The organism is Streptomyces sp. NPDC001339, from assembly GCF_042895955.1.
Classification (GTDB): Bacteria; Actinomycetota; Actinomycetes; order Streptomycetales; family Streptomycetaceae; genus Streptomyces.
In genome coordinates, this window is the sequence record NZ_JBIAWT010000005.1 from 113723 (window position 1) to 169003 (window position 55281).

General features: G+C 67.7%; 65 protein-coding genes and 1 tRNA gene (1 of these 66 running past the window's edge). 56 read left to right on the forward strand and 10 right to left on the reverse strand.

Annotation, left to right across the window (positions count from 1 at the left end; translation table 11 throughout):
* The first annotated feature begins 29 nt into the window (after positions 1-29).
* Complete coding sequence (locus ACFY12_RS15875) at positions 30-1085, forward strand: UDP-N-acetylmuramate dehydrogenase (RefSeq protein WP_390716373.1); 1056 nt, start codon at positions 30-32, stop codon at positions 1083-1085.
* Positions 1086-1123: 38 nt separating this feature from the next.
* On the opposite strand, the gene ACFY12_RS15880 is transcribed toward ACFY12_RS15875, so the two are convergent.
* Positions 1124-2143, reverse strand: coding sequence for an adenosine deaminase (locus tag ACFY12_RS15880; protein WP_390716374.1), 1020 nt, complete (start codon positions 2141-2143; stop codon positions 1124-1126).
* A gap of 125 nt (positions 2144-2268) precedes the next feature.
* Positions 2269-3507 (reverse strand): pyridoxal phosphate-dependent aminotransferase, encoded by a 1239-nt coding sequence (locus tag ACFY12_RS15885; RefSeq protein ID WP_390716375.1) that lies wholly within the window; start codon positions 3505-3507, stop codon positions 2269-2271.
* 182 nt (positions 3508-3689) lie between these two features.
* On the opposite strand from ACFY12_RS15885, the gene ACFY12_RS15890 reads away from it, so the two are divergent.
* From ACFY12_RS15890 to truA, 47 genes are all read left to right on the forward strand, one after another.
* Positions 3690-3762 (forward strand) — tRNA-Trp (locus ACFY12_RS15890).
* Positions 3763-3863: 101 nt separating this feature from the next.
* On the forward strand, positions 3864-4160 hold the full coding sequence (gene secE / locus ACFY12_RS15895; protein ID WP_390716376.1) for a preprotein translocase subunit SecE: 297 nt from the start codon (positions 3864-3866) through the stop codon (positions 4158-4160).
* A 72-nt stretch (positions 4161-4232) separates the two neighbouring features.
* Positions 4233-5111, forward strand: coding sequence for a transcription termination/antitermination protein NusG (gene nusG, locus ACFY12_RS15900; RefSeq protein ID WP_390716377.1), 879 nt, complete (start codon positions 4233-4235; stop codon positions 5109-5111).
* A 199-nt stretch (positions 5112-5310) separates the two neighbouring features.
* Positions 5311-5745: a 50S ribosomal protein L11 gene (rplK, locus tag ACFY12_RS15905; protein WP_046086834.1), complete on the forward strand. Its 435-nt coding sequence runs from the start codon at positions 5311-5313 to the stop codon at positions 5743-5745.
* Between the two features lie 82 nt (positions 5746-5827).
* Positions 5828-6544, forward strand: a complete 717-nt coding sequence (gene rplA, locus ACFY12_RS15910; RefSeq protein WP_390716378.1) for a 50S ribosomal protein L1 — start codon at positions 5828-5830, stop codon at positions 6542-6544.
* 198 nt (positions 6545-6742) lie between these two features.
* Positions 6743-7651, forward strand: a complete 909-nt coding sequence (locus tag ACFY12_RS15915) for a hypothetical protein (protein ID WP_390716379.1) — start codon at positions 6743-6745, stop codon at positions 7649-7651.
* A gap of 259 nt (positions 7652-7910) precedes the next feature.
* Complete coding sequence (gene rplJ, locus ACFY12_RS15920) at positions 7911-8438, forward strand: 50S ribosomal protein L10 (protein WP_390716380.1); 528 nt, start codon at positions 7911-7913, stop codon at positions 8436-8438.
* A gap of 121 nt (positions 8439-8559) precedes the next feature.
* Entirely contained in the window at positions 8560-8949 is a 390-nt protein-coding gene (gene rplL, locus ACFY12_RS15925; RefSeq protein ID WP_390716801.1) for a 50S ribosomal protein L7/L12, read from the forward strand.
* 631 nt (positions 8950-9580) lie between these two features.
* Complete coding sequence (gene rpoB, locus ACFY12_RS15930) at positions 9581-13063, forward strand: DNA-directed RNA polymerase subunit beta (RefSeq protein WP_390716381.1); 3483 nt, start codon at positions 9581-9583, stop codon at positions 13061-13063.
* A gap of 97 nt (positions 13064-13160) precedes the next feature.
* Complete coding sequence (locus tag ACFY12_RS15935) at positions 13161-17060, forward strand: DNA-directed RNA polymerase subunit beta' (protein ID WP_390716382.1); 3900 nt, start codon at positions 13161-13163, stop codon at positions 17058-17060.
* A gap of 294 nt (positions 17061-17354) precedes the next feature.
* On the forward strand, positions 17355-17831 hold the full coding sequence (locus ACFY12_RS15940) for a DUF1707 and DUF4190 domain-containing protein (protein WP_390716802.1): 477 nt from the start codon (positions 17355-17357) through the stop codon (positions 17829-17831).
* Between the two features lie 357 nt (positions 17832-18188).
* Entirely contained in the window at positions 18189-18560 is a 372-nt protein-coding gene (gene rpsL, locus ACFY12_RS15945; RefSeq protein ID WP_003948652.1) for a 30S ribosomal protein S12, read from the forward strand.
* Between the two features lie 2 nt (positions 18561-18562).
* Positions 18563-19033 (forward strand): 30S ribosomal protein S7, encoded by a 471-nt coding sequence (rpsG, locus tag ACFY12_RS15950; protein WP_004571813.1) that lies wholly within the window; start codon positions 18563-18565, stop codon positions 19031-19033.
* Between the two features lie 39 nt (positions 19034-19072).
* A complete protein-coding gene (gene fusA, locus ACFY12_RS15955; protein ID WP_390716383.1) occupies positions 19073-21193 on the forward strand; it encodes an elongation factor G in 2121 nt (706 codons plus the stop codon).
* A 164-nt stretch (positions 21194-21357) separates the two neighbouring features.
* Positions 21358-22551 (forward strand): elongation factor Tu, encoded by a 1194-nt coding sequence (tuf, locus tag ACFY12_RS15960; RefSeq protein WP_390716384.1) that lies wholly within the window; start codon positions 21358-21360, stop codon positions 22549-22551.
* 474 nt (positions 22552-23025) lie between these two features.
* Positions 23026-23334 carry a 30S ribosomal protein S10 gene (rpsJ, locus tag ACFY12_RS15965; protein WP_003948644.1) on the forward strand — a complete coding sequence of 103 codons (309 nt, stop codon included), beginning with the start codon at positions 23026-23028 and terminating at the stop codon, positions 23332-23334.
* 14 nt (positions 23335-23348) lie between these two features.
* Positions 23349-23993 (forward strand): 50S ribosomal protein L3, encoded by a 645-nt coding sequence (rplC, locus tag ACFY12_RS15970; protein WP_390716385.1) that lies wholly within the window; start codon positions 23349-23351, stop codon positions 23991-23993.
* An 8-nt stretch (positions 23994-24001) separates the two neighbouring features.
* A complete protein-coding gene (gene rplD / locus ACFY12_RS15975) occupies positions 24002-24655 on the forward strand; it encodes a 50S ribosomal protein L4 (protein WP_390716386.1) in 654 nt (217 codons plus the stop codon).
* On the forward strand, positions 24655-24978 hold the full coding sequence (gene rplW / locus ACFY12_RS15980) for a 50S ribosomal protein L23 (RefSeq protein ID WP_390716387.1): 324 nt from the start codon (positions 24655-24657) through the stop codon (positions 24976-24978). Before rplD ends, rplW begins: the two co-directional genes overlap by 1 nt.
* Before the next feature lie 39 nt (positions 24979-25017).
* A complete protein-coding gene (gene rplB, locus ACFY12_RS15985) occupies positions 25018-25854 on the forward strand; it encodes a 50S ribosomal protein L2 (RefSeq protein WP_066930866.1) in 837 nt (278 codons plus the stop codon).
* Between the two features lie 12 nt (positions 25855-25866).
* Complete coding sequence (gene rpsS, locus ACFY12_RS15990; protein ID WP_004571826.1) at positions 25867-26148, forward strand: 30S ribosomal protein S19; 282 nt, start codon at positions 25867-25869, stop codon at positions 26146-26148.
* A 43-nt stretch (positions 26149-26191) separates the two neighbouring features.
* Positions 26192-26539, forward strand: a complete 348-nt coding sequence (gene rplV, locus ACFY12_RS15995; RefSeq protein ID WP_043264895.1) for a 50S ribosomal protein L22 — start codon at positions 26192-26194, stop codon at positions 26537-26539.
* Positions 26539-27360 (forward strand): 30S ribosomal protein S3, encoded by an 822-nt coding sequence (gene rpsC, locus ACFY12_RS16000; RefSeq protein WP_390716388.1) that lies wholly within the window; start codon positions 26539-26541, stop codon positions 27358-27360. Before rplV ends, rpsC begins: the two co-directional genes overlap by 1 nt.
* Before the next feature lie 5 nt (positions 27361-27365).
* Positions 27366-27785: a 50S ribosomal protein L16 gene (rplP, locus tag ACFY12_RS16005; RefSeq protein ID WP_366329817.1), complete on the forward strand. Its 420-nt coding sequence runs from the start codon at positions 27366-27368 to the stop codon at positions 27783-27785.
* Positions 27785-28009 carry a 50S ribosomal protein L29 gene (gene rpmC / locus ACFY12_RS16010; protein ID WP_046927445.1) on the forward strand — a complete coding sequence of 75 codons (225 nt, stop codon included), beginning with the start codon at positions 27785-27787 and terminating at the stop codon, positions 28007-28009. Before rplP ends, rpmC begins: the two co-directional genes overlap by 1 nt.
* A complete protein-coding gene (gene rpsQ, locus ACFY12_RS16015) occupies positions 28009-28293 on the forward strand; it encodes a 30S ribosomal protein S17 (protein WP_274915073.1) in 285 nt (94 codons plus the stop codon). The genes rpmC and rpsQ overlap by 1 nt, the downstream gene beginning before the upstream one ends.
* 113 nt (positions 28294-28406) lie before the next feature.
* Positions 28407-28775 carry a 50S ribosomal protein L14 gene (rplN, locus tag ACFY12_RS16020; RefSeq protein ID WP_003998823.1) on the forward strand — a complete coding sequence of 123 codons (369 nt, stop codon included), beginning with the start codon at positions 28407-28409 and terminating at the stop codon, positions 28773-28775.
* A gap of 3 nt (positions 28776-28778) precedes the next feature.
* Positions 28779-29102: a 50S ribosomal protein L24 gene (rplX, locus tag ACFY12_RS16025; RefSeq protein WP_046927446.1), complete on the forward strand. Its 324-nt coding sequence runs from the start codon at positions 28779-28781 to the stop codon at positions 29100-29102.
* A complete protein-coding gene (rplE, locus tag ACFY12_RS16030; protein WP_390716389.1) occupies positions 29102-29662 on the forward strand; it encodes a 50S ribosomal protein L5 in 561 nt (186 codons plus the stop codon). Before rplX ends, rplE begins: the two co-directional genes overlap by 1 nt.
* 5 nt (positions 29663-29667) lie before the next feature.
* Positions 29668-29853: a type Z 30S ribosomal protein S14 gene (locus ACFY12_RS16035; RefSeq protein WP_003956452.1), complete on the forward strand. Its 186-nt coding sequence runs from the start codon at positions 29668-29670 to the stop codon at positions 29851-29853.
* Positions 29854-30091: 238 nt separating this feature from the next.
* The gene (gene rpsH / locus ACFY12_RS16040) at positions 30092-30490 is read left to right on the forward strand and encodes a 30S ribosomal protein S8 (RefSeq protein WP_390716390.1); all 399 of its coding nucleotides are present in this window, start codon (positions 30092-30094) and stop codon (positions 30488-30490) included.
* A 22-nt stretch (positions 30491-30512) separates the two neighbouring features.
* Positions 30513-31052, forward strand: coding sequence for a 50S ribosomal protein L6 (gene rplF / locus ACFY12_RS16045; RefSeq protein ID WP_201803195.1), 540 nt, complete (start codon positions 30513-30515; stop codon positions 31050-31052).
* Positions 31053-31055: 3 nt separating this feature from the next.
* Entirely contained in the window at positions 31056-31439 is a 384-nt protein-coding gene (gene rplR / locus ACFY12_RS16050) for a 50S ribosomal protein L18 (protein ID WP_066930855.1), read from the forward strand.
* Between the two features lie 46 nt (positions 31440-31485).
* A complete protein-coding gene (gene rpsE, locus ACFY12_RS16055; RefSeq protein WP_043264889.1) occupies positions 31486-32088 on the forward strand; it encodes a 30S ribosomal protein S5 in 603 nt (200 codons plus the stop codon).
* Positions 32088-32270: a 50S ribosomal protein L30 gene (gene rpmD / locus ACFY12_RS16060; RefSeq protein ID WP_390716391.1), complete on the forward strand. Its 183-nt coding sequence runs from the start codon at positions 32088-32090 to the stop codon at positions 32268-32270. Before rpsE ends, rpmD begins: the two co-directional genes overlap by 1 nt.
* Before the next feature lies 1 nt (position 32271).
* Entirely contained in the window at positions 32272-32727 is a 456-nt protein-coding gene (gene rplO / locus ACFY12_RS16065) for a 50S ribosomal protein L15 (protein ID WP_066930849.1), read from the forward strand.
* A gap of 226 nt (positions 32728-32953) precedes the next feature.
* Positions 32954-34267: a preprotein translocase subunit SecY gene (gene secY, locus ACFY12_RS16070; RefSeq protein WP_390716803.1), complete on the forward strand. Its 1314-nt coding sequence runs from the start codon at positions 32954-32956 to the stop codon at positions 34265-34267.
* Positions 34267-34920: an adenylate kinase gene (locus ACFY12_RS16075; RefSeq protein ID WP_390716392.1), complete on the forward strand. Its 654-nt coding sequence runs from the start codon at positions 34267-34269 to the stop codon at positions 34918-34920. The genes secY and ACFY12_RS16075 overlap by 1 nt, the downstream gene beginning before the upstream one ends.
* Positions 34921-35129: 209 nt before the next feature.
* Positions 35130-35966: a type I methionyl aminopeptidase gene (map, locus tag ACFY12_RS16080; RefSeq protein ID WP_390716393.1), complete on the forward strand. Its 837-nt coding sequence runs from the start codon at positions 35130-35132 to the stop codon at positions 35964-35966.
* Positions 35967-36282: 316 nt separating this feature from the next.
* On the forward strand, positions 36283-36504 hold the full coding sequence (gene infA, locus ACFY12_RS16085) for a translation initiation factor IF-1 (RefSeq protein ID WP_003956442.1): 222 nt from the start codon (positions 36283-36285) through the stop codon (positions 36502-36504).
* Positions 36505-36564: 60 nt separating this feature from the next.
* Positions 36565-36678: a 50S ribosomal protein L36 gene (gene rpmJ / locus ACFY12_RS16090; protein ID WP_003956441.1), complete on the forward strand. Its 114-nt coding sequence runs from the start codon at positions 36565-36567 to the stop codon at positions 36676-36678.
* Between the two features lie 195 nt (positions 36679-36873).
* Positions 36874-37254 (forward strand): 30S ribosomal protein S13, encoded by a 381-nt coding sequence (rpsM, locus tag ACFY12_RS16095; protein ID WP_362914740.1) that lies wholly within the window; start codon positions 36874-36876, stop codon positions 37252-37254.
* A gap of 63 nt (positions 37255-37317) precedes the next feature.
* Positions 37318-37722 carry a 30S ribosomal protein S11 gene (gene rpsK, locus ACFY12_RS16100; protein WP_004571845.1) on the forward strand — a complete coding sequence of 135 codons (405 nt, stop codon included), beginning with the start codon at positions 37318-37320 and terminating at the stop codon, positions 37720-37722.
* Between the two features lie 30 nt (positions 37723-37752).
* Entirely contained in the window at positions 37753-38379 is a 627-nt protein-coding gene (rpsD, locus tag ACFY12_RS16105) for a 30S ribosomal protein S4 (RefSeq protein ID WP_390716394.1), read from the forward strand.
* Positions 38380-38488: 109 nt separating this feature from the next.
* Positions 38489-39511 (forward strand): DNA-directed RNA polymerase subunit alpha, encoded by a 1023-nt coding sequence (locus ACFY12_RS16110; protein WP_003956430.1) that lies wholly within the window; start codon positions 38489-38491, stop codon positions 39509-39511.
* Positions 39512-39650: 139 nt separating this feature from the next.
* On the forward strand, positions 39651-40118 hold the full coding sequence (rplQ, locus tag ACFY12_RS16115) for a 50S ribosomal protein L17 (protein WP_066930837.1): 468 nt from the start codon (positions 39651-39653) through the stop codon (positions 40116-40118).
* Between the two features lie 80 nt (positions 40119-40198).
* Positions 40199-41071 (forward strand): tRNA pseudouridine(38-40) synthase TruA, encoded by an 873-nt coding sequence (gene truA, locus ACFY12_RS16120; protein ID WP_390716395.1) that lies wholly within the window; start codon positions 40199-40201, stop codon positions 41069-41071.
* Positions 41072-41159: 88 nt separating this feature from the next.
* Here truA and ACFY12_RS16125 read toward each other — a convergent pair whose 3' ends face one another.
* Positions 41160-42032, reverse strand: coding sequence for a hypothetical protein (locus ACFY12_RS16125; protein WP_390716396.1), 873 nt, complete (start codon positions 42030-42032; stop codon positions 41160-41162).
* A gap of 56 nt (positions 42033-42088) precedes the next feature.
* Between ACFY12_RS16125 and ACFY12_RS16130 the strand changes: the two genes are divergently transcribed.
* The 4 genes from ACFY12_RS16130 to glmM all read left to right on the forward strand — a co-directional run bounded on the left by ACFY12_RS16130 (position 42089) and on the right by glmM (position 46546).
* Positions 42089-43723 carry an ABC-F family ATP-binding cassette domain-containing protein gene (locus tag ACFY12_RS16130; RefSeq protein ID WP_390716397.1) on the forward strand — a complete coding sequence of 545 codons (1635 nt, stop codon included), beginning with the start codon at positions 42089-42091 and terminating at the stop codon, positions 43721-43723.
* Positions 43724-44001: 278 nt separating this feature from the next.
* A complete protein-coding gene (gene rplM / locus ACFY12_RS16135) occupies positions 44002-44445 on the forward strand; it encodes a 50S ribosomal protein L13 (protein WP_030062877.1) in 444 nt (147 codons plus the stop codon).
* Positions 44446-44487: 42 nt separating this feature from the next.
* Positions 44488-45006, forward strand: a complete 519-nt coding sequence (rpsI, locus tag ACFY12_RS16140) for a 30S ribosomal protein S9 (RefSeq protein ID WP_390716398.1) — start codon at positions 44488-44490, stop codon at positions 45004-45006.
* A 181-nt stretch (positions 45007-45187) separates the two neighbouring features.
* Positions 45188-46546, forward strand: coding sequence for a phosphoglucosamine mutase (gene glmM, locus ACFY12_RS16145; RefSeq protein ID WP_390716399.1), 1359 nt, complete (start codon positions 45188-45190; stop codon positions 46544-46546).
* 103 nt (positions 46547-46649) lie between these two features.
* Here glmM and ACFY12_RS16150 read toward each other — a convergent pair whose 3' ends face one another.
* Both ACFY12_RS16150 and coaA read right to left on the reverse strand, forming a co-directional pair.
* A complete protein-coding gene (locus ACFY12_RS16150; protein WP_390716400.1) occupies positions 46650-47588 on the reverse strand; it encodes a DUF389 domain-containing protein in 939 nt (312 codons plus the stop codon).
* 38 nt (positions 47589-47626) lie between these two features.
* The gene (coaA, locus tag ACFY12_RS16155; protein WP_390716401.1) at positions 47627-48622 is read right to left on the reverse strand and encodes a type I pantothenate kinase; all 996 of its coding nucleotides are present in this window, start codon (positions 48620-48622) and stop codon (positions 47627-47629) included.
* A gap of 240 nt (positions 48623-48862) precedes the next feature.
* On the opposite strand from coaA, the gene ACFY12_RS16160 reads away from it, so the two are divergent.
* Positions 48863-49108 (forward strand): hypothetical protein, encoded by a 246-nt coding sequence (locus ACFY12_RS16160; protein WP_390716402.1) that lies wholly within the window; start codon positions 48863-48865, stop codon positions 49106-49108.
* Between the two features lie 61 nt (positions 49109-49169).
* On the opposite strand, the gene ACFY12_RS16165 is transcribed toward ACFY12_RS16160, so the two are convergent.
* The gene (locus ACFY12_RS16165; RefSeq protein WP_390716403.1) at positions 49170-50984 is read right to left on the reverse strand and encodes a glycosyltransferase; all 1815 of its coding nucleotides are present in this window, start codon (positions 50982-50984) and stop codon (positions 49170-49172) included.
* 180 nt (positions 50985-51164) lie between these two features.
* Between ACFY12_RS16165 and ACFY12_RS16170 the strand changes: the two genes are divergently transcribed.
* The gene (locus ACFY12_RS16170) at positions 51165-52379 is read left to right on the forward strand and encodes a glycosyltransferase (protein WP_390716404.1); all 1215 of its coding nucleotides are present in this window, start codon (positions 51165-51167) and stop codon (positions 52377-52379) included.
* 31 nt (positions 52380-52410) lie between these two features.
* Here ACFY12_RS16170 and ACFY12_RS16175 read toward each other — a convergent pair whose 3' ends face one another.
* Together ACFY12_RS16175 and ACFY12_RS16180 are read right to left on the reverse strand one after the other, a co-directional pair.
* On the reverse strand, positions 52411-52701 hold the full coding sequence (locus ACFY12_RS16175) for a hypothetical protein (RefSeq protein ID WP_390716405.1): 291 nt from the start codon (positions 52699-52701) through the stop codon (positions 52411-52413).
* Between the two features lie 158 nt (positions 52702-52859).
* Complete coding sequence (locus ACFY12_RS16180) at positions 52860-53477, reverse strand: ATP-binding protein (protein ID WP_390716406.1); 618 nt, start codon at positions 53475-53477, stop codon at positions 52860-52862.
* Between ACFY12_RS16180 and ACFY12_RS16185 the strand changes: the two genes are divergently transcribed.
* Positions 53476-54357 (forward strand): helix-turn-helix domain-containing protein, encoded by an 882-nt coding sequence (locus ACFY12_RS16185; protein ID WP_390716407.1) that lies wholly within the window; start codon positions 53476-53478, stop codon positions 54355-54357. The two genes, ACFY12_RS16180 and ACFY12_RS16185, sit on opposite strands and share 2 nt — an antisense overlap.
* A complete protein-coding gene (locus ACFY12_RS16190) occupies positions 54354-54560 on the forward strand; it encodes a DUF397 domain-containing protein (RefSeq protein WP_390716408.1) in 207 nt (68 codons plus the stop codon). The genes ACFY12_RS16185 and ACFY12_RS16190 overlap by 4 nt, the downstream gene beginning before the upstream one ends.
* Positions 54561-54647: 87 nt before the next feature.
* On the opposite strand, the gene ACFY12_RS16195 is transcribed toward ACFY12_RS16190, so the two are convergent.
* Together ACFY12_RS16195 and ACFY12_RS16200 are read right to left on the reverse strand one after the other, a co-directional pair.
* Positions 54648-55100, reverse strand: coding sequence for an SUKH-3 domain-containing protein (locus tag ACFY12_RS16195; RefSeq protein WP_390716409.1), 453 nt, complete (start codon positions 55098-55100; stop codon positions 54648-54650).
* Positions 55097-55281 carry the 3' end of an RHS repeat-associated core domain-containing protein gene (locus ACFY12_RS16200; protein WP_390716410.1) on the reverse strand. Its footprint extends 4552 nt past the window's final position, so only the last 185 of its 4737 coding nucleotides appear in the window; its start codon lies beyond the right edge, outside the window; it ends in the stop codon at positions 55097-55099. The genes ACFY12_RS16195 and ACFY12_RS16200 overlap by 4 nt, the downstream gene beginning before the upstream one ends.

The window sequence follows — 55281 nt, forward strand, 5'->3', positions numbered from 1 at the left end:
CGTCACCGGGTGCCCGTACCCTTGGCCGGGTGCAGGAACTCCATGACGCCCCCCTCGCCCCGCTGACCACCTTCCGCCTCGGCGGCCCGGCGACCCGCCTCGTCACGGCCACCACCGACGAGGAGGTGATCGCCACCGTCCGCGCGGCCGACGACGCCGGCACCCCGCTGCTGATCATCGGCGGCGGCAGCAACCTCGTCATCGGCGACAAGGGTTTCGACGGCACCGCCCTGCGCATCGCCACCACCGGCTTCCGGCTCGACGGCACGGCCCTGGAGCTCGCCGCGGGCGAGAACTGGTCCGAGGCGGTCGCCCGTACGGTCGAGGCCGGGCTGGCCGGTGTCGAGTGCCTGGCCGGCATCCCCGGCTCGGCGGGCGCCACCCCGATCCAGAACGTGGGCGCGTACGGCCAGGACGTCTCCGGCACGATCACCGAGGTCGTCGCCTACGACCGCCGCGCCGGCGAGACGGTCGTCATCCCCGCCGAGGAGTGCGGCTTCGCCTACCGCCACAGCCGTTTCAAGCAGCACCCCGACCGGTTCGTGGTGCTCCGGGTGCGCTTCGCCCTGGAGGACGCCGGCGGCCTCTCCGCGCCCCTGAAGTACCCCGAGACCGCCCGCGCCCTCGGCGTCGAGGCCGGCGACCGGGTCCCGGCGGCCATCGCCCGCAAGACCGTCCTGGCACTGCGCGCGGGCAAGGGCATGGTGCTGGACCCCGCCGACCACGACACCTGGTCGGCCGGCTCCTTCTTCACCAACCCGGTCCTCACCGAGGCCGAGCACGCCGCCTTCCTGGGACGCGTCCAGGACCGCCTCGGCCCCGACACCGCCCCGCCCGCCTTCCCGGCCGGCGACGGCCTGGTGAAGACCTCCGCCGCCTGGCTCATCGACCGGGCCGGCTTCACCAAGGGCTACGGCACGGGCCCGGCCCGTATCTCCACCAAGCACACCCTCGCGCTCACCAACCGCGGCGAGGCCACCACGGAGGACCTGCTCGCGCTGGCCCGGGAGGTCCGGGACGGGGTGCGGGAGGCCTTCGGGGTCACGCTGGTGAACGAGCCGGTGACGGTCGGCGTCAGCCTGTAAGGCGGCTCACACACCACCTACTCGAGTTGAGCAGGTGGTCAGGCGCCCAGCCAGGCGTCGATGTCCGCCAGCAGCCGCCGCCGCTCGTCCTCCGGGGCGCGCGAACCGCGGACCGACTGGCGGGCCAGTTCGGCCAGTTCCGCGTCGGTGAAGCCGTGCACGGTCCGGGCGACCTCGTACTGGGCGGCCAGCCGCGCGCCGAACAGCAGCGGGTCGTCCGCGCCCAGCGCCATCGGCACACCGGCGTCGAAGAGGGTCCGCAGCGGTACGTCCGCCGGCTTCTCGTAGACCCCCAGCGCCACATTCGACGTCGGGCACACCTCACAGGTCACCCCGCGCGCGGCCAGCCGCCGCAGCAGCGCGGGGTCCTCCACGGCCCGTACACCGTGCCCCACCCGCCCGGCGTGCAGATCGTCCAGGCAGTCCCGGATGCTGGCCGGACCGGACAGCTCGCCGCCGTGCGGGGCGGCCAGCAGTCCGCCGTCCCGGGCGATGGCGAAGGCCCGGTCGAAGTCACGGGCGAAACCCCGTCGTTCGTCGTTGGAGAGCCCGAAGCCGACCACGCCCTGGTCGGCGTAGCGCACCGCGAGCCGGGCCAGCGTACGGGCGTCCAGCGGGTGCTTCGTACGGTTCGCCGCGACCAGGACGCGGATGCCCAGTCCGGTGTCGCGGGAGGCGCGGTGCACCGCGTCCAGGATGATCTCCAGCGCCGGGATCAGACCGCCCAGCCGCGGCGCGTACGAGGTCGGGTCGACCTGGATCTCCAGCCAGCGCGACCCGTCGCGGACGTCCTCCTCGGCGGCCTCGCGCACCAGCCGCTGGATGTCCTCGGGCGTGCGCAGACACGACCGGGCGATGTCGTACAGCCGCTGGAAGCGGAACCAGCCGCGCTCGTCCGTGGCCCGCAGCTTGGGCGGCTTTCCGCTGCTCAGGGCCTCCGGCAGGTGGACGCCGTACTTGTCGGCGAGGTCCAGCAGGGTCGTGGGCCGCATCGAACCGGTGAAATGCAGGTGCAGATGGGCCTTCGGCAGCTCAGAGACATCACGTACATGCGCCATCTGAGGATCCTGCCGTACGAGCCTGCCGTCCCGGTAGGGCTTTCCCTGTTCGTGGGCTTGCTCGTACAAACAAACAGGGGCCGTCCCCGAAAATCTGGGGACGGCCCCGGTCATGTCCGGGAACGTCAGTCCCGCGCCTCCGCCAGCAGCTTCTGGATCCGGGACACGCCCTCGACGAGGTCCTCGTCCCCGAGCGCGTACGAGAGCCGCAGGTAGCCGGGGGTGCCGAAGGCCTCGCCCGGGACGACGGCGACCTCCGCCTCCTCCAGGATCAGCTCGGCCAGCTCGACGCTGGACGCCGGGCGCTTGCCCCGGATCTCCTTGCCCAGCAGCTCCTTCACCGACGGGTAGGCGTAGAACGCGCCCTCCGGCTCCGGGCAGAACACGCCGTCGATCTCGTTGAGCATCCGCACGATCGTCTTGCGGCGCCGGTCGAAGGCGGCCTTCATCTCCTCGACGGCCTTCAGGTCACCGGAGACCGCCGCGATGGCCGCGGCCTGCGCGACGTTGGAGACGTTCGACGTGGCGTGCGACTGGAGGTTGGTGGCGGCCTTGATGACGTCCTTGGGGCCGATCGCCCAGCCCACCCGCCAGCCGGTCATCGCGTACGTCTTCGCCACGCCGTTGACGACGATGCACTTGTCGCGCAGCTCGGGCACCACGACCGGCAGCGAGGAGAACTCCGCGTCGCCGTAGACCAGGTGCTCGTAGATCTCGTCGGTCAGCACCCACAGGCCGTGCTCGGCGGCCCAGCGGCCGACCGCCTCGACCTGCTCACGGGTGTAGACCGCGCCGGTCGGGTTGGACGGCGAGACGAAGAGCAGCACCTTGGTCTGCGCCGTACGGGCCGCCTCCAGCTGCTCGACGGTCACGCGGTAGCCGGTGGTCTCGTCGGCGACGACCTCGACGGGGACGCCGCCGGCGAGCCGGATCGACTCCGGGTAGGTGGTCCAGTAGGGCGCCGGGACGATGACCTCGTCACCCGGGTCCAGGATGGCGGCGAACGCCTCGTAGATGGCCTGCTTGCCGCCGTTCGTCACCAGGACGTTCGCCGCCTCGACCTCGTAGCCGGAGTCGCGCAGCGTCTTCGCGGCGATCGCGGACTTCAGCTCGGGGAGGCCGCCGGCCGGGGTGTAGCGGTGGTACTTCGGGTTGCGGCAGGCCTCGATGGCGGCCTCGACGATGTAGTCCGGCGTGGGGAAGTCGGGCTCACCGGCGCCGAAGCCGATCACCGGACGTCCGGCGGCCTTGAGGGCCTTCGCCTTGGCGTCGACGGCGAGGGTCGCGGACTCGGAGATCGAACCGACGCGGGCCGAGACCCGGCGGTCGCTGGCGGACGGTACGGATGGGTTTGCAGGGCTCATGGAGGCATCGTTGCAGACCCCCGGCGGGCCCGGCACACGGGTTTGGGGGCGCCGCCGGGGAGGATCCTGTTCGACGCCCGGCCCGGAACCACGTACACTCGCTGACCGTTGGCTCCCAACGGGTCGCCGCGACGCACGCACCTGGTGCAGTCGGCCGCATGCGGTAGGTTGGGGAACCACAAAGGGTCGTAGCTCAATTGGTAGAGCACCGGTCTCCAAAACCGGCGGTTGGGGGTTCAAGTCCCTCCGGCCCTGCTACACGCACTCTCACCGCAGTGCGTGCACGCGTACGTATGCACCGCCGTGCGGCTCCACCGGGCGCGGCACGGCCACGACCCGGATTCAGGTGAGGACGAGTGACGGACGCCCTGGGCTCCATCGACATGCCTGAGCGCGGTCGTTCCGAGGACGAGGCCGCAGAGTCCCAGAAAAAGCCCCGCCGTGGCGGCAAGCGCGGCAAGAAGGGCCCGTTCGCGCGTCTCGCGCTCTTCTACCGCCAGATCATCGCGGAGCTGCGTAAGGTCGTCTGGCCCACGCGTGGCCAGCTGTCGACGTACACCACTGTGGTGATCGTCTTCGTTGTCATCATGATTGGTCTCGTAACCGTGCTTGACTTGGGAATCAACCGAGTCGTCGGGTACGTCTTCGGCTGATCCCGCGGAGGGAGCCTGCGCGGGCATCCATTCGCATGTTCAACCCCTTGAAGCCAGGAAGAAGCAGCCACCGTGTCTGACCCGAACCTGAACGACGCCGCCGACTCCGCCGAGACGGCTGCGGCCGACGTTGACGCGGCTGCCCCGGCCGAGGTCGAGGGCGAGGACACCGCGCGCGACATCGTCGAGGGCGCCGACACCGTCGACGCGCTCGACGCCGAGGACGCCGCGGCCGGCGAGCCCGCCGAAGAGGCCGCGGTGCACGTGGAGTCCGCCGATGACGCAGCCGAGGCCGAGGCGGCTGAGGAAGAGGCCGCCGAGGAGCAGGAGCCGGTCGACCCGGTGGCCGCCCTCCGCGACGAGCTGCGTGGCCTCCCCGGTGAGTGGTACGTCATCCACACCTACGCGGGCTACGAGAACCGCGTGAAGACCAACCTCGAGCAGCGCGCCGTCTCGCTGAACGTCGAGGACTACATCTTCCAGGCCGAGGTGCCGCAGGAAGAGGTCGTCCAGATCAAGAACGGCGACCGCCGGACCGTCCGCCAGAACAAGCTCCCGGGCTACGTGCTCGTGCGCATGGACCTGACGAACGAGTCCTGGGGTGTCGTCCGCAACACGCCGGGCGTCACCGGCTTCGTCGGCAACGCCTACGACCCGTACCCGCTGACGCTGGACGAGATCGTCAAGATGCTCGCCCCGGAGGCCGAGGAGAAGGCCGCCAAGGAGGCCGCCGCGGCCGAGGGCAAGCCGGCGCCGTCCCGCAAGGTCGAGGTCCAGGTGCTGGACTTCGAGGTGGGCGACTCCGTCACCGTCACCGACGGTCCGTTCGCGACGCTGCAGGCGACGATCAACGAGATCAACGCCGACTCGAAGAAGGTCAAGGGCCTGGTGGAGATCTTCGGCCGGGAGACCCCGGTGGAGCTCTCCTTCGACCAGATCCAGAAGAACTGATCCCGGAGGGGCTGGTCCGGCCGGGCCGGTTCCTTGGGACGTACAGCTTCCGAGCAGGTCAGACGGGCTCTCGCAGCCGGTCTGACCTGCTCGGTTTTTAGCCGCGCATCTATACCCGCTATCGTTGTGCGGTATGCCTTCTGCCGGGAGAGCAACCCGGCCGACGGTATAGACCCGAATCGAAAGGACCCGGAGAGCTATGCCTCCCAAGAAGAAGAAGGTCACGGGGCTCATCAAGCTCCAGATCCAGGCCGGTGCCGCGAACCCGGCTCCGCCGGTCGGCCCCGCGCTGGGTCAGCACGGCGTCAACATCATGGAGTTCTGCAAGGCCTACAACGCCGCGACCGAGTCGCAGCGTGGCATGGTCGTGCCGGTGGAGATCACGGTCTACGAGGACCGTTCCTTCACCTTCGTCACCAAGACCCCGCCGGCCGCGAAGCTCATCCTGAAGGCCGCGGGCGTGGAGAAGGGCTCCGGCGAGCCGCACAAGACCAAGGTCGCCAAGATCACGCGCGACCAGGTCCGTGAGATCGCCACCACCAAGATGCCCGACCTGAACGCCAACGACCTGGACGCCGCCGAGAAGATCATCGCCGGCACCGCCCGTTCCATGGGCGTCACGGTCGAGGGCTGATCCTCAGCCTCAGGCAGCACCTCCGTGGCAGGGCCAGGCGCTGGTCCGTACCACGACTCCACCCCATTCATCAGGAGCAGCAGTGAAGCGCAGCAAGACTCTTCGCAACGCGGACGCGAAGATCGACCGGGAGCGCGTGTACGCCCCGCTCGAGGCCGTCCGTCTCGCCAAGGACACCGCGTCCGCCAAGTTCGACGCGACCGTCGAGGTCGCCATGCGTCTGGGTGTCGACCCGCGCAAGGCCGACCAGATGGTCCGTGGCACCGTGAACCTTCCGCACGGCACCGGTAAGACCGCCCGGGTCCTGGTCTTCGCGACCGGTGACCGTGCTGCGGCCGCGGAAGCCGCCGGCGCCGACATCGTCGGCTCGGACGAACTGATCGACGAGGTCTCCAAGGGCCGTCTGGACTTCGACGCCGTCGTCGCCACCCCGGACCTGATGGGCAAGGTCGGCCGCCTCGGCCGCGTGCTCGGTCCCCGTGGTCTGATGCCGAACCCGAAGACCGGCACCGTCACCCCGGATGTCGCCAAGGCTGTCACCGACATCAAGGGCGGCAAGATCGAGTTCCGCGTGGACAAGCACGCGAACCTCCACTTCATCATCGGCAAGGCCTCCTTCGACGAGACCAAGCTGGTGGAGAACTACGCCGCGGCGCTGGAGGAGATCAGCCGTCTCAAGCCGTCCGCTGCCAAGGGCCGGTACATCAAGAAGACGACCATCACCACCACGATGGGCCCCGGTATCCCGGTGGACGTCAACCGCACCCGCAACCTCCTCGTCGAGGACGAGGCCGTCTGATCCCCTGATCGACGCCTCGTAGCGCATACGCGAGCCTTCGGCCCCGTCCTCCTTCGCGGAGGGCGGGGCCGAAGGCGTTCGGCCGTGGGACAGCCGGGCCGTTCGCCTGTCATAGCCGTGCGTTACTGTGCGAAGGACAAAAATTCGTAAAGTACGTACATAGAGGGGTGGAAGGTGCAGCGCACGACCATACGCAGGGTGGGGATCTCCGCGGCCGCGGTTGCGCTGGTGGCCGGTGTCGCCGGCTGTCAGAACGGCACGGAGAAGGCGGACGGCCCGGACAGCAAGGCGGGTGCGCAGACGCAGTCGCGCACGCCCGCGCAGGCCGTCACCGCCGCGTACAAGAAGACCCAGGCCGCCAAGTCGGCGAAGTTCCGCATGGCGATGTCCATGCCCGCCGCGGCGGGCGGGGGCGGGGACATGAAGGCCGAGGGCGTCATGGGCTGGAACCCGTCCGTCATGGATATGACCGTGGACATGTCGAAGGTCGCCGCCGCGTCCGGCGGGCCGCAGAAGATGCGCATGATCATGAACGACGGCGCCATGTTCATGGAGACGGGCAAGATGCCCGGCCCGGAGATGGAGGGCAAGCGGTGGTTCAAGCTCGACCTCAAGGCGGCCGCCGAGGCGTCGGGTGACGAGAAGGCCGTCCAGCAGATGACCCGCGGCCTGGACGACATGAACCAGGACCCGGCCCAGCAGCTCGCCCTGATGCTCGACTCGCCCAGCATCAAGCACGTCGGCGCCGAGAAGATCGACGGCAAGCAGAACCAGCACTACAAGGGCAAGCTGACCGTCGACGAGGCCCTCAAGAGCAACAAGCAGGCCGACGCCCTCAGCCCGGAGGACCGGAAGAAGCTGCTGGAGAACGTCAAGAAGGCGGGCATCACGGGCTACGACATCGACGTGTGGGTCAACGAGAACGACTACCCCTCGAAGATGAACGTCGCCATGGACAGCAAGCAGGGTCCGATGAAGGTCCAGATGGACCTCTACGACTACGGCGCCAAGGCCGATGTGCGCACGCCGGCCGAGGACGAGACCGTCGACCTGTTCAAGATGCTCAAGGACGCCTCCGAGAAGCAGAAGGCCCTTTCCCAGGGCTGAGGCATCCGATTTGCCTGACGCAGGCCGTTCCCGTACCGTGTCCGGGAAGCCAAAGACCGCTGGTTGTCTCTGCGCGTCCGATCCCCGGGCGTGTGGTGGCCGAAGGATCCGCTAGCTGCGGACGGCCTGCGCAGGTGAATGTGGAAGAACTCCCGGGCGTGAGCCTGGTCGAGTCTCGCCCCGTGCGCCTGCGCCGGGGCGTTTGTTTTGCCCAGCCCCTTCTGCGCGGTCCTCATCACCCGGAAGGAGGCCGAGGCTCATGGCGACGTCCGAGAAGAACGCTGCCGTTGCAGAGATCACGGAGAAGCTCCGTGCGTCCAACGCTGCGGTTGTCACCTCTTACACCGGACTGACTGTGGCGCAGCTCAAGACCCTGCGCCGTTCTCTCGGCGAGAACGCTCAGTACCGTGTGGTGAAGAACACGCTGACCAAGATCGCGGCCAATGAGGCCGGGATTCAGCTGGACGAGCACCTCAAGGGCTCGACGGCTGTCGCCTTTGTGACCGGTGACCCGGTCGAGGCGGCGAAGGGTCTTCGTGACTTCGCCAAGGACAACCCCGCTCTCGTCATCAAGGGCGGTGTCCTTGACGGCAAGGCGCTGTCCGCCGACGAGATCAAGAAGCTTGCGGACCTCGAGTCCCGCGAGGTTCTGCTCAGCAAGCTGGCCGGTGCCATGAAGGGCAAGCAGTCCCAGGCTGCCTCGCTCTTCCAGGCGCTGCCGACGAAGCTGGTCCGCACCGTGGACGCGCTTCGCGCCAAGCAGGCCGAGCAGGGCGGTGCCGAGTAATTCGGCTCGCACACTGGCGGCTCTTGCCTAGGTGCGCCTAGGCGGGGACGCCACAGCGGGCCCGACGTACGCCCGCCTTACATGTACATCCGGCACCAGCCGAATTAGTGGAAGGAAAGCCATCGTGGCTCTCACCCAGGACGAACTGCTCGCCGAGTTCGAGAACATGTCCCTCATCCAGCTCGCCGAGTTCGTGAAGGCGTTCGAGGAGAAGTTCGACGTCACCGCCGCCGCTGCCGCGCCGGTCGTCGTCGCCGGCGGTGCCGCCGGTGGCGCTGCCGCCGAGGCCGCCGAGGAGAAGGACGAGTTCGACGTCATCCTCACCGGCGCCGGCGACAAGAAGATCCAGGTCATCAAGGTCGTGCGTGAGCTGACCTCGCTGGGCCTGAAGGAGGCCAAGGACCTCGTGGACGGCACCCCGAAGCCGGTCCTGGAGAAGGTCGCCAAGGACGCCGCCGAGAAGGCCGCCGAGGCCCTCAAGGGCGCCGGTGCCTCCGTCGAGGTCAAGTGACCCTCTGAGTCTCCGACTCACGTCCGCGGCGCCTGAGGCGTAACGGACACCATGCCAAGGGCGATCACCCATACGGGTGGTCGCCCTTCGGCATGCTCGCCACGGCTGCGTTTCCTCGGGCCGGAGTGCGAGTATGGTGATCTTCGTTGCCCGGACGTGGCCTCACGTGACGATCTCCCGGAGGTAGGGGCCTTGACGAACCGGACGCGGCGCGCAATTCTCGGGACGCGACGCGGAAGCGATCCCGGGTTCGAGGCATGGATCGCCGACGAAGAGGGAAGCATCGGGGTGCGCCAATGGCGCGGGGCTTTCGGCAGGCGCAGGCATTGACGCAGGCATTGAGAAGAACAAACGAGGGGATCCTCCGCGGTGGAGGAGTTGGCTTCCCGGAGGGAGAAGATCGGTATCACGGTGCTGAACCGGTCTCCGGAAACTCGCTCTGGACATCAGTGGGCCTTGTGGCTACACTGACCCTTTGCGCTGCCTGTTAGCTGCTCCCTGCCCGTCACCAGGGGCATACCCGAGCCCGAGCAAAGCTGATTGATCCGCCCTGACCTGGGCTTTCCCTCAGTCTGCTCGATTCGGGACCGGTACGCGCGTAGTGAGTCCGAGCCCTCGGAAGGACCCCCTCTTGGCCGCCTCGCGCAACGCCTCGACTGCCAATACGAACAACGGCGACAGCACCGCCCCGCTGCGCATCTCTTTTGCGAAGATCAAGGAGCCCCTCGGGGTTCCGAACCTCCTTGCGCTGCAGACCGAAAGCTTCGACTGGCTGCTCGGCAATGCCGCATGGAAGGGTCGCGTCGAGGCTGCGCTGGAGAGTGGGCAGGAAGTCCCCACCAAGTCCGGTCTGGAAGAGATCTTCGAAGAGATCTCCCCGATCGAGGACTTCTCCGGGTCGATGTCGCTGACGTTCCGCGACCACCGCTTCGAGCCTCCGAAGAACTCCATCGACGAGTGCAAGGAGCGCGACTTCACGTACGCCGCCCCGCTCTTCGTCACGGCGGAGTTCACCAACAACGAGACCGGCGAGATCAAGTCCCAGACGGTCTTCATGGGCGACTTCCCGCTCATGACCAACAAGGGCACGTTCGTCATCAACGGCACCGAGCGTGTCGTGGTGTCGCAGCTGGTCCGCTCGCCGGGTGTCTACTTCGACAGCTCCATCGACAAGACGTCTGACAAGGACATCTTCTCCGCCAAGATCATCCCGTCCCGGGGTGCCTGGCTGGAGATGGAGATCGACAAGCGCGACATGGTCGGTGTGCGTATCGACCGTAAGCGCAAGCAGTCCGTGACCGTGCTGCTCAAGGCTCTGGGTTGGACCAACGACCAGATCCTCGAGGAGTTCGGCGACTACGAGTCCATGCGCGCCACCCTGGAGAAGGACCACACCCAGGGCCAGGACGACGCGCTGCTCGACATCTACCGCAAGCTGCGTCCGGGCGAGCCGCCGACCCGTGAGGCCGCGCAGACGCTGCTGGAGAACCTCTACTTCAACCCGAAGCGCTACGACCTCGCCAAGGTCGGCCGCTACAAGGTCAACAAGAAGCTCGGCGGCGACGAGCCGCTCGACGCCGGCGTGCTGACCACCGAAGACATCATCGCCACGATCAAGTACCTGGTGCAGCTGCACGCCGGGGAGACCGAGACGACCGGTGGCAACGGCCAGACGATCGTCGTCGAGACCGACGACATCGACCACTTCGGCAACCGTCGTCTGCGCAACGTCGGCGAGCTCATCCAGAACCAGGTCCGTACGGGTCTCGCCCGTATGGAGCGTGTCGTGCGCGAGCGCATGACCACCCAGGACGTCGAGGCGATCACGCCGCAGACCCTGATCAACATCCGGCCGGTCGTCGCCTCCATCAAGGAGTTCTTCGGCACCAGCCAGCTGTCCCAGTTCATGGACCAGACCAACCCGCTGTCGGGTCTGACCCACAAGCGCCGTCTGTCGGCGCTGGGCCCGGGCGGTCTCTCCCGTGAGCGGGCCGGCCTGGACGTCCGTGACGTGCACCCGTCGCACTACGGCCGGATGTGCCCGATCGAGACCCCCGAAGGCCCGAACATCGGTCTGATCGGTTCGCTGGCCTCGTACGGCCGGGTCAACGTCTTCGGTTTCATCGAGACCCCGTACCGCAAGGTCGTCGACGGTCGGATCACCGAGGACGTGGACTACCTCACGGCCGATGAGGAGGACCGCTTCCTCATCGCCCAGGCCAACGCCAAGACGACCGACGACATGCAGTTCGCCGAGCAGCGTGTGCTGGTCCGCCGGCGTGGCGGCGAGGTCGACCTCGTCCCCGCCGACGAGGTGGACTACATGGACGTCTCGCCGCGCCAGATGGTGTCGGCGGCGACCGCCATGATCCCGTTCCTCGAGCACGACGACGCCAACCGCGCGCTCATGGGATCGAACATGATGCGCCAGGCCGTGCCGCTGATCAAGGCGGAGTCGCCGCTGGTCGGTACCGGCATGGAGTACCGCTGCGCGGTCGACGCCGGCGATGTCATCAAGGCCGAGAAGAACGGTGTGGTCCAGGAGGTCTCCGCGGACTACATCACCGTCGCCAACGACGACGGCACGTACACCACGTACCGCGTCGCCAAGTTCACCCGCTCCAACCAGGGCACCTCCTTCAACCAGAAGGTCGTCGTGGACGAGGGCGCGCGGGTGGTCGAGGGCCAGGTCCTCGCCGACGGTCCGTCCACGGACGAAGGCGAGATGGCGCTCGGCAAGAACCTGCTCGTGGCGTTCATGCCGTGGGAGGGCCACAACTACGAGGACGCGATCATCCTGTCGCAGCGCCTCGTCCAGGACGACGTCCTCTCCTCGATCCACATCGAGGAGCACGAGGTCGACGCCCGTGACACCAAGCTCGGCCCCGAGGAGATCACCCGGGACATCCCGAACGTCTCCGAGGAGGTCCTCTCCGACCTCGACGAGCGCGGCATCATCCGCATCGGTGCCGAGGTCGTGGCCGGCGACATCCTCGTCGGCAAGGTCACGCCCAAGGGTGAGACCGAGCTGACCCCCGAGGAGCGCCTGCTCCGCGCGATCTTCGGTGAGAAGGCGCGCGAGGTGCGCGACACCTCGCTGAAGGTGCCGCACGGTGAGATCGGCAAGGTCATCGGCGTCCGCGTCTTCGACCGCGAGGAGGGCGACGAGCTGCCCCCGGGCGTGAACCAGCTGGTCCGCGTCTACGTCGCGCAGAAGCGTAAGATCACCGACGGTGACAAGCTCGCCGGCCGCCACGGCAACAAGGGCGTCATCTCGAAGATCCTGCCGGTCGAGGACATGCCGTTCCTGGAGGACGGCACCCCGGTCGACATCATCCTCAACCCGCTGGGTGTCCCGTCCCGAATGAACCCGGGTCAGGTCCTGGAGATCCACCTCGGCTGGCTCGCCAGCCAGGGCTGGAAGGTCGAGGGCGGCGAGGAGTGGCAGCAGCGGCTGCAGGCGATCGGCGCCGACGACGTCGCGCCGCGCACCAACGTCGCCACCCCGGTCTTCGACGGCGCGCGCGAGGATGAGCTGGCGGGTCTGTTCGACTCGACGCTCCCCAACCGCGACGGCGAGCGGATGGTCAAGAGCTCCGGCAAGGCCCAGCTCTTCGACGGCCGCTCGGGTGAGCCGTTCCCGGACCCGATCTCGGTCGGGTACATGTACATCCTCAAGCTGCACCACCTGGTCGACGACAAGCTGCACGCCCGCTCGACCGGTCCGTACTCGATGATCACCCAGCAGCCGCTGGGTGGTAAGGCTCAGTTCGGTGGTCAGCGCTTCGGTGAGATGGAGGTGTGGGCGCTGGAGGCTTACGGCGCCGCATACGCCCTCCAGGAGCTGCTGACGATCAAGTCCGACGACGTCACCGGCCGCGTGAAGGTCTACGAGGCCATCGTCAAGGGCGAGAACATCCCCGAGCCCGGCATCCCCGAGTCCTTCAAGGTGCTCATCAAGGAGATGCAGTCCCTGTGCCTCAACGTGGAGGTGCTGTCCTCGGACGGCATGTCCATCGAGATGCGCGACACCGACGAGGACGTCTTCCGCGCTGCGGAGGAGCTCGGCATCGACCTGTCCCGGCGCGAGCCGAGCAGCGTCGAAGAGGTCTGACGGGTCTGGCCGGGATCTCTTGCCCCGAGAGATCCCGGCTTCGCCCCGGACCCCGTACAGACCATTGAGACACGACCCTGAGAGGGATTGACGCATAGTGCTCGACGTCAACTTCTTCGACGAGCTGCGGATCGGCCTCGCCACCGCTGACGACATCCGTCAGTGGTCCCACGGTGAGGTCAAGAAGCCGGAGACCATCAACTACCGCACCCTCAAGCCCGAGAAGGACGGACTCTTCTGCGAGAAGATCTTCGGTCCGACCCGGGACTGGGAGTGCTACTGCGGTAAGTACAAGCGCGTCCGCTTCAAGGGCATCATCTGCGAGCGGTGCGGCGTCGAGGTCACTCGCGCCAAGGTGCGCCGTGAGCGGATGGGCCACATCGAGCTGGCCGCTCCCGTGACCCACATCTGGTACTTCAAGGGTGTCCCGAGCCGGCTGGGCTACCTGCTGGACCTCGCGCCCAAGGACCTCGAGAAGGTCATCTACTTCGCCGCGTACATGATCACGTTCGTGGACGAGGAGCGCCGCACCCGCGACCTGCCCTCGCTGGAGGCCCACGTCTCCGTCGAGCGCCAGCAGATCGAGCAGCGCCGCGACTCCGACCTGGAGGCCCGCGCCAAGAAGCTCGAGACCGACCTGGCCGAGCTGGAGGCCGAGGGCGCCAAGGCCGATGTGCGCCGCAAGGTGCGCGAGGGCGCCGAGCGCGAGATGAAGCAGCTGCGCGACCGTGCGCAGCGCGAGGTCGACCGTCTCGACGAGGTGTGGAACCGCTTCAAGAGCCTCAAGGTCCAGGACCTGGAGGGCGACGAGCTGCTCTACCGCGAGCTGCGTGACCGCTTCGGCACGTACTTCGACGGTTCCATGGGCGCCGCCGCGCTGCAGAAGCGTCTGGAGACCTTCGACCTGGAGGAGGAGGCCGAGCGCCTCCGCGAGATCATCCGGACCGGCAAGGGCCAGAAGAAGACCCGTGCGCTCAAGCGCCTCAAGGTCGTCTCCGCCTTCCTGCAGACCCGCAACAGCCCCAAGGGCATGGTGCTGGACTGCATCCCGGTGATCCCGCCGGACCTGCGTCCGATGGTGCAGCTGGACGGTGGCCGCTTCGCGACCTCCGACCTGAACGACCTGTACCGCCGTGTGATCAACCGCAACAACCGTCTGAAGCGGCTGCTCGACCTCGGTGCGCCCGAGATCATCGTCAACAACGAGAAGCGCATGCTTCAGGAGGCTGTTGACGCCCTCTTCGACAACGGCCGCCGCGGCCGCCCGGTGACGGGCCCCGGCAACCGTCCGCTGAAGTCCCTCAGCGACATGCTGAAGGGCAAGCAGGGCCGCTTCCGTCAGAACCTGCTCGGTAAGCGAGTCGACTACTCGGCGCGTTCCGTCATCGTCGTCGGCCCGCAGCTGAAGCTGCACCAGTGCGGTCTGCCCAAGGCGATGGCGCTGGAGCTGTTCAAGCCGTTCGTGATGAAGCGCCTGGTGGACCTGAACCACGCGCAGAACATCAAGAGCGCCAAGCGCATGGTGGAGCGCGGCCGTACGGTCGTCTACGACGTCCTCGAAGAGGTCATCGCCGAGCACCCGGTTCTGCTGAACCGTGCTCCCACCCTGCACCGCCTCGGCATCCAGGCCTTCGAGCCGCAGCTGGTCGAGGGCAAGGCCATCCAGATCCACCCGCTCGTCTGCACCGCGTTCAACGCGGACTTCGACGGTGACCAGATGGCCGTCCACCTCCCGCTGTCCGCGGAGGCGCAGGCCGAGGCCCGCATCCTGATGCTGTCCTCGAACAACATCCTCAAGCCGGCCGACGGCCGTCCGGTCACCATGCCGACCCAGGACATGGTGCTCGGCCTCTTCTTCCTCACCACGGACGAGGAGGAGCGCGAGGTCAAGGGCGAGGGCCGGTCGTTCTCCTCGGTCGCCGAGGCGATCATGGCGTTCGACGCCAAGGAGCTCTCGCTCCAGGCGAAGGTCGACATCCGCTTCCCGATCGGTACGGTTCCGCCCCGCGGCTGGACCCCGCCGGCTCCGGAGGAGGGCGAGCCCGAGTGGCAGCAGGGTGACAGCTTCCGCCTGCGGACGACCCTGGGCCGCGCGCTCTTCAACGAGCTGCTGCCCGAGGACTACCCGTTCGTCGACTACTCGGTCGGCAAGAAGCAGCTCTCCCAGATCGTCAACGACCTGGCCGAGCGCTACCCGAAGGTCATCGTGGCGGCGACGCTCGACAACCTGAAGGCGGCCGGCTTCTACTGGGCGACCCGTTCCGGCGTCACCGTCGCCGTCTCCGACATCGTCGTCCCGGACGCGAAGAAGGAGATCGTCGCGGGCTACGAGGCCCAGGACGAGAAGGTCCAGAAGCAGTACGAGCGCGGTCTGATCACCAAGGACGAGCGCACTCAGGAACTGATCAACATCTGGACCAAGGCGACCAACGAGGTCGCCGAGGCGATGAACGAGAACTTCCCCAAGACCAACCCCATCTTCATGATGGTTGACTCGGGTGCCCGAGGAAACATGATGCAGATGCGGCAGATCGCCGGTATGCGTGGTCTGGTGTCGAACGCGAAGAACGAGACCATCCCGCGTCCGATCAAGGCGTCGTTCCGCGAGGGTCTGTCCGTGCTGGAGTACTTCATCTCCACGCACGGTGCCCGTAAGGGTCTGGCGGACACCGCTCTGCGTACCGCCGACTCCGGTTACCTCACCCGTCGTCTGGTCGACGTCTCCCAGGACGTCATCATTCGCGAGGAGGACTGCGGCACCGAGCGCGGCCTCAAGCTGCGGATCGCGGCGAAGGGCGCGGACGGCGTCCTGCGCAAGGCGGACGACGTCGAGTCCAGCGTCTACGCCCGCATGCTGGCCGAGGACGTCGTCGTCGACGGCAAGGTCGTCGCCTCGGCGAACGTCGACCTCGGTGACGTGCTCATCGACCAGCTGATCGCGCACGGCGTGGAGGAGGTCAAGACCCGTTCGGTCCTGACCTGTGAGTCCGCGGTCGGCACCTGCGCCTTCTGCTACGGCCGTTCGCTGGCCACCGGCAAGCTGGTCGACATCGGTGAGGCGGTCGGCATCATCGCCGCCCAGTCCATCGGTGAGCCCGGTACCCAGCTGACGATGCGTACCTTCCACACCGGTGGTGTGGCCGGTGACGACATCACCCTGGGTCTGCCGCGTGTCGTCGAGCTCTTCGAGGCCCGTACGCCCAAGGGTGTCGCCCCGATCTCGGAGGCGGCCGGCCGCGTCCGGATCGAGGAGACCGAGAAGACCAAGAAGGTCATCGTCACGCCGGACGACGGCAGCGACGAGACGGCCTACGGTGTCTCCAAGCGCGCCCGCCTCCTGGTGGGCGAGGGCGATCACGTCCAGGTCGGCCAGCCGCTGACCGTGGGTGCGATCAACCCGCACGACGTGCTGCGGATCCTCGGCCAGCGTGCCGTCCAGGTCCACCTGGTCGGCGAGGTCCAGAAGGTCTACAACAGCCAGGGTGTGGCGATCCACGACAAGCACATCGAGATCATCATCCGGCAGATGCTGCGCCGGGTGACGATCATCGAGTCCGGCGACGCGGAGCTGCTGCCGGGCGAGCTGGTGGAGCGCACGAAGTTCGAGGGCGAGAACCGTCGCGTGGTGGCGGAAGGCGGCCACCCGGCCTCCGGCCGTCCGCAGCTGATGGGTATCACCAAGGCTTCGCTGGCCACCGAGTCCTGGCTGTCGGCGGCGTCCTTCCAGGAGACCACCAGGGTCCTGACCGACGCGGCGATCAACGCCAAGTCGGACTCCCTGATCGGCCTCAAGGAGAACGTCATCATCGGTAAGCTCATCCCGGCCGGTACGGGCCTGTCCCGCTACCGCAACATTCGGGTCGAGCCCACCGAGGAAGCCAAGGCCGCGATGTACTCGGCCGTCGGTTACGACGACATCGACTACTCGCCCTTCGGCACCGGCTCCGGCCAGGCGGTCCCGCTGGAGGACTACGACTACGGTCCGTACAACCAGTAAGCCCGATCGGGCCGGCACGACCGGCCCGTACGGCAGTCACAGGGCGGTCACTCCTTACGGGGTGGCCGCCCTGCGGCGTTGGGGCCGGGTCGGGGCCGGCCGGGTCGGAACCAGCCAAGCCAGGCCAGGCCAGGGCCGGGTGCCCGGGGCTCACGGGGAACTTGTGCACCCATCTCTGCGTCTGTGATGAGAGAATGGGCCCCAATTGTCGAGCGGGGGGAGGTTCGCGATATGGCATTCCAGCCGTGGCAGGGTGGGCAGCAGCCGGTTCCGCCGTCGCACCAGGCGCCTGCCATGCGTGCCTCGCACGCCGATCGTGAGCGGGCGGTCGATGTGCTCAAGGCGGGGTTCGCGGAGGGGCGGCTCCAGCAGCCGGAGTACGAGCAGCGGCTCACCCGGGCGTACAAGGCGGCGACGCACGCCGAGCTCCAGATGCTGATCGCGGACCTTCCGGTGGGGCCGATGCCGCAGGCGCAGTTCGTGCCGCAGCGCCCGGCGGTGCCGGCCACGTTCATGCCGATGCCGCCGCCGGTGACGACGAACAGCTCCGCGACCGGCGCGCTGGTCTGCGGGATCATGACGCCGGTGACCTGGGGGCTGACCGCGATCCCGGCCGTCATCCTGGGGCACAAGGCGCGGGCCGAGATCCGCCGCACGGGTGAGCGCGGGGACGGCCAGGCCCTCACCGGGCTGATCCTGGGGTGGCTGGCGATCAGCGGCTGGGCGCTGCTCTTCCTGGTGTGGGTGCTGGTCGCGGCGGCCGGCCTCTGACCGTGCCGCGGGGGCGTTGCGCCTTCTTCCGTACGGCCGGGGTACGCACTACGGTGGCCGCAACGCCGTGACGAGTCCGGCGTGTCCTTCGCGTGTGCATTTGTTTTGACCGCAGCCCATGCGGTAGGTACGCTCTGACCTTGTGCCTGGGGTGTCCCTGGCCTGCCGTGCGCGCAAACTCCCGCCCCTGAGGCCGGGAGGGCCAAGAGCGCGGGAGCCGGGTTTGGACACCGCAATCTGCCACCGTTCTCGTTCCAGCGAGGCATGGGACCGCAGTATTCGACACACCCGACCGCGTGGGTCGGGAGCGTTCCAGGTTAGCTTTACCGTGACTGGCACACAGAAACCGGAGAAGTAGTGCCTACGATCCAGCAGCTGGTCCGTAAGGGCCGGCAGGACAAGGTCGAGAAGAACAAGACGCCCGCGCTCGAGGGTTCCCCCCAGCGCCGTGGCGTCTGCACGCGTGTCTTCACCACCACCCCGAAGAAGCCGAACTCGGCCCTGCGTAAGGTCGCGCGTGTGCGTCTGACCAGCGGGATCGAGGTCACCGCTTACATTCCGGGTGAGGGCCACAACCTCCAGGAGCACTCGATCGTGCTCGTGCGTGGCGGCCGTGTGAAGGACCTGCCGGGTGTTCGGTACAAGATCATCCGCGGCTCCCTCGACACGCAGGGCGTCAAGAACCGCAAGCAGGCTCGCAGCCGCTACGGCGCCAAGAAGGAGAAGTAAGAATGCCTCGTAAGGGCCCCGCCCCGAAGCGCCCGGTCATCATCGACCCGGTCTACGGTTCTCCTCTGGTGACCTCCCTCATCAACAAGGTGCTGCTGAACGGCAAGCGCTCCACCGCCGAGCGCATCGTCTACGGCGCCATGGAGGGCCTGCGCGAGAAGACCGGCAACGACCCGGTCATCACGCTCAAGCGCGCGCTCGAGAACATCAAGCCGACCCTCGAGGTCAAGTCCCGCCGTGTCGGTGGCGCGACCTACCAGGTCCCGGTCGAGGTCAAGCCCGGCCGCGCCGCCACCCTGTCGCTCCGCTGGCTCGTGGGCTACTCCCGCGCCCGCCGCGAGAAGACCATGACCGAGCGCCTCATGAACGAACTGCTGGACGCCTCCAACGGCCTCGGCGCTTCGGTCAAGAAGCGTGAGGACACGCACAAGATGGCCGAGTCCAACAAGGCCTTCGCGCACTACCGCTGGTAGTCGCAACCCACATCGAGACCGAGAGAAGATTGAGCCACTATGGCTACCACTTCGCTTGACCTGGCCAAGGTCCGCAACATCGGGATCATGGCCCACATCGACGCGGGCAAGACGACCACCACCGAGCGGATCCTGTTCTACACCGGTGTCTCCTACAAGATCGGTGAGGTCCACGACGGCGCTGCCACGATGGACTGGATGGAGCAGGAGCAGGAGCGCGGCATCACGATCACGTCTGCCGCGACGACCTGCCACTGGCCGCTGGACAACGTCGACAACACCATCAACATCATCGACACCCCGGGCCACGTCGACTTCACCGTCGAGGTGGAGCGCTCGCTGCGCGTGCTCGACGGTGCGGTGACGGTGTTCGACGGCGTCGCCGGTGTCGAGCCCCAGTCCGAGACCGTTTGGCGTCAGGCGGACCGCTACGGCGTTCCGCGGATCTGCTTCGTCAACAAGCTCGACCGTACGGGTGCCGAGTTCCACCGCTGCGTGGACATGATCGTGGACCGCCTTGGCGCCGTCCCGATCGTGATGCAGCTGCCGATCGGCACCGAGGCGGACTTCAAGGGCGTCGTCGACCTCGTGCAGATGAAGGCCCTGGTCTGGTCGGCCGAGGCCGCCAAGGGCGAGATGTACGACACCGTCGACATCCCGGACACGCACATCGAGGCCGCCGACGAATGGCGCGGCAAGCTCCTCGAGACCGTGGCCGAGAACGACGAAGAGATCATGGAGCTGTACCTGGAGGGCCAGGAGCCCACCGTGGAGCAGCTCTACGCGGCGATCCGCCGGATCACCATCGCCGCCGGCAAGTCCGAGAACACCACGGTCACCCCGGTGTTCTGCGGTACCGCGTTCAAGAACAAGGGCGTCCAGCCCCTGCTCGACGCGGTGGTGCGCTACCTCCCCTCCCCGCTGGACGTCGAGGCCATCGAGGGCCACGCGGTCAACGACCCGGAGGAGATCGTCAAGCGCAAGCCGTCCGAGGACGAGCCGCTCTCCGCCCTGGCCTTCAAGATCGCGAGCGACCCCCACCTGGGCAAGCTCACCTTCATCCGGGTGTACTCGGGCCGCCTCGAGGCCGGCACGCAGGTGCAGAACTCGGTGAAGGGCAAGAAGGAGCGCATCGGCAAGATCTACCGGATGCACGCGAACAAGCGTGAGGAGATCGACGCGGTGGGTGCCGGCGACATCGTCGCCGTCATGGGTCTGAAGCAGACCACCACCGGTGAGACCCTCTGCGACGCGGGTTCCCCGGTGATCCTGGAGTCGATGGAGTTCCCGGCCCCGGTCATCCAGGTCGCCATCGAGCCCAAGTCGAAGGGCGACCAGGAGAAGCTGGGTGTCGCCATCCAGCGTCTCGCCGAGGAAGACCCCTCGTTCCAGGTGCACACCGACGAGGAGACCGGCCAGACCATCATCGCGGGTATGGGCGAGCTGCACCTCGACGTGCTGGTCGACCGTATGAAGCGTGAGTTCCGCGTCGAGGCGAACGTCGGTAAGCCGCAGGTGGCCTACCGCGAGACCCTGCGCAAGTCGGTCGAGCGTCTCGACTACACGCACAAGAAGCAGACTGGTGGTTCCGGCCAGTTCGCGAAGGTGCAGATCGCCATCGAGCCGCTCGAGGGCGACGGGTACGAGTTCGAGAACAAGGTCACCGGTGGCCGTATCCCGCGGGAGTACATCCCGTCCGTGGACGCGGGCTGCCAGGAGGCCATGGAGTTCGGTGTTCTCGCCGGCTACCCGCTGACCGGTGTCAAGGTCACCCTGCTCGACGGCGCCTACCACGAGGTCGACTCCTCGGAAATGGCGTTCAAGATCGCCGGTTCGATGGCCTTCAAGGAGGCCGCCCGCAAGGCCTCCCCGGCCCTGCTCGAGCCGATGATGAAGGTCGAGGTCACCACGCCCGAGGACTACATGGGCGATGTGATCGGCGACATCAACTCTCGTCGTGGTCAGATCCAGTCCATGGAGGACCGCGCCGGCGCCAAGCTCGTGACGGGCCTGGTTCCGCTCTCGGAGATGTTCGGCTACGTCGGAGACCTCCGCAGCAAGACGTCGGGTCGCGCGAGCTACTCGATGCAGTTCGACTCCTACGCCGAGGTTCCGCGGAACGTCGCCGAGGAGATCATCGCGAAGGCCAAGGGCGAGTAAGGCCGTCTCGTAAGAGCCGGAACGCAACACGCTTTAGGCTTGACACCGTCTGACGGGGCAATTCCCCGCAATCCGTGAGGATTGCCCCGTCGGCCGGCACCCCAGCAAAGATCACCTGGCGCCGATGAGTAAGGCGTACAGAACCACTCTTCAGGAGGACCCCAGTGGCGAAGGCGAAGTTCGAGCGGACTAAGCCGCACGTCAACATCGGCACCATCGGTCACGTCGACCACGGTAAGACGACCCTTACCGCGGCGATCACCAAGGTGCTGCACGACCAGTTCCCGGACCTGAACCCGTACACCCCGTTCGAGGACATTGACAAGGCGCCGGAAGAGCGTCAGCGCGGTATCACCATCTCCATCGCGCACGTGGAGTACCAGACGGAGAACCGTCACTACGCCCACGTCGACTGCCCGGGTCACGCGGACTACATCAAGAACATGATCACCGGTGCCGCCCAGATGGACGGCGCGATCCTCGTGGTCGCCGCGACCGACGGTCCGATGCCGCAGACCAAGGAGCACGTGCTCCTGGCCCGCCAGTCCGGTGTTCCGTACATCGTTGTCGCCCTGAACAAGGCCGACATGGTGGACGACGAGGAGATCATGGAGCTCGTCGAGCTCGAGGTCCGTGAGCTTCTCAACGAGTACGAGTTCCCGGGCGACGACCTGCCGGTCGTCAAGGTCTCCGCGCTCAAGGCCCTCGAGGGCGAAGAGCAGTGGGTCAAGTCCGTCCAGGACCTGATGAAGGCCGTGGACGAGAACGTCCCGGAGCCGAAGCGCGACGTCGACCAGCCGTTCCTGATGCCGATCGAGGACGTCTTCACGATCACCGGCCGTGGCACCGTTGTCACCGGTCGTATCGAGCGTGGTGTCCTCAAGGTCAACGAGACCGTCGACATCATCGGCATCAAGGAAGAGAAGACCTCGACCACCGTCACCGGTATCGAGATGTTCCGCAAGCTGCTCGACGAGGGCCAGGCCGGTGAGAACGTCGGTCTGCTGCTCCGCGGCATCAAGCGCGAGGACGTCGAGCGCGGCCAGTGCATCATCAAGCCGGGTTCGGTCACCCCGCACACCGAGTTCGAGGCCACGGCCTACATCCTGTCGAAGGACGAGGGTGGCCGCCACACCCCGTTCTTCAACAACTACCGTCCGCAGTTCTACTTCCGTACGACTGACGTGACCGGTGTGGTGACCCTGCAGGAGGGCACCGAGATGGTCATGCCCGGCGACAACGCCACCATGTCCGTCTCGCTGATCCAGCCTGTCGCCATGGAGGAGGGCCTGCGGTTCACCATCCGTGAGGGTGGCCGTACCGTCGGCGCCGGCCAGGTCACCAAGATCAACAAGTAATTGTTGGTCCGGTTGATCCGGTAGCTCCCGGTCTTCGGGCCGGGGGTCCGGGGGATTGCCCCCGGGACAGCACAGCCGCAAGGAGCCCCGTCCGCCGTCAGGTGGGCGGGGCTCCTTGACAGTCGGGGCCCGATTGGCCTTACGCATACCGCGTATGGCACACTATCCAGGTTGCTCGGTTGAGTGCCGATGCTGCGCGCCTCTCGCCGGGAGGACCGGAAGCGAGTCCCAGGTATTCGTCGTCCCTTCTCAGGGTCGGAAATACGGGAATCTTTCGGGAAGCGTCAGCGGGGTGCCTCGGCCAGGCGCCCGGTGGGTGTTCTTCCCCTGCCTCTTCCTTCTTGAAGGATCTCCTTTGCGGAGATCTGCGAGAAGGGGTGCGACACGCCCGACCGCGTGGGTCGGAGAGTCGGAGAAGAGCGTCGTCCCCGCCGGGTCCCAGAGCGTTACGAGACAAAGGACTACACAGTAGCCATGGCGGGACAGAAGATCCGCATCCGGCTCAAGGCCTACGACCACGAGGTCATCGACTCCTCGGCGAAGAAGATCGTCGAGACGGTGACCCGCACTGGTGCGTCGGTCGCGGGCCCGGTGCCGCTGCCCACTGAGAAGAACGTGTACTGCGTCATCAAGTCGCCGCACAAGTACAAGGACTCGCGCGAGCACTTCGAGATGCGCACGCACAAGCGCCTGATCGACATCCTCGACCCGACGCCCAAGACCGTTGACTCGCTGATGCGCCTGGACCTTCCGGCCGGCGTTGACATCGAGATCAAGCTCTGAGAGGCGCGGAAGAGATGGCTAAGCAGATCAAGGGCATCCTGGGCGAGAAGCTCGGCATGACCCAGGTCTGGGACGAGAACAACCGTGTCGTCCCGGTGACCGTGGTGAAGGCCGGCCCCTGCGTCGTTACCCAGGTGCGCACCAATGACCAGGACGGCTACGACTCCGTCCAGATCGCCTTCGGCGAGATCGACCCGCGCAAGGTGAACAAGCCCCTCAAGGGCCACTTCGCGAAGGCCGACGTCACCCCCCGTCGTCACCTCGTCGAGGTCCGTACTCCGGATGCGTCCGAGTACACCCTCGGCCAGGAGCTGACCGCTGAGACCTTCGAGTCCGGCGCCAAGGTGGACGTGACCGGCAAGAGCAAGGGCAAGGGCTTCGCCGGCGTCATGAAGCGTCACGGCTTCCACGGCGGCAAGGCGTCCCACGGTGCCCACCGCGTGCACCGCAAGCCGGGCTCCATCGGTGGCTGCGCCACCCCGGGCCGCGTGTTCAAGGGCATGCGGATGGCCGGCCGTATGGGCAATGAGCGGGTCACCACCCAGAACCTGACCGTCCACGCCGTTGACGCGGAGAAGGGCCTGCTGCTCATCAAGGGCGCAGTTCCTGGTCCGAACGGCGGCCTCGTCCTGGTCCGTACCGCGGCCAAGGGGGCCTGAGGTAACCGATGAGCACCATTGACATCCTTTCGCCGGCAGGCGACAAGGCCGGGTCCGTCGAGCTCCCCGCGGAGATCTTCGACGCCAAGGTCAGCGTTCCGCTGATCCACCAGGTCGTTGTCGCGCAGCTGGCCGCGGCCCGTCAGGGCACGCACAAGACCAAGACCCGTGGCGAGGTCCGCGGCGGTGGCAAGAAGCCGTACCGCCAGAAGGGCACCGGCCGGGCGCGTCAGGGTTCGACCCGTGCGCCGCAGTTCGCCGGCGGTGGCGTCGTCCACGGCCCCGTGCCGCGTGACTACAGCCAGCGGACCCCGAAGAAGATGAAGGCCGCCGCCCTGCGCGGTGCCCTCACCGACCGGGCCCGCCACAGCCGCATCCACGTCGTTTCCGGCGTGGTCGAGGGCGCGGTTTCCACCAAGGCCGCCAAGTCCCTGCTGGGCAAGGTCAGCGAGCGCAAGAACGTGCTCCTGGTCGCCGAGCGCAGCGACGAGGCCGCGTGGCTCTCCGCCCGCAACCTGCCCCAGGTCCACATCCTGGAGCCGGGCCAGCTGAACACGTACGACGTGCTCGTCTCCGACGACGTGGTCTTCACCAAGGCCGCCTTCGAGTCCTTCGTGTCTGGCCCCAAGGCCAACGCTGAGACCGAAGGGAGCGACGCCTGATGACTGAGGCCGTCGTCACCAGCAAGACCTACACGGACCCGCGTGACGTGCTCGTCAAGCCGGTCGTGTCGGAGAAGAGCTACGCGCTGCTGGACGAGAACAAGTACACGTTCGTCGTCGACCCGCGTGCCAACAAGACCCAGATCAAGCAGGCCGTCGAGGCGGTCTTCTCGGTCAAGGTCACCGGGGTCAACACGATCAACCGGCAGGGCAAGCGCAAGCGCACCCGCACCGGTTTCGGTAAGCGCGCCAACACCAAGCGCGCCATCGTGACCCTCGCCGAGGGCGACCGTATCGACATCTTCGGCGGCCCGGTCTCCTAACGGAGTCCGAGTCGTCCGGAATCGGACGAGGACTGAGAAATGGGTATCCGCAAGTACAAGCCGACGACCCCGGGCCGTCGTGGCTCCAGCGTCGCCGACTTTGTCGAGATCACGCGGTCCACGCCGGAGAAGTCGCTGGTCCGCCCGCTGCACAGCAAGGGCGGCCGTAACAACGCCGGTCGTGTGACCGTTCGCCACCAGGGCGGTGGCCACAAGCGCGCCTACCGCGTGATCGACTTCCGTCGTCACGACAAGGACGGCGTGCCGGCCAAGGTCGCGCACATCGAGTACGACCCGAACCGCACCGCGCGCATCGCGCTGCTGCACTACGCAGACGGCGAGAAGCGCTACATCATCGCGCCCCGTGGCCTGTCGCAGGGTGACCGGATTGAGAACGGCCCCGGTGCCGACATCAAGCCCGGCAACAACCTGCCGCTGCGCCACATCCCCGTGGGTACGACGATCCACGCGATCGAGCTGCGTCCGGGCGGCGGTGCGAAGTTCGCCCGCTCGGCCGGTGCCTCCGTGCAGCTGCTGGCGCGGGAGGGCTCCATGGCCCACCTGCGTATGCCGTCCGGTGAGATCCGCCTGGTCGACGTGCGCTGCCGCGCCACCGTCGGCGAGGTCGGCAACGCCGAGCAGTCGAACATCAACTGGGGCAAGGCCGGCCGTATGCGCTGGAAGGGCGTCCGCCCGACCGTGCGTGGTGTCGTGATGAACCCGGTCGACCACCCGCACGGTGGTGGTGAGGGCAAGACCTCCGGTGGTCGCCACCCGGTCTCGCCCTGGGGCAAGAAGGAGGGTCGTACTCGCTCGCCGAAGAAGGCCAGCAACAAGTACATCGTCCGCCGCCGCAAGACGAACAAGAAGCGCTAGGAGCGGGTTTAGATGCCGCGCAGTCTCAAGAAGGGGCCCTTCGTCGACGACCACCTCGCCAAGAAGGTGGACGTACAGAACGAAGCCGGCACCAAGAACGTCATCAAGACCTGGTCCCGCCGCTCGATGATCGTCCCGGCCATGCTCGGCCACACGATCGCGGTGCACGACGGCCGCAAGCACGTCCCGGTGTTCGTCACCGAGTCGATGGTCGGCCACAAGCTCGGCGAGTTCGCGCCGACCCGCACCTTCCGCGGCCACGAGAAGGACGACCGCAAGTCGCGTCGTCGCTGATCGGCGGAGTGCGAAGACTATGACTGACACCGAAGGGACAACCATGGAAGCCAGGGCCCAGGCGCGGTACATCCGCGTCACGCCCATGAAGGCCCGCCGCGTGGTGGACCTCATCCGTGGCATGGATGCCACGGAGGCTCAGGCGGTCCTGCGTTTCGCCCCGCAGGCCGCGAGCGTGCCGGTGGGCAAGGTGCTGGACAGCGCCATTGCCAACGCCGCGCACAACTACGACCACACGGACGCCTCCACGCTGTTCATCAGCGAGGCGTACGTCGACGAGGGCCCGACCCTGAAGCGGTTCCGTCCGCGTGCCCAGGGCCGTGCCTACCGGATCCGCAAGCGGACCAGCCACATCACCGTGGTCGTCAGCAGCAAGGAAGGAACCCGGTAATGGGCCAGAAGGTAAACCCGCACGGGTTCCGGCTCGGCGTCACGACGGACTTCAAGTCCCGCTGGTACGCCGACAAGCTGTACAAGGACTACGTCAAGGAAGACGTCGCCATTCGTCGCATGATGACGAAGGGCATGGAGCGCGCCGGTATCTCCAAGGTGGAGATCGAGCGCACCCGTGAGCGCGTCCGCGTTGACATCCACACCGCTCGCCCGGGCATCGTCATCGGCCGCCGCGGCGCCGAGGCCGACCGCATCCGCGGTGAGCTGGAGAAGCTGACCGGCAAGCAGGTCCAGCTGAACATCCTCGAGGTCAAGAACCCCGAGACCGACGCTCAGCTGGTCGCCCAGGCCGTCGCCGAGCAGCTGTCCTCCCGCGTCTCCTTCCGTCGCGCCATGCGTAAGAGCATGCAGTCGACGATGAAGGCCGGCGCCAAGGGCATCAAGATCCAGTGTGGTGGCCGTCTCGGCGGCGCCGAGATGTCCCGCTCGGAGTTCTACCGCGAGGGCCGTGTGCCCCTGCACACGCTCCGTGCGAACGTCGACTACGGCTTCTTCGAGGCCAAGACCACCTTCGGCCGCATCGGCGTGAAGGTCTGGATCTACAAGGGCGACGTCAAGAACATCGCCGAGGTGCGCGCCGAGAACGCCGCCGCCCGTGCCGGCAACCGCCCGGCCCGTGGTGGCGGCAGCGACCGCCCCCGTCGTGGTGGCGAGCGCGGCGGCCGCGGCCGCAAGCCGCAGCAGTCCGCCGCTGCCGAGGCCCCCAAGGCCGAGGCCGCTGCCGCTGCTCCGGCGGAGACCACCGGAACGGAGGCCTGACCGACATGCTGATCCCTCGCAGGGTCAAGCACCGCAAGCAGCACCACCCGAAGCGCAACGGCATGGCCAAGGGTGGCACCGAGCTGGCCTTCGGTGAGTACGGAATCCAGGCCGTCACCCCGGCCTACGTGACGAACCGGCAGATCGAGTCCGCTCGTATCGCCATGACCCGTCACATCAAGCGTGGCGGCAAGGTGTGGATCAACATCTACCCCGACCGTCCGCTGACGAAGAAGCCGGCCGAGACCCGCATGGGTTCCGGTAAGGGTTCTCCGGAGTGGTGGATCGCGAACGTCAAGCCCGGTCGGGTGATGTTCGAGCTGTCCTTCCCGAACGAGAAGGTTGCTAAGGAGGCGCTGACCCGCGCCGCCCACAAGCTTCCGATGAAGTGCCGCATCGTTCGGCGCGAGGCAGGTGAATCGTGATGTCGGCCGTTACCAAGGCGTCCGAGCTGCGCGAGCTGAACAACGAGGACCTCGTTGCCAAGCTCCGTGAGGCCAAGGAAGAGCTGTTCAACCTCCGCTTCCAGGCGGCGACCGGACAGCTCGAGAACCACGGCCGGCTGAAGGCCGTCCGCAAGGACATCGCCCGGATCTACACCCTGATGCGGGAGCGCGAGCTCGGCATCGAGACGGTGGAGAGCGCCTGATGAGCGAGAAGAATGTGACTGAGCAGAAGACCGAGCGCGGTTTCCGCAAGACCCGTGAGGGTCTGGTCGTCAGCGACAAGATGGACAAGACCGTCGTCGTCGCCGTCGAGGACCGCGTCAAGCACGCGCTGTACGGCAAGGTCATCCGCCGTACCAACAAGCTCAAGGCGCACGACGAGCAGAACGCCGCGGGTGTCGGCGACCGCGTCCTCCTCATGGAGACCCGGCCGCTGTCCGCGACGAAGCGCTGGCGCGTCGTCGAGATCCTCGAGAAGGCCAAGTAATTCTCCGAGGCCCTAACTAAGAAATAGGGGCCCCTCGGAGTTCGTTCCGCCAGGCTCCCGGGGCAGTTCGCTGAACTGCCCCGGGGGAACCGGCAGACATTCAGGAGATAGACGTGATCCAGCAGGAGTCGCGACTGCGTGTCGCCGACAACACTGGTGCGAAGGAGATCCTTTGCATCCGTGTTCTCGGTGGTTCCGGTCGCCGCTACGCGGGCATCGGTGACGTCATCGTTGCCACCGTCAAGGACGCGATCCCCGGCGGCAACGTGAAGAAGGGTGACGTCGTCAAGGCGGTCATCGTTCGCACCGTCAAGGAGCGCCGTCGTCCGGACGGCTCGTACATCCGCTTCGACGAGAACGCGGCCGTCATCCTCAAGAACGATGGCGACCCCCGCGGCACCCGTATCTTCGGCCCCGTGGGCCGTGAGCTGCGCGAGAAGAAGTTCATGAAGATCATCTCGCTCGCGCCGGAGGTGCTGTAACCGATGAAGATCAAGAAGGGCGACCTGGTCCAGGTCATCACCGGTAAGGACAAGGGCAAGCAGGGCAAGGTCATCCAGGCCTTCCCCCGCGAGGACCGTGTCCTGGTCGAGGGTGTCAACCGGGTCAAGAAGCACACCAAGGCCGGACAGACCGCTCGTGGTTCGAAGACCGGCGGCATCGTGACGACCGAGGCCCCCGTCCACGTCTCCAACGTCCAGCTGGTCGTGGAGAAGGACGGCAAGAAGGTCGTCACCCGCGTCGGGTACCGCTTCGACGACGAGGGCAACAAGATCCGCGTTGCCAAGCGGACCGGTGAGGACATCTGATGACTGCCACCACCAACGCGCCGCGTCTCAAGACGCGCTACCGCGAAGAGATCGCCGGGAAGCTGCGGGAAGAGTTCTCCTACGAGAACGTCATGCAGATCCCCGGTCTGACCAAGATCGTGGTCAACATGGGTGTGGGCGACGCCGCCCGCGACTCCAAGCTGATCGAGGGCGCCATCCGCGACCTCACCACGATCACCGGCCAGAAGCCGGCCGTCACCAAGGCCCGTAAGTCCATCGCGCAGTTCAAGCTGCGTGAGGGCCAGCCGATCGGTGCCCACGTCACCCTCCGCGGTGACCGCATGTGGGAGTTCCTGGACCGCCTGCTGTCGCTGGCGCTGCCGCGCATCCGCGACTTCCGTGGTCTGTCCCCGAAGCAGTTCGACGGTCGGGGTAACTACACCTTCGGTCTCACGGAGCAGGTCATGTTCCACGAGATCGACCAGGACAAGATCGACCGTACCCGGGGTATGGACATCACCGTGGTCACCACGGCGACCAACGACGACGAGGGCCGCGCCCTCCTTCGTCACCTCGGCTTCCCGTTCAAGGAGGCGTAAGCGAGATGGCGAAGAAGGCTCTGATTGCCAAGGCTGCTCGTAAGCCCAAGTTCGGTGTGCGTGCGTACACCCGCTGCCAGCGCTGCGGCCGTCCGCACTCCGTGTACCGCAAGTTCGGCCTCTGCCGCGTGTGCCTTCGTGAGATGGCTCACCGTGGCGAGCTGCCGGGCGTGACCAAGAGCTCCTGGTAATCCCCCAGTTGGGATTCCCTGGAGACTCTCGGTAAGCAATCGGTCGGCGGGCGCCCGTCCCCTTTCCCGTAGGGTGGAGGGGTTTGGGCGTCCCGCCGCCCGAGACCGACCGCGGGCCGAGCCCGCATAACGTCGCTTACTACGCCGTAGGTCCCCGCGCCGCACCCGTCCCGACTCTGATCGGGGAGAGGGATGGCGCAGATAGGAAACCCCGGCGAGAGAGGCCGAAGGCCAATTCATGACCATGACTGACCCCATCGCAGACATGCTGACCCGTCTGCGGAACGCGAACTCGGCGTACCACGACACCGTCGTGATGCCGCACAGCAAGATCAAGGCGCACATCGCGGAGATCCTCCAGCAGGAGGGTTACATCACCGGATGGCGGGTCGAGGACGCCGAGGTCGGCAAGAACCTCGTCCTCGAGCTGAAGTTCGGCCCGAACCGCGAGCGCTCGATCGCCGGCATCAAGCGGATCTCGAAGCCGGGCCTGCGGGTCTACGCAAAGTCCACCAACCTGCCGAAGGTGCTCGGCGGCCTGGGCGTGGCGATCATCTCCACGTCCCACGGTCTCCTCACCGGCCAGCAGGCGCAGAAGAAGGGCGTGGGTGGGGAAGTCCTCGCCTACGTCTGGTAACCCGGGAACGGAGGAATAGCTAATGTCGCGCATTGGCAAGCTGCCCATCCAGGTTCCCGCTGGCGTGGACGTCACCATCGAGGGCCGCACGGTCAACGTGAAGGGTCCCAAGGGTTCCCTTTCGCACACCGTCGCGGCTCCCATCGAGGTCGCCAAGGGTGAGGACGGCGTCATCAACGTCACCCGCCCGAACGACGAGCGTCAGAACAAGGCCCTGCACGGCCTGTCCCGCACGCTGGTGGCGAACATGATCACCGGCGTGACCCAGGGCTACAGCAAGGCGCTCGAGATCAGCGGTGTCGGTTACCGCGTTCAGGCCAAGGGCTCCAACCTGGAGTTCTCCCTGGGCTACAGCCACCCGATCCTGATCGAGGCCCCTGAGGGCATCTCGTTCAAGGTCGAGTCCCCGACCAAGCTCAGCGTCGAGGGCATCGACAAGCAGAAGGTCGGCGAGGTGGCGGCGAACATCCGCAAGCTGCGCAAGCCTGACCCGTACAAGGCCAAGGGCGTCAAGTACGCCGGCGAGGTCATCCGCCGCAAGGTCGGAAAGGCTGGTAAGTAAGCCATGGCATACGGTGTGAAGATCGCGAAGGGTGACGCCTACAAGCGCGCCGCCGCCAAGCGTCGCCACATCCGCATCCGCAAGCGGATTTCCGGTACCGCGGAGCGTCCCCGTCTGGTCGTGACGCGGTCCAACCGCGGCATCTTCGCCCAGGTCATCGACGACATCAAGGGCCACACGCTGGCCTCTGCGTCGACCCTGGACGCGTCGATCCGTGGTGGCGAGGGCGACAAGAGCGCCCAGGCCAAGAAGGTCGGCGCCCTGGTTGCCGAGCGTGCCAAGGCCGCCGGTGTGGAGGCCGTCGTGTTCGACCGCGGTGGCAAGCAGTACGCCGGGCGGATTGCCGCTCTGGCCGACGCCGCCCGCGAAGCCGGGCTGAAGTTCTGAGCCCCGGTTCCGGAGCTAGCGGACGTAACAGAGAGAGGTAATTCCAATGGCTGGACCCCAGCGCCGCGGAAGCGGTGCCGGTGGCGGCGAGCGGCGGGACCGGAAGGGTCGCGACGGTGGCGCTGCCGCCGAGAAGACCGCGTACGTTGAGCGCGTTGTCGCGATCAACCGCGTCGCCAAGGTTGTCAAGGGTGGTCGTCGTTTCAGCTTCACCGCGCTGGTCGTGGTGGGCGACGGTGACGGCACCGTAGGTGTCGGTTACGGCAAGGCCAAGGAAGTTCCGGCTGCCATCGCCAAGGGCGTGGAAGAGGCCAAGAAGAACTTCTTCAAGGTCCCCCGTATCCAGGGCACCATCCCGCACCCCATCCAGGGCGAGAAGGCCGCGGGCGTCGTCCTGCTCAAGCCGGCTTCCCCCGGTACCGGTGTGATCGCCGGTGGCCCCGTGCGTGCCGTTCTGGAGTGCGCGGGCATCCACGACGTGCTGAGCAAGTCGCTCGGTTCGTCGAACCCGATCAACATCGTGCACGCCACGGTGGAGGCGCTCCAGGGCCTGCAGCGGCCCGAGGAGATCGCCGCCCGCCGCGGCCTGCCGCTGGAGGACGTTGCTCCCGCCGCTCTGCTGCGGGCGCGTGCCGGGGTGAGCGCGTAATGGCTCGCCTTGAGATCACGCAGACCAAGTCCATCATCGGCAGCAAGCAGAACCACCGTGACACCCTGCGTTCGCTCGGTCTGAAGAAGATCAACGACGTGGTTGTCAAGGAGGACCGTCCCGAGTACCGCGGCATGGTGCACACCGTCCGCCACCTCGTGTCGGTCAAGGAGGTCGACTGACATGGCGGAGACCAACCCGCTGAAGGTCCACAACCTCCGGCCCGCCCCGGGCGCCAAGACCGCCAAGACCCGTGTCGGTCGTGGTGAGGCGTCCAAGGGTAAGACCGCAGGTCGTGGTACCAAGGGCACCAAGGCCCGTTACCAGGTTCCGGAGCGCTTCGAGGGTGGGCAGATGCCCCTCCACATGCGCCTCCCGAAGCTGAAGGGCTTCAAGAACCCCGCTCACAAGCAGTTCCAGGTCGTGAACCTGGAGAAGCTGGCCGCGCTCTACCCGCAGGGTGGCGAGGTCACGGTGGCCGACCTGGTCGCCAAGGGCGCGGTGCGCAAGAACGAGCTCGTCAAGGTCCTGGGCCAGGGCGAGATCTCCGTGGCGCTGCAGGTGACGGTTGACGCCGTTTCCGGCTCCGCCAAGGAGAAGATCGCCGCCGCCGGCGGCACCGTCACCGAGCTCATCTGAGTTCGTTGGTTCAACTGACCGGGGATGCCCATCGTTTGGGCATCCCCGGTTGGTCGTTCCACGGGGGTAGGGTCGCCGGTAAGGTGGCATGCACTGTTGTTTTCCGGGGCGAAGGCCCTGGTACCCCCTCCGTGCGGCTCCCGCCGCGCGGCTCATGGCCGCTACGTATTCGTCGATCCTCAAGACCGTCACCTCCCGCTACGAGGCGGGGGGCGCAGGAGGCACCGTGCTCACCGCGTTCGCCCGAGCGTTCAAGACGCCCGACCTGCGCAAGAAGCTGCTGTTCACATTGGGCATCATCGTGCTCTACCGGATCGGGGCGAGCGTCCCGCTCCCTGGGGTGAACTACGCGAACGTCAAGACCTGCATGGATCAGGCTGGCGGAAACAGCGGGTTGTTCGCCCTGGTGAACATGTTCAGCGGTGGAGCGCTGTTGCAGATCACGATCTTCGCGCTGGGGATCATGCCGTACATCACGGCGAGCATCATCCTCCAGCTGCTGACCGTCGTGATCCCCCGGCTGGAGGCCCTCAAGAAAGAGGGCCAGACCGGCCAGGCGAAGATCACTCAGTACACCCGTTACCTGACCATGGCGCTCGCCGTCCTGCAGGGCACCGGCCTGGTGGCCACCGCCCGCAGCGGTGCGCTCTTCCAGGCGTGCCCGGTCAGCCGCGAGATCATCCCGAACGACTCGATCTTCACCACCGTCACGATGGTCATCACGATGACCGCCGGCACCGCCCTGATCATGTGGCTCGGTGAGCTGGTCACCGACCGCGGTATCGGCAACGGCATGTCGATCCTGATGTTCATCTCGATCGCCGCCGGCTTCCCGACCGCCCTGTGGCAGATCAAGCTCACCGGCAAGCTCGCCGACGGCTGGATCGAGTTCGCGGCGGTGATCGCGGTGGGTCTGGCGATGGTCGCCCTGGTGGTCTTCGTCGAGCAGGCCCAGCGCCGTATCCCGGTGCAGTACGCGAAGCGGATGATCGGCCGCCGTTCCTACGGCGGTACCTCCACGTACATCCCGCTGAAGGTGAACCAGGCGGGCGTGATTCCCGTCATCTTCGCGTCGTCGCTGCTCTACATCCCGGCTCTCATCGCACAGTTCAGCGGGTCGAAGGCGGAATGGGCGACCTGGATCGCCACCAACTTCACCAAGGGGAACCACCCCGTCTACATCGTCACGTACTTCCTGCTGATCGTGTTCTTCGCGTTCTTCTACGTCGCCATCAGCTTCAACCCCGAAGAAGTTGCCGACAACATGAAGAAGTATGGTGGCTTCATCCCGGGTATCCGGGCTGGTCGCCCGACGGCCGAGTACCTCAGCTACGTGCTCAACCGGATCACGTGGCCGGGCTCGCTGTATCTGGGGCTGATCGCGCTCGTACCAACAGTGGCGTTGGTGCTGTTCAACGCGAACCAGAACTTCCCGTTCGGCGGGACGAGCATCCTCATCATCGTGGGTGTGGGTCTGGAGACCGTGAAGCAGATCGAGAGCCAGCTCCAGCAGCGCAACTACGAAGGGTTCCTCCGCTGATGCGAATCGTCCTCGTCGGACCTCCGGGAGCCGGCAAGGGTACGCAGGCTGCGTACCTTGCCCGGAACCTCGCGATCCCGCACATCTCCACGGGGGACCTGTTCCGCGCCAACATCAGCCAGGGCACGCCCCTGGGGGTCGAGGCGAAGTCCTACATGGACGCCGGCAACCTGGTGCCCGACTCGGTCACCATCGGTATGGCCGAGGACCGCATGGAGCAGGCCGACGCCGCCGAGGGCTTCCTCCTCGACGGCTTCCCGCGCAACCTCGGCCAGGCCGAGGCGCTGGACACGCACCTCAAGGGCAAGAACCTCAAGCTGGACGCCGTCCTGGACCTGGAGGTCCCGGAGGACGAGGTCGTCAAGCGGATCGCCGGCCGGCGCATCTGCCGCAAGGACTCGAGCCACGTCTTCCACGCGGAGTACAACAAGCCGAAGACCGAGGGCGTCTGCGACGTCTGCGGCGGCGAGCTGTACCAGCGGGACGACGACCGCGAGGAGACCGTACGCAAGCGGCTGGAGGTCTACCACACGGAGACCGAGCCGATCATCGACTACTACAAGGCCCAGGACCTGGTCGTGACGATCCCGGCCCTCGGCAAGGTGGAAGAGGTCACGGAGCGCGCGATGGCGGCGCTCCAGGGCGGCGAGTAGCCCCCAGCACCTTCGTACGGCCGCGGTGTCCAACATGGGCACCGCGGCCGCGGTCTGCCCGGGGAACACGTAGGTCGCCGTACCGGTTACCGTAGGCAGCAACCATCAATTAAGTAACCACTGCGGCGATCAGCTACCTCCGCGAGAGCGATGGGGGTCCCCCCGCGCCTTAAGCGTGGGGGAGGTTCAGCCGCAAAGAAGGGCCCGGCATGGTGGAGATCAAGACCCCGGAGCAGATCGCGAAGATGCGCGAGGCGGGGCTGGTGGTCGCCGCCATCCACGCCGCGACCCGGGAGGCCGCGGTGCCCGGCGCCACGACCAAGGACCTGGACGACGCGGCGCGCAAGGTGATCGCCGAGCACGGCGCGAAGTCGAACTTCCTCGGCTACGGCGGCTTCCCCGCGACGATCTGCACCTCCGTGAACGACGTCGTCGTCCACGGCATCCCGGACACCGAGACCGTCCTCCAGAACGGCGACATCATCTCCATCGACGCCGGCGCGATCATCGACGGCTGGCACGGTGACGCCGCGTACACGGCCTTCGTCGGGTCCGGTCACTCCGAGGAGCTGATCGAGCTCAGCCGGGTGACCGAGGAGTCGATGTGGGCCGGTATCGCCGCGGTCCGCAAGGGCAACCGCCTGGTCGACATCTCCCGGGCCATCGAGGGGTACATCCGCCGCCAGCCCCGCCCGTCCTGCGGCAAGTACGGCATCGTCGAGGACTACGGCGGCCACGGCATCGGCTCGCAGATGCACATGGACCCGCATCTGCTGAACTACGTCGAGCGCAGGCGCGGCCGCGGCCCCAAGCTGGTGCCCGGCTTCTGCATCGCGATCGAGCCGATGATCAACCTCGGTACGCCCAAGACCCACGTCCTCGAGGACGACTGGACGGTCAAGTCGGACGACGGCAGCTGGTCCTCGCACTGGGAGCACTCGGTCGCGCTGACCGAGGACGGCCCGCTGGTCCTCACGGCCCCCGACGGCGGCAAGGCCAAGCTCGCCGAGTACGGCATCACGGCGGCGCCCGACCCCCTGGCGTAACCCGGTCCGACGGACGGAGTCCGGCGCAGCAGCGCGAAGCTTGTGAGGCGCCCCGGCGCCGAGCCCGCGAGGGCTGCGTCGAGAGGAGCGACTGCGGCAAGGCCAAGCTCGCCGAGTACGGCATCACGGCCGCGCCCGACCCCCTGGCGTAAGGATCTCCGGCCGTGGGCAATAATCCTGGATTCGTCTTTTCCCAGGCACTGACGTAGACTGACGCGTCGGCTCTCGTGCATCCGTATGCCCTGAAGGCTCATACCTGTGGGGCGAAAGTTGAGATGTGAGAGTCGATCAAGGTAGCCGATTCGAAGGGCGAAGCGTGGCCAAGAAGCAAGGTGCCATCGAGATCGAGGGCACCGTGATCGAGTCCCTGCCGAACGCTATGTTCAAGGTGGAGCTCCAGAACGGTCACAAGGTCCTCGCGCACATCAGCGGCAAGATGCGGATGCACTACATCCGTATCCTCCCGGATGACCGGGTCGTGGTGGAGCTTTCTCCGTACGACCTGACGCGTGGCCGGATCGTCTACCGCTACAAGTAGATCTTGTCGCACCCCGCTCCCGTGGGGTGACGGCACCTGACCCGGAGAACCTCACATCCCATGAAGGTCAAGCCGAGCGTCAAGAAGATCTGCGACAAGTGCAAGGTGATCCGCCGCCACGGCCGGGTCATGGTCATCTGCGACAACCTGCGCCACAAGCAGCGCCAGGGCTGACGCACGCCGACCACCTGCAACATCGCAGTTCGCGCGACGCAAGCACAACACGTACATACGCAGTCACCCGACCCCCGCACCTGTGCGGGGACGACACCCCCGGCTCGGAGGCCGGGGACCCGGCTCGTAATGCTGCAGAGTCTTACGGGAACGGTGCTGCGGAAGACCTCCGAATAGCCATCAGGAGCCACATCAATGGCACGCCTCGCAGGCGTTGATCTCCCGCGCGAAAAGCGTGTGGAGGTCGCCCTCACCTACGTCTTCGGTATCGGGCGGACGCTCTCGCGTCAGACCCTCGCCGCCACCGGCGTGAACCCGGACACCCGCGTCCGCGACCTGGCCGAGGAAGACCTCGTCAAGATCCGCGAGTACGTCGACAACAACCTCAAGACCGAGGGTGACCTCCGTCGCGAGATCCAGGCCGACATCCGCCGCAAGGTCGAGATCGGCTGCTACCAGGGTCTGCGTCACCGTCGTGGTCTGCCGGTGCACGGTCAGCGCACCAGCACGAACGCCCGTACCCGCAAGGGTCCGCGTCGCGCGATCGCCGGCAAGAAGAAGCCGGGCAAGAAGTAGTCCTCAGCGGACGCCCACCAGCGGTCTTCGCTGTAGGACCGACCACCTCCACGGGAGAAATTCATGCCTCCGAAGGGCCGTACGGCCGGCGCCAAGAAGGTGCGCCGCAAGGAGAAGAAGAACGTCGCCCACGGGCACGCTCACATCAAGAGCACGTTCAACAACACGATCGTCTCGATCACCGACCCGACCGGGAACGTGATCTCTTGGGCCTCGGCCGGCCACGTCGGCTTCAAGGGCTCGCGCAAGTCCACCCCCTTCGCCGCGCAGATGGCCGCCGAGTCGGCCGCCCGCCGCGCGCAGGAGCACGGCATGCGCAAGGTTGACGTCTTCGTCAAGGGCCCGGGCTCGGGCCGCGAGACCGCCATCCGTTCGCTCCAGGCGACCGGCCTCGAGGTGGGCTCGATCCAGGACGTGACGCCGACTCCGCACAACGGATGCCGCCCCCCGAAGCGGCGCCGGGTCTGATCACCGGCTGATCTAGGAGACAAATAAACAATGGCGCGTTACACCGGGGCCGACTGCAAGCGTTGCCGTCGGGAGAAGCAGAAGCTCTTCCTCAAGGGGAGCAAGTGCGAGAGCGCGAAGTGCCCGATCGAGATCCGTCCTTACCCCCCGGGTGAGCACGGACGCGGGCGCACCAAGGACAGCGAGTACCTGCTGCAGCTTCGTGAGAAGCAGAAGTGCAGCCGTATCTACGGTGTCCTTGAGAGGCAGTTCGTGAACTACTACAAGGAAGCGAACCAGAAGACCGGCAAGACCGGTGAGAACCTTCTGCGCATCCTTGAGACCCGCCTTGACAACGTGATCTACCGGGCCGGCTTCGCCAAGTCCCGCGATCACGCCCGTCAGCTGGTCCGTCACGGACACATCACCGTCAACGGGAAGAAGAACAACATCCCGTCGTCGCGTGTCTCCGCCAACGACATCATCGAGGTCCGCGAGGGCTCTCGGAACCTGACCCCCTTCGAGGTGGCCAAGGCCGAGGCCGGCGAGAAGACCGTTCCGGCCTGGCTGGAAGCGATCCCCTCGCAGCTGCGGATCCTCGTGCACGGCCTGCCCGAGCGCCAGGTGATCGACACCCAGGTGCAGGAGCAGCTGATCGTCGAGCTCTACTCGAAGTAAGAGCTCGTGGGGTGGGGCGGTACGGAGCCGAAGGCGCCGTACCGCCCGTACCCTTGTCTGTACAGCGGGCGTCAAATAGCGGGCGCCCACGACTGAAGGACCGAAAAACATGCTGATCGCTCAGCGTCCCTCGTTGACCGAAGAGGTCGTCGACGAATACCGCTCCCGGTTCGTGATCGAGCCGCTGGAGCCGGGCTTCGGCTACACCCTCGGCAACTCTCTGCGTCGTACGCTCCTCTCCTCGATTCCGGGTGCGGCGGTCACGTCCATCCGCATCGACGGTGTCCTGCACGAGTTCACCACCGTGCCGGGCGTCAAGGAGGACGTCACCGACCTGATCCTCAACATCAAGCAGCTGGTCGTCTCCTCCGAGCACGACGAGCCGGTCGTGATGTACCTGCGCAAGCAGGGCCCGGGCCTGGTCACCGCCGCCGACATCGCCCCGCCGGCCGGTGTCGAGGTGCACAACCCCGACCTGGTCCTGGCCACCCTGAACGGCAAGGGCAAGCTCGAGATGGAGCTGACCGTCGAGCGCGGTCGCGGCTACGTCTCCGCCGTCCAGAACAAGCAGGTGGGCCAGGAGATCGGCCGGATCCCGGTCGACTCCATCTACTCGCCCGTGCTCAAGGTCACCTACAAGGTCGAGGCGACCCGTGTCGAGCAGCGCACCGACTTCGACAAGCTGATCGTCGACGTCGAGACCAAGCAGGCCATGCGTCCGCGCGACGCCATGGCGTCGGCCGGTAAGACCCTGGTCGAGCTGTTCGGTCTGGCCCGCGAGCTCAACATCGACGCCGAGGGCATCGACATGGGCCCGTCGCCGACCGATGCCGCGCTGGCCGCGGACCTGGCTCTGCCCATCGAGGAGCTGGAGCTCACGGTCCGCTCGTACAACTGCCTCAAGCGTGAGGGCATCCACTCCGTGGGTGAGCTCGTGGCGCGCTCCGAGGCGGACCTCCTGGACATCCGCAACTTCGGTGCGAAGTCCATCGACGAGGTCAAGGCGAAGCTGGCCGGTATGGGCCTCGCGCTGAAGGACTCGCCTCCCGGCTTCGACCCGACCGCCGCCGCCGACGCGTTCGGCGCGGACGACGACGCGGACGCCGGTTTCGTGGAGACCGAGCAGTACTGAGACGTCACGGGGGCCGCAAGGCCCCCGGACCCCCGCCCCTCCTTCACGGGAGGGGCCGGTTGTTGCCGGTGAGCATCCGCTCATCGGGCCCTGACCCCGGTACCTGATACGGCCGGGGCAGATACCAAGGAGAAAGAACATGCCGAAGCCCGCCAAGGGTGCTCGTCTGGGCGGCAGCGCCTCGCACGAGAAGGCCATGCTGCGCAACCTGGCGACCAGCCTCTTCGAGCACGGCCGCATCACGACGACCGAGGCCAAGGCCCGTCGTCTGCGTCCGTACGCGGAGCGTCTGGTGACCAAGGCGAAGAAGGGCGACCTTCACAACCGCCGTCAGGTCATGCAGCTGATCTCGGACAAGAGCGTCGTCCACACGCTCTTCACCGAGATCGCCCCGCGTTACGCGGAGCGTCCGGGTGGCTACACCCGTATCACCAAGATCGGCAACCGTCGTGGCGACAACGCCCCGATGGCGGTCATCGAGCTGGTCGAGGGCGAGATCGCCAAGAAGGCGACCGTCGCCGAGGCCGAGGCCGCTGCCAAGCGCGCGGTCAAGGAGGCCGACGAGGCCAAGGCTGCCGAGGCGGCCGAGGAGTCGAAGGACGCCTGAGGCATTGCCTGACGTGAGCGGGCCCGTCCCTTCGGGGCGGGCCCGCTTCGCGTTGCCGCGGGCCTGAGAGGATTGCTTACGTGAGTGACAAGGTGGAGCCCGGGTACGTCCGGGTGCGGCTGGATCTTTCCTATGACGGCAAGGACTTCTCCGGGTGGGCCAAACAGGCTCACGGGCAGCGGACCGTCCAGGGGGAGATCGAGGGCGCGCTGCGCACCGTGACGCGGTCGTCGGAGACGTACGAGCTGACCGTGGCCGGGCGGACGGACGCCGGAGTGCACGCGCGCGGCCAGGTGGCGCATGTGGATCTCCCCGAGGCGCTGTGGGCCGAACACCGGGAGAAGCTGCTCAAGCGGCTCGCCGGGCGGCTCTCCAAGGACGTACGGATCTGGTCCGCGACCGAGGCGCCGGACGGCTTCAACGCGCGCTTCTCGGCGATCTGGCGGCGCTATGCGTACCGGGTGACCGACCACCCCGGGGGTGTGGATCCGCTGCTGCGCGGCCATGTGCTCTGGCACGACTGGCCGCTCGACGTCGATGCCATGAACGAGGCGGCCCGCGCCCTGCTGGGGGAGCACGACTTCGCGGCGTACTGCAAGCGGCGGGAGGGCGCCACCACCATCCGTACGCTCCAGGAGCTGAGCCTGGAGCGGGGTGCGGACGGGATCGTCACGGCGACCGTGCGGGCGGATGCCTTCTGCCACAACATGGTGCGGTCGCTGATCGGCGCGCTGCTGTTCGTCGGCGACGGGCACCGGCCGCCGGAGTGGCCCGGGAAGGTGCTGGCGGCCGGCGTACGGGACTCCGCGGTGCATGTCGTACGGCCGCACGGGCTGACGCTGGAGGAGGTCGGCTACCCGACCGACGACCTGCTCATGGCCCGTAACAAGGAGGCGCGCAACAGGCGGACCCCGCCGGCCCGGTCCGGCGCCGGCTGCGTCACCTGCGACTAGTCGGCTGCGTCCCCCGCGACCAGGGGCCTGACCCCCTCCACCGACGCTGCGTCCCATCCATCGGCCGGGCCCTGCCCCGCCGCCGGTGTCAGGAGCGCCGGCGGGCCTTCTCCTGCGCCTCCTTCAGCTGCTGCTCGCCGGCCTTGGCGGCCTGGTCCTTGCCGCGCTGGGCGATCCGGGTGAAGGCGTAGGACCCGGCGTCCCGGGAGATCTGCCGGACGCCGGCGTCGCTGCCGGTGACGTCCGTGCCGTCGAGGTGCCCGGCGATGGTGAAGTAGGCGTAGCGGCCGGTGGCGTTGGTGGTCATCTGGCACTTGCTGCCCTGGCAGAAGCCCGAGGGGACACCGCTGCCCGGCAGCGGCATCAGGTTGGGCCGGTTCTCGTTCATGACCTTGGTGGCCTGGGCGGGCGAGTCGAAGACCGCGACACCGATGGTGACCGCCACCCCGTCCTTGGCGTACGTGGCGCGCAGCAGCTGCTTGCAGCCGTTGTGGGAGAGCGACGAGACCAGCGCGCCCTGGGCGCCGGCGGTGCAGTCCCCGGTGCCGGCGGTTTCGGTGAGCGGGTAGCTGTGCTCGCCGACGACCATGCTCTTCTGCGGGAAGAGGGTGGCGGGGGTGAGCGGCGCCCTGTCCTTCTTGGGGTCGGAGATGTAGTCGTGCGGGTTGGGCGGGGGCGGCACGGAGACATCGGGGAACGACGGCTTGTCGTCCGGGACGGTCCGGCCGGACGAGCTGGGCGCGGCCGTCGGACCGCCGCCCGGCGTGTCACCGCCGCTGGAGATCACGGCGGTGGCGACGATGCCGGCCACCGCGAGGGCCGCCAGCGCCCCGCCGCCGATCCACAGCCAGCGTTTGCGGCGGGATCGCGCCTCGCTCTCGTCGGCGAGTGCGTCCCAGTCAGGAGTGGACGAAAAAGATCCCCCGGGGCCGTCGAAGGGCCCGCCTTGCCCGAAACTCATGGCGCGCATATTAATCGGGTTGGTGGATCGCCAGGAGCCCGGTCACAATCCGGCCCATGGGACATCTGGAAGCGGGGCACCTGGAGTACCACCTGCCGGACGGGAGGGCCCTGCTCGGGGATGTGTCCTTCCGGGTGGGGGAGGGGGCCTCGGTCGCGCTGGTGGGGGCCAACGGCGCGGGCAAGACGACGCTGCTGCGGCTGATCGCGGGGGAGCTGCAGCCGCACGGCGGGGCGGTGACGGTCAGCGGCGGGCTGGGGGTGATGCCGCAGTTCGTCGGCTCCGTACGGGACGACCGTACGGTGCGTGACCTGCTGGTCTCCGTCGCGCAGCCGCGGATCCGGGCGGCGGCCGCGGCGGTGGACGCCGCCGAGCTGGCCCTGATGACCGCCGAGGACGATGACGAGCCGGCGCAGATGGCGTACGCGCAGGCGCTGAGCGACTGGGCGGAGGCCCGCGGGTACGAGGCCGAGACGGCCTGGGACATGTGCACCATGGCGGCGCTGGGCATCCCGTACGAGAAGGCCCAGTGGCGCCAGGTGCGCACGCTCTCCGGAGGCGAGCAGAAGCGCCTGGTCCTGGAGTCGCTGTTGCGCGGTACGGACGAGGTGCTGCTCCTGGACGAGCCGGACAACTATCTGGACGTCCCCGGCAAGCGCTGGCTGGAGGAGCAGCTCCGGCAGACCCGTAAGACGGTGCTGTTCGTCTCGCACGACCGGGAGCTGCTGGCCCGCGCCGCGGAGAAGATCGTCAGCGTCGAGCCGGGCCCGGCGGGCTCCGATGTCTGGGTGCACGGCGGTGGCTTCGACACCTACCACCAGGCCCGTAAGGAGCGCTTCGCCCGCTTCGAGGAGCTGCGCCGGCGCTGGGACGAGAAGCACGCCCAGCTGAAGAAGCTGGTGGTCACCCTGCGGCAGGCGGCCGCGGTCAGCCACGAAATGGCCTCCCGGTACGCGGCGGCGCAGACCCGGCTGCGCAAGTTCGAGGAGGCCGGGCCGCCGCCGGAGCCGCCGCGTGAGCAGGAGATCACCATGCGGCTGCGCGGCGGGCGGACCGGCGTGCGGGCGGTCACCTGCGAGAAGCTGGAGCTCAGCGGCCTGATGAAGCCGTTCTCCCTGGAGGTCTTCTACGGCGAGCGGGTCGCGGTCCTCGGCTCCAACGGCTCGGGCAAGTCGCACTTCCTGCGGCTGCTGGCGGGGGACCCCGAAAATCCCGTCGCCCATACGGGCACGTGGAAGCTCGGTGCCCGGGTCGTCCCCGGCCACTTCGCCCAGACCCATGCCCACCCGGAGCTCCTGGGCCGCACCCTGCTCGACATCCTCTGGACCGAGCACGCCAAGGACAAGGGCCAGGCGATGTCCGCGCTGCGCCGCTACGAGCTGGAGCGGCAGGCCGAGCAGCGCTTCGAGCGCCTCTCCGGCGGCCAGCAGGCCCGCTTCCAGATCCTGCTCCTGGAGCTCGCGGGCACCACCGCCCTGCTGCTGGACGAGCCCACGGACAACCTGGACCTGGAGTCGGCGGAGGCGCTGCAGGAGGGCCTGGAGGCGTACGAGGGGACGGTGCTCGCGGTGACGCACGACCGGTGGTTCGCCAGGAGCTTCGACCGCTTCCTGGTGTTCGGTGCGGACGGGCGGGTGCGGGAGACCGCCGAGCCGGTGTGGGACGAGGACCGAGTGGAGCGGCAGCGGTAGGCCGAACGGCGGCGTCAGGGCCTGTGCCAGGGCCTGTGCCAGCTCGTGCGCCGGGGGACACCAGGCCGATTTTGACCCCGCCGGGGGCGGCCCGGTATTCTGCTGGTTCGTTATGCGTATTGGCTTGCTCTATCTCACGTGAGGGGCCTTACGCCGGCCACCGGGCCGATGACCAGCAGCGGACGATCGGGTTGCGTCACCCGTAGTTCGACAGCCGTGTGATCAGCCGGAGTGACCCCAGTACAGGACCCATTCACCACAGAAGCGAAGGCTAAGACGTGCGTACGTTCAGCCCCAAGCCCGGCGACGTCCAGCGCCAGTGGCACATCATTGACGCGCAGGACGTTGTCCTGGGCCGCCTGGCCAGCCAGGCCGCGTCCCTCCTGCGGGGTAAGCACAAGCCGGTGTACGCCCCTCACGTTGACACGGGTGACTTCGTCATCATCATCAACGCGGACAAGGTGCACCTGTCCGGCAACAAGCGGACCCAGAAGATGGCCTACCGTCACTCCGGCTTCCCGGGTGGTCTGCGCTCCGTCCGTTACGACGAGCTGCTGGACAAGAACCCGGAGAAGGCCGTCGAGAAGGCCATCAAGGGCATGCTCCCCAAGAACACCCTCGGCCGTCAGATGCTCTCGAAGCTGAAGGTCTACGCGGGCGCCGAGCACCCGCACGCTGCGCAGCAGCCGGTCCCGTTCGAGATCACCCAGGTCGCGCAGTAAGTCCGGCCACACCCTAAGACGACAGAGAATCTGAGGAGCATCGTGGCTGAGACCACCCCCGAGATCGAGACCCCGCTGGACGAGGTCGAGGTCGAGCAGTACACCACCGAGACCGAGGTTCCGCTGGAGGGTGAGTACACCTCCGAGTCCCTCGCGTCCCGCTTCGGTGAGCCGCAGCCGGCCGCCGGCCTGGGCCGCCGCAAGAACGCCATCGCCCGCGTCCGGATCGTCCCGGGCACCGGCCAGTGGAAGATCAACGGCCGCACCCTCGAGGGCTACTTCCCCAACAAGGTGCACCAGCAGGAAGTCAACGAGCCCTTCAAGGTGCTCGAGCTGGAGGGCCGCTACGACGTCATCGCCCGCATCGCCGGCGGCGGCATCTCCGGCCAGGCCGGTGCGCTGCGCCTGGGCGTGGCCCGTGCGCTGAACGAGGCGGACGTCGACAACAACCGCGGCCCGCTGAAGAAGGCCGGCTTCCTCAAGCGCGACGACCGTGCGGTCGAGCGCAAGAAGGCCGGTCTGAAGAAGGCCCGTAAGGCGCCGCAGTACAGCAAGCGCTAATCGCGCGCGCTGCACCATGCAGCTCTGGCGAACGCCCCGGTGGCACCTCCGTGCTGCCGGGGCGTTCGGCTATCCGTACCAGGTGCGTACACCTGGGGCGTACACCTGGGACCTGGGGCGTATACCTGGACCGAGGCCCTGGTCCAAGCACGGTCCAAGCACGACAACTGGGAGGACACCAGTGGGACGACTCTTCGGCACGGACGGTGTGCGCGGCGTCGCCAACGCGGACCTGACGGCGGAGCTGGCGCTCGGCCTGTCGGTCGCCGCAGCGCATGTGCTCGCGGAAGCGGGCACCTTTGAGGGGCACCGGCCGGTGGCCGTGGTCGGGCGGGATCCGCGGGCGTCGGGGGAGTTCCTGGAGGCCGCGGTCGTCGCGGGGCTGGCGAGCGCGGGTGTGGACGTTCTGCGGGTGGGCGTGCTGCCCACCCCGGCGGTCGCGTACCTGACCGGTTCGCTCGGCGCGGACCTCGGCGTGATGCTGTCCGCCAGCCACAACCCGATGCCCGACAACGGCATCAAGTTCTTCGCCCGCGGCGGTCACAAGCTCGCCGACGAGCTGGAGGACCGGATCGAGGAGACCTACCGGGCCCACAGCTCCGGCGAGCCGTGGCAGCGGCCGACCGGCGCCGGCGTCGGCCGGGTCACCGACTACGACCAGGGCTTCGACAACTACGTCGCGCACCTCGTGGGTGTGCTGCCCAACCGCCTCGACGGCCTGAAGATCGTCATCGACGGCGCGCACGGCGCGGCCGCCCGGGTCTCCCCGGAGGCGTTCGCCCGGGCCGGAGCCGAGGTCGTCACCCTCGGCACCGAGCCCGACGGCCTCAACATCAACGACGGCTGCGGCTCCACCCACCTCGCGAAGCTGCGTGCGGCGGTCGTCGAGCACGGCGCCGACCTGGGTGTCGCCCACGACGGCGACGCGGACCGCTGCCTGGCCGTGGACCACGAGGGCAACGAGGTCGACGGCGACCAGATCCTGTCGGTCCTGGCGCTCGGTATGCGCGAGGCGGGGACGCTGCGCGAGAACACCGTCGTCGCCACCGTCATGTCGAACCTGGGCTTCAAGCTGGCCATGGAGCGTGCGGGCATCGCCTTCGTCCAGACCGGGGTCGGCGACCGGTACGTCCTGGAGGAGATGAAGGCGCACGGCTTCGCGCTCGGCGGCGAGCAGTCCGGCCATGTCATCGTCCTCGACCACGCCACCACCGGTGACGGCACGCTGACCGGTCTGATGCTGGCCGCCCGGGTCGCCGCCACCGGCCGCTCGCTCGGCGAGCTGGCGGGCGTCATGGAGCGGCTGCCGCAGGTCCTCATCAACGTCCCGGACGTCGACAGGTCGCGGGTGGCCACCTCGTCCGAGCTGAACGCGGCGGTCACCGCGGCGGAGCAGGAGCTGGGCTCGACGGGCCGGGTGCTGCTGCGGCCGTCCGGCACGGAGCCGCTGGTCCGGGTCATGGTGGAGGCCGCCGACAGCGAGCAGGCCCGGGCCGTGGCGGAACGCCTGGCCGACGCGGTCAAGTCCGCACTGGGCTAAGGGATTTCGTCCGGACTGACTCTGGGCTCCGGACTCCCCCCCGGACTCCCCCCGGACTCCGTGGCTGTTTCGGGCCTGGGCCCGGCCCCGCGCTCGCTGCTCGCTAGCGCGCGGCCGGGCCCGTCCCGTGCCGGGCCCACAGCACCTTCTGGGCCGCCAGGGTCAGGGTGCCCGCGATGATGATGCCGGCCAGGTTCAGCAGGAGCTGTTCCATGGAGTGCCAGGCCTGGACGTACTCCTGGTAGCCGAGGGCGACCGCGGCGTTGGCGGCGGCCGGGACGGTGGTCACGGAGATCGCCACGCCGACCAGAGCGCCCGACTTGGCGGAGGTCAGCGAGAGCACCCCGGCGACGCCGGCGAGGACCGCGACGACGAAGGAGAACCAGTCGGGCCGGTAGATGAAGTTGGTGTTGGGCCGTGTGGCTTTCAGGGCCTCGTGGTCGAAGAGCCCCACCGCGTCCATGAACAGACTGAAGCCGACGGTGACCGCCATCGCCACCGCGAAGCCGACGAGCAGCGCCAGCATCGAACGCCAGGCCAGCCGCGGCGCGCGCTGGACGAGAGCGGTGCAGAAGCCGGCCAGCGGACCGAACTCCGGCCCCACGGCCATCGCGCCGACGATCAGGATCGCGTTGTCCAGCACCACACCACACGCCGCGATCATCGTGGCGAGCGTCAGAAACGCCAGATAGGTGACGGAGAGCGTCGACTCCTCGTGCGTCGCATCGGTCAACGACTCCCACAGCACGGCGTCCGCGCCCTCGCCGGGTGCCTCGTCCTCCGCCCGTTTCGCGCGTGCGGACAACGACAGATCGATGTTCTCGATCGCGATGGAGCCGGTCTTGTCCAGGTCCAACGCGCGCAGCCGCGCCAGCAGCCCGTCCCCGGCCTCCCGCGCGACATCGCACATCACCACATCGCCCTGCGGATCCCGTGCAGCCCCGGCCATCACCACGACATGAGCCGTGCCCACGGTCGTGTCCAGAAGGCGGAGGACCTCGTCCGTGCGGTCCGAGGGCACGATCAGTCGCAGATGCAGCATGCTGCGAACCTAACGCTTCCTTAGCGCGCTGGAGCTGCCTAGAGCTTCCGCAGCGACAGCCGCTGCACCTTGTGGTCCGGCCCCTTGCGCAGTACCAGGTTGGCCCGGCCCCGCGTCGGCGCCACGTTCTGCTGGAGATTGGGCTTGTTGATGGTCCGCCACATCATCCGCGCGTAGTCCAGCGCCTCCTCCTCCGACACCTGGGTGTACTTGCGGAAGTACGAGAACGGGTTCTGGAACGCGGTCTCCCGCAGCTTCCGGAAGCGGCCGAGGTACCAGCGCTCGATGTCCTCGGCACGCGCGTCCACGTAGACGGAGAAGTCGAAGAAGTCGGCGAGCCCGAGCCGCGTCCGGCCGTCCTTCCCGGGCAGCGCCGGCTGGAGGACGTTGAGGCCCTCGACGATGAGGATGTCCGGGCGGTGCACGGTCAGCCGCTCACCGGGCACGATGTCGTAGATCAGATGCGAGTAGACCGGGGCGGTGACCTCGGCCCTGCCCGACTTCACATCCGCGACGAACCGGGTCAGGGCCCGTCGGTCGTACGACTCGGGGAACCCCTTACGGGACATCAGACCGCGCCGGTGCAACTCCGCGTTGGGGAAGAGGAATCCGTCCGTGGTGACCAGCTCGACCCGCGGATGCTCGGGCCAGCGGGCCAGCAGCGCCTGGAGCAGGCGGGCGGTGGTCGACTTGCCGACGGCCACACTGCCCGCCACCCCTATGACGAAGGGCGTGCCGGGCTGCGATCCCTGGCCGCCGCCGTCCGCGTCGCCGAGGAAGGTGTTCAGCGCCCCCCGCAGATTGCTGGTCGCCCTGACGTAGAGGTTGAGCAGGCGGGAGAGCGGGAGGTAGACCTCGCGCACCTCGTCGAGGTCGATGACATCGCCCAGGCCGCGCAGCCGCTCGACCTCCTCGGCGGTCAGGGGCAGGGGGGTCTTCTCCCGCAGGGCGCTCCACTGCGCGCGCGTCAGATCGACGTACGGCGAGCCGTCGGCGGCGCGGCGTCGTTGCTGCGGATCGGTCGTCAAGGCCACGCGCCCATTCTCCGCAGCCGCCGTACGCCGTTCATGCCGGGGTGCCCGACGGGTGCCCGACGGGGTGGACTCCCTGCCGTCGCGCCCGCCATATTGTTGTACTGTCACGCAGTTTGCCCGACGCGGCCGACAGCCGACAGCAGGGTCTCGGCTCATGGCCATGGGCATGGGCATGGGCCGAGCACACACAGGGGGAACAGGGGGAAACAGGTGGGTGCACGAGTGCGTAAGAAGACTGGTTTGCTGCGACGGACGGGCCCGTCAGCGGCCGCCTTGGCCGCCCAGGCTCACTCGGCCCGGGTCCACGCCGACCTGGCCGACGAACTGCCGGACCACTATCTGGAGGACCTCGGCGAGGACCAGGACCTCGGAGACCTGCTGGACGGCCACGAGCCGCCCACCGGCCCCGGCGCGGACCCGGAAGCCCACGAGGAACTCCTGGAGAAGGTCCGCGAGGCCCGTCACCGGATAGCGCGCGGCTACTGACGGGGCGCGGCGGCATCACCATCCGCCGACGTCAGCGTGATCCGACCGGCGACGTCCGACGTCAGCGTGATCTGACCGCCGACGTCAGTGTGATCACGGTGCTGGTCCCGAGCGGCCCGTCCGTCGGGATGGTGCGCTTGGTATGCGGCCGGTCCCCGACCAGTCGTGCCAGCCCGGCCGCGTCCGGCTGAAGCCGCCCGTGCTCGAAGACGACGAAGCTGACCTTCACGCCAGGGGGCGGGGTCGTCTCCCGGTACTGGGCGTAGGTGACCGCGTCGCAGCCCGAGTACCAGCCGAGTTCGGGTTCGTACCCGGTGACCAGCAGGCACGGGCTGCCGGCGTCGGCGGAGAGCTGCCGGGCGACCGGGACCGTGGAGTGGGCCAGGCTGGTGGGACCAGGCATCGCGCCGTGCGCGACCACCTGGGCGGTACCGAAGACCGTGACAGTGGCGAGTGCGGCGATGGCGCACAGCACCCGCGGAGCCCAGCGGCCGCTCAGCTCGGCGATGTACTGCACGCCGAGCGTGGTGAGCAGGATGACCGGCAGGTAGACGAAGCGCGGTTCACCGTCGGTCGCCACGCCCAGGATGACGAAGATGAGTACCGAAGCGGTGCCGAGGAAGGCGCGCTGCCGCGCATCCGCAGACGGACGTTCCCCTTCCGCCTTACGGGCCCGGCGCACACTGCGGAACGCGAGCCAGGCCGCCACGAGCCCCGCCGCCATGACGACGGCGCCGAGGTCGCCGGCCAGGCGGTACGGGAAGATCCCCAGGTAGTAGACGAGCCCGTCGCCGATGTAGTCGCGGTTGGCCTGGCCGGTCGCGTACAGGATGACGCCGAGGGGGGAGCCGGTCTCGTGGATGGCGTAGAGGAAGTGCGGCACCAGCCCGGCGAGCAGGACGACGACAGCGACGACCAGGCGCCGCCACTGCGCGAGCCAGGCGCGCGGGCCGTAGACGACGACCGCCGCGAGGGCGATCGCGACGAGGTTGCCGACCACCCCGTACCGCAGATAGAACGCCGCCAGGATCACGAACGGTACGAGGAGCAGGGCGCGTGATCGCGGCTTCTCCTGCGCCCGTATGAGGAGGAAGACGACGATCAGCAGGAGCCCCGTGCTGCCGATGTCGTTGAGGAACTCAGGCATACGGCGCAGGAAGCCGAGCCCGCTCAGAAGCAGCAGCAAGATCACGACGGCACGCCGCGGGGTGGTCCAGCGGCTTGCGACGACGTACGTCACGCCGAGGGTGAAGAGCGCCAGGACGAGGGTGACGGCCCGCAGTGCGCCGACGTCGTCGTGGAGGGTGAGCGCGAGGCGTCCGAGCGCCGGGAGGCCGAGGGGCCGGTAGACGCCCCACCCCGCGTCGGGGGTGCCGTCCAGCCAGGAACGCGCCTTGTTCGCGTAGACCGCTTCCTCGTGCCCGATGTACGGCTCGTCATCCTGCAACGCCGCCCACACGCCCGCGGCCAGCGCCAGGACCGCGACGGCACAGGCCCAGGGCGGCACCCGCCGCACGAGGCGCACGGCCTTCGCCCAGCCACCCGACCCCGAGCCCGACCCTGACCCCGACTCCGGGCCCGACCCCGCACCGAAAGCCCTCGGCCAGTACGGCCGGGCGAGCATCCACGCCGGTGCCGCGCCCAGCAGGTAGGGCCACGGCTGCCAGCCCGGCAGCCCGCCTCCCAGCCCGACGATCAGCAGCACCTGCTGCAGGACCGCGGCCCCGGTCAGCACCAGAGCCACACCGAAGGCCACCCGCCGCCACGGGCCTGGCGCGGTGACCTGCTCGGGAGATACGTCGCCGCGAGCACTCTCCGGCGAAGCGGATCCGGCGGCCGCCTGTCTGCCCGGATGCGGGGATATGCCATTAATCATAAGAACACCATTGTCCCGGCTGCCGGCCCATCCGCGACCAGCGGCAGCGCGGGCTACCCGCTCCTGCACCCTCCGCAACTGTGATCATGCGCTACGGCTACGCACCTGCACAGGGCGGGCTCGAGGGATCCCCTGGACGGCGACGGTGACCGGGCGGCATTCGCCGGGGAGAATCGCTCCATGCGCGTTCTGATCATCACCGCCGGTTCACGGGGAGACGTCGCGCCCTACACGGGACTGGGGCGGCGGCTGCTGGACGCGGGCCATCAGGTCGCCGTGGCCGCTCACCCGTCCTTCGCGGCGCTCGTCGGCGGGTGCGGCCTCGACCACCGGCCTGTGCCGGGAGATCCGCAGGGGCTGATCCGGGACTGGGCCCGGGCGGCGTCGCGGGATGAGGCCCGGGCGCTGACGAGGGCGTACGCGGACGGGCTTGCCGATGGGGTGGCGGAGGCCGTGGCGGGCGGAGCCGACCTGCTGCTCACCGCCTTCGGCCCGGCACCGCTCGGCCGGACGGCCGGCGAAGCGCTCGGCGTCCCCGTCATCGGCACCTACCTCGTACCGGCGTTCGCCACCGGGCAGTTCCCGCTGCCCAATGCACGGAGCACCGACGGCTTGGGGCCGGAGAGCAACCTCGCCGCGGGCCGGGATGTGCTGAGGCGTGCGGAAGGGCTCTTCGCGGGCTCTGTGACCCGGCTGCGTGCCCGTCTCGGGCTGCCCGCCGACGCGCCCTCGGCACCGGTGGATGTCCGGCCGGTCTTCCACGGCTTCAGCCCGCTGGTGGTGCCGCGCCCCGAGGACTGGCCGTCCGGGGTCGAAGTGGCGGGCTACTGGTGGCCCGCGCGGCCGGACGGCTGGCAGCCCCCGGACGGACTGGTCGACTTCCTTCAGGCGGGCCCGCCGCCGGTGTTCATCGGGTTCGGCAGTATGGCGGTGGGGGAGGGGGAGCGGCTCAGTGAGCTGGTGGCTGCGGCGGTGGAGCGGGCAGGTGTGCGTGCGGTGGTGCAGGCGGGGTGGGCCGATTTGAGCGGCTGTGGCGACGACGTCCTGGCCATCGACGATGTCCCGCACGACTGGTTGTTCCCTCGCACCGCCGCCGTCGTCCACCATGCCGGGGCGGGTACCACCGCAGCGGGACTGCGGGCCGGAGTGCCCGCTGTGCCCGTTCCCGTCATGGCCGATCAGCCGTTCTGGGCGTCTCGGCTGTACGAGCTGGGAGTGGCCCCCCGGGCTGTGCCGTTCCAGGACCTCACCGCCGAAGCCCTCGGCGATGCGATCACGGCCTGCCTGTCCGAGCCGGCCCACCGCCGCCGCGCGGCCGAACTCGCCCGCGGGATCGCCGCAGAGGACGGCGCCGCTTCGCTGCTCGCCCACATCGGCTCGGAGGGCGCAGGGTGAACCCGGGGGATGCCGGGGATGCTTCGTGGCGCTACCCGCCCCTGTGCCCTCCGCACCTGTGATCGTGCGCGACGCACCTGCACAGGGCGGGCTCGGCGCACGGCCGCGACGGACCGCCGGTGACGTGCGTCACGGGCAGGAACAGCACTGGGCGGGCGGCCCACTCGATACGGATATCGCCCGAGGACGCGACGAACGCGTACGGTTCGCCCGCCTTGAGCCGCATGATCGCTTCCCACTGCCCGTGGTCGAGCCACCGGAATGCCCGCTCGGTGTCCTCCGAGCCGAACGAGGAGAGCAGCACGCGCACCGAGAGCCGCATCCACACCAGGGCCTGCTCCGCGGTGTCGGCCGTGCTCGTCCGGATCCTCGTCTCACCATCGCCTATGGAACGAGCCGTGAACTCACACCACCATCCGGGACGGCCAACGGAAGCGGGCCGATGCAACAAGCTGCGGCGTCCAAATGCCGCGTTGGCACTCAACGCGCCTCCCCGGTACGGCCGATGGGCATGTGAGCCCAGACCGTTTTGCCGCGTCGGCGTGGTCGCACGCCCCAGCGCTGGGAGAGGGCGTCGACTACGAGCAGACCGCGGCCAGAGGGGTCGTCCGATGCGGGCGTACGTAGTTCAGGCATGCGCCACTGGTAGGAGTCGGACACCTCCAGGACGAGTACGCCGCCGCGACGGCGTAAAGCGAGCTCGAAGTAGTCCCCTGTTCCCTTGGCGTGGCTGACGGCATTGGCGGTCAGCTCGCTGCTGATGAGGACCGCGTCCTCGATCAAGCCTCCGAGTTTCCAGTCGATCAAGGTCGATCTGACGTGGCGTCGTACGGCGGCGATGGAGTCTCGGCGGACTCGGAACCTTGTGATGTCTGTGCGCCCGGACATGGGTCTCCCAAGGGTGCGGGCAAGCGGGATGGTGATCACTGGGCGTCTCGGGTCGGCGACGGCCTGTGATGAGAGCCACGCTAGACCTAAGGCGTGACGACATGCAAGAAGCTCGTTATGCAAGACTTGCAGATACGGGGAGTGGTCAAGTGGGTGGCGTCCACGGACAGTTGCTGTGCAGACTGGCTGGGACGAAAGAGGGGGTGGCATGCCCGCAGGAGGGAAGCCCACAGTCCATAGCCGACGGCTTGGGGCAACGCTCAAGCGACTCCGGGTGGCTGCGCGCCTCGACCAGGAGCACGCGGCGGAAGCGGTGGCGTGCTCAATCGCCAAGATCAGTCGGATCGAGTCCGGTGCGGTCAGTGCGCGCGTCGGCGATGTGCGGATGCTGCTCGATCTGTACGGAGTTGGGGACGCGGAGGAGCGTCAGCGACTTGAGACGCTGGCCCGTAACAGCAACAAGCGGGGCTGGTGGCTCAACTTCCAGTTCCAGGCCCCGACGAAGGAGCGCCTGGGCGATTACCTCTCATTGGAGACCGACGCGACGTACATTCGGACGTGGCAGCCGGTCTTCATTCCGGGCCTGCTCCAGACGCCGGAGTACACAAAGACGTTGACCGAGGCCAATCCGGAAGTGCTCAGCGAAGGAGCGGCGGACGAGATCGTCGCCGTCAGGCAGGAGCGTCGCCGGGTCTTCGAGGAGTCGGGTGCACGGCTCGCGGCAGTCATCTGGGAGCCGGCGCTCACCGGTCGGATGCCGTCATCACTGGTTCATCGGGCGCAACTGGAGCATCTGATCAAGATGGCCGGGCAGCGGAGTATGACGATCCAGGTGCTGCCGCACAGTGAGTGGGCTGCCGCCCGGGTCGCGCCCGCCTTCGTGGGGCTCTCCTACGCGAATGAAGCATCGCCGGAGGTCATCGTGCAAGACACGATGGTCAACAGCGTTATCGTCGATGATCACGAAGAGATGGCGGGCTATGTGCATGCCTTTGATGCGCTCCGGTCCGCCGCGCTGACGCCGGAGCAGAGCGTCGCCTTCATTCGTCGCGTCATAAACGACATCGCCGTGGAGAACGAGGAAGCGTGAGCAGCCAGGAGATCGTCAGCCCCTTCGTGACGTCGTCCTACTCGGGGGGAGGTTCGGCCAACGAATGTGTGGAGGTGGCGCGGACCGCCGACGGTGGGCGTGCCGTTCGCGACAGCAAGAACCCTGAGGTCGTTCAGTTCTACACGCCGTCCGGGTGGTCCGTCTTTCTGGAGGGCGTCAAGGGCGGGGAGTTCGACAACTGACCGGAGCGGAGAGGCGTGACCATGTTTCGCTCACGGCACGGATGGTTGTGTGTCGTGCCGTGAGCGGAACACCTCGGCTGTCGGCTGTCAGAAGAACGTCTTGTCCCAGTCGCTGGCGATGAGGGCGCGTACGGCGTTCTCGAAGCCGTTGTCGACTCGCTGGATACCGGCATCGCCGGCGAGGAAGATGTCTCCGTTCTCCGCGAGGAGCACGCCCTCTTCGGTGACGAATGCGGAACCGACCGGGAGAACGGGCCGGCCGATGCGCTTGGCGCAGATGCGTACGTTCCTGAACGGCATGTCGAGCGCGCTCTCGACAGTGGTCGAGAGCTCCACGTCCGCATTCCGGAACTGCCAGGTAACCGTGAGTTCGCCGTAGTTCTCCAGGAACTCGACGAGCTGCGGGGTGACTTCGTACCCCTCCTCGGTGTACTTCCGGCAGGCCGCTTCGATGTCCAGCGGATGAGCTGTGAAGCGCGCTTCCGTCGAGAGGTCCTCCTGAAGCTTCCGGACCGCAGCGCGGTCAGGGGTTGCATTCATCCGGTCAGGACCTCCCCTCCGAAGCCGGGCACCCACGTACTGCAGTTCTCGCACATCTTGAACTTCTTTCCCCTGTCGTTGACGGTCACCAAGTCGATGTTCTTCGGGTCTGCGCCGTCCTTGATCGCATTGGTGAACATGCGCGGTTCACCGCACACACCGGGTGGACGACCATCCGTAC

Coding starts and splice junctions, on each gene's coding strand:
- ACFY12_RS15880 (WP_390716374.1), bottom strand. CDS start 2,143: ATGGCGCATGTACGTGATGTCTCTGAGCTGCCGAAGGCCCATCTGCAC.
- ACFY12_RS15885 (WP_390716375.1), bottom strand. CDS start 3,507: ATGAGCCCTGCAAACCCATCCGTACCGTCCGCCAGCGACCGCCGGGTC.
- rplK (WP_046086834.1), top strand. CDS start 5,311: ATGCCTCCCAAGAAGAAGAAGGTCACGGGGCTCATCAAGCTCCAGATC.
- rplJ (WP_390716380.1), top strand. CDS start 7,911: ATGGCGACGTCCGAGAAGAACGCTGCCGTTGCAGAGATCACGGAGAAG.
- ACFY12_RS15940 (WP_390716802.1), top strand. CDS start 17,355: ATGCGTGCCTCGCACGCCGATCGTGAGCGGGCGGTCGATGTGCTCAAG.
- rpsG (WP_004571813.1), top strand. CDS start 18,563: ATGCCTCGTAAGGGCCCCGCCCCGAAGCGCCCGGTCATCATCGACCCG.
- fusA (WP_390716383.1), top strand. CDS start 19,073: ATGGCTACCACTTCGCTTGACCTGGCCAAGGTCCGCAACATCGGGATC.
- rpsJ (WP_003948644.1), top strand. CDS start 23,026: ATGGCGGGACAGAAGATCCGCATCCGGCTCAAGGCCTACGACCACGAG.
- rplC (WP_390716385.1), top strand. CDS start 23,349: ATGGCTAAGCAGATCAAGGGCATCCTGGGCGAGAAGCTCGGCATGACC.
- rplD (WP_390716386.1), top strand. CDS start 24,002: ATGAGCACCATTGACATCCTTTCGCCGGCAGGCGACAAGGCCGGGTCC.
- rplW (WP_390716387.1), top strand. CDS start 24,655: ATGACTGAGGCCGTCGTCACCAGCAAGACCTACACGGACCCGCGTGAC.
- rplB (WP_066930866.1), top strand. CDS start 25,018: ATGGGTATCCGCAAGTACAAGCCGACGACCCCGGGCCGTCGTGGCTCC.
- rpsS (WP_004571826.1), top strand. CDS start 25,867: ATGCCGCGCAGTCTCAAGAAGGGGCCCTTCGTCGACGACCACCTCGCC.
- rplV (WP_043264895.1), top strand. CDS start 26,192: ATGGAAGCCAGGGCCCAGGCGCGGTACATCCGCGTCACGCCCATGAAG.
- rpsC (WP_390716388.1), top strand. CDS start 26,539: ATGGGCCAGAAGGTAAACCCGCACGGGTTCCGGCTCGGCGTCACGACG.
- rplP (WP_366329817.1), top strand. CDS start 27,366: ATGCTGATCCCTCGCAGGGTCAAGCACCGCAAGCAGCACCACCCGAAG.
- rpmC (WP_046927445.1), top strand. CDS start 27,785: ATGTCGGCCGTTACCAAGGCGTCCGAGCTGCGCGAGCTGAACAACGAG.
- rpsQ (WP_274915073.1), top strand. CDS start 28,009: ATGAGCGAGAAGAATGTGACTGAGCAGAAGACCGAGCGCGGTTTCCGC.
- rplX (WP_046927446.1), top strand. CDS start 28,779: ATGAAGATCAAGAAGGGCGACCTGGTCCAGGTCATCACCGGTAAGGAC.
- rplE (WP_390716389.1), top strand. CDS start 29,102: ATGACTGCCACCACCAACGCGCCGCGTCTCAAGACGCGCTACCGCGAA.
- ACFY12_RS16035 (WP_003956452.1), top strand. CDS start 29,668: ATGGCGAAGAAGGCTCTGATTGCCAAGGCTGCTCGTAAGCCCAAGTTC.
- rpsH (WP_390716390.1), top strand. CDS start 30,092: ATGACCATGACTGACCCCATCGCAGACATGCTGACCCGTCTGCGGAAC.
- rplF (WP_201803195.1), top strand. CDS start 30,513: ATGTCGCGCATTGGCAAGCTGCCCATCCAGGTTCCCGCTGGCGTGGAC.
- rplR (WP_066930855.1), top strand. CDS start 31,056: ATGGCATACGGTGTGAAGATCGCGAAGGGTGACGCCTACAAGCGCGCC.
- rpsE (WP_043264889.1), top strand. CDS start 31,486: ATGGCTGGACCCCAGCGCCGCGGAAGCGGTGCCGGTGGCGGCGAGCGG.
- rpmD (WP_390716391.1), top strand. CDS start 32,088: ATGGCTCGCCTTGAGATCACGCAGACCAAGTCCATCATCGGCAGCAAG.
- rplO (WP_066930849.1), top strand. CDS start 32,272: ATGGCGGAGACCAACCCGCTGAAGGTCCACAACCTCCGGCCCGCCCCG.
- ACFY12_RS16075 (WP_390716392.1), top strand. CDS start 34,267: ATGCGAATCGTCCTCGTCGGACCTCCGGGAGCCGGCAAGGGTACGCAG.
- map (WP_390716393.1), top strand. CDS start 35,130: ATGGTGGAGATCAAGACCCCGGAGCAGATCGCGAAGATGCGCGAGGCG.
- rpmJ (WP_003956441.1), top strand. CDS start 36,565: ATGAAGGTCAAGCCGAGCGTCAAGAAGATCTGCGACAAGTGCAAGGTG.
- rpsM (WP_362914740.1), top strand. CDS start 36,874: ATGGCACGCCTCGCAGGCGTTGATCTCCCGCGCGAAAAGCGTGTGGAG.
- rpsK (WP_004571845.1), top strand. CDS start 37,318: ATGCCTCCGAAGGGCCGTACGGCCGGCGCCAAGAAGGTGCGCCGCAAG.
- rpsD (WP_390716394.1), top strand. CDS start 37,753: ATGGCGCGTTACACCGGGGCCGACTGCAAGCGTTGCCGTCGGGAGAAG.
- ACFY12_RS16110 (WP_003956430.1), top strand. CDS start 38,489: ATGCTGATCGCTCAGCGTCCCTCGTTGACCGAAGAGGTCGTCGACGAA.
- rplQ (WP_066930837.1), top strand. CDS start 39,651: ATGCCGAAGCCCGCCAAGGGTGCTCGTCTGGGCGGCAGCGCCTCGCAC.
- ACFY12_RS16125 (WP_390716396.1), bottom strand. CDS start 42,032: ATGAGTTTCGGGCAAGGCGGGCCCTTCGACGGCCCCGGGGGATCTTTT.
- ACFY12_RS16130 (WP_390716397.1), top strand. CDS start 42,089: ATGGGACATCTGGAAGCGGGGCACCTGGAGTACCACCTGCCGGACGGG.
- ACFY12_RS16150 (WP_390716400.1), bottom strand. CDS start 47,588: ATGCTGCATCTGCGACTGATCGTGCCCTCGGACCGCACGGACGAGGTC.
- ACFY12_RS16165 (WP_390716403.1), bottom strand. CDS start 50,984: ATGATTAATGGCATATCCCCGCATCCGGGCAGACAGGCGGCCGCCGGA.
- ACFY12_RS16170 (WP_390716404.1), top strand. CDS start 51,165: ATGCGCGTTCTGATCATCACCGCCGGTTCACGGGGAGACGTCGCGCCC.
- ACFY12_RS16175 (WP_390716405.1), bottom strand. CDS start 52,701: ATGCGGCTCTCGGTGCGCGTGCTGCTCTCCTCGTTCGGCTCGGAGGAC.
- ACFY12_RS16185 (WP_390716407.1), top strand. CDS start 53,476: ATGCCCGCAGGAGGGAAGCCCACAGTCCATAGCCGACGGCTTGGGGCA.
- ACFY12_RS16180 (WP_390716406.1), bottom strand. CDS start 53,477: ATGCCACCCCCTCTTTCGTCCCAGCCAGTCTGCACAGCAACTGTCCGT.
- ACFY12_RS16195 (WP_390716409.1), bottom strand. CDS start 55,100: ATGAATGCAACCCCTGACCGCGCTGCGGTCCGGAAGCTTCAGGAGGAC.